The sequence below is a fragment of the Geminicoccaceae bacterium genome, assembly GCA_020638465.1.
Lineage (GTDB): Bacteria > Pseudomonadota > Alphaproteobacteria > Geminicoccales > Geminicoccaceae > JAGREO01.
In genome coordinates, this window is the sequence record JACKIM010000003.1 from 244,577 (window position 1) to 302,247 (window position 57,671).

The 57,671-nt window shown below is 61.0% G+C and carries 54 protein-coding genes (2 of these 54 running past the window's edge); 32 read left to right on the top strand and 22 right to left on the bottom strand.

Annotation, left to right across the window (positions count from 1 at the left end; all coding sequences use genetic code 11):
- A protein-coding gene (locus H6851_20745) for an extracellular solute-binding protein (protein MCB9946035.1) crosses the window boundary here: on the bottom strand, positions 1-676 show its 5' end (the start). 980 nt of this gene lie to the left of the window's left edge; only the first 676 of its 1,656 coding nucleotides appear in the window; the start codon lies at positions 674-676; its stop codon lies off the left edge, out of view.
- Positions 677-1,019: 343 nt separating this feature from the next.
- Between H6851_20745 and H6851_20750 the strand changes: the two genes are divergently transcribed.
- Positions 1,020-1,880, top strand: a complete 861-nt coding sequence (locus H6851_20750) for an amidohydrolase family protein (protein MCB9946036.1) — start codon at positions 1,020-1,022, stop codon at positions 1,878-1,880.
- Positions 1,881-1,960: 80 nt separating this feature from the next.
- Here the strand turns inward: H6851_20750 and H6851_20755 are convergent, their stop codons facing one another.
- From H6851_20755 to H6851_20800, 10 genes are read right to left on the bottom strand one after another with little or no spacing between them, the layout of a single operon-like run.
- Positions 1,961-2,785 carry a sugar phosphate isomerase/epimerase gene (locus tag H6851_20755; protein ID MCB9946037.1) on the bottom strand — a complete coding sequence of 275 codons (825 nt, stop codon included), beginning with the start codon at positions 2,783-2,785 and terminating at the stop codon, positions 1,961-1,963.
- A complete protein-coding gene (locus tag H6851_20760; GenBank protein MCB9946038.1) occupies positions 2,785-3,942 on the bottom strand; it encodes a dihydrodipicolinate synthase family protein in 1,158 nt (385 codons plus the stop codon). The genes H6851_20755 and H6851_20760 overlap by 1 nt, the downstream gene beginning before the upstream one ends.
- 3 nt (positions 3,943-3,945) lie before the next feature.
- The gene (locus H6851_20765) at positions 3,946-5,097 is read right to left on the bottom strand and encodes a Gfo/Idh/MocA family oxidoreductase (GenBank protein ID MCB9946039.1); all 1,152 of its coding nucleotides are present in this window, start codon (positions 5,095-5,097) and stop codon (positions 3,946-3,948) included.
- 30 nt (positions 5,098-5,127) lie between these two features.
- The gene (ugpC, locus tag H6851_20770; GenBank protein ID MCB9946040.1) at positions 5,128-6,213 is read right to left on the bottom strand and encodes a sn-glycerol-3-phosphate ABC transporter ATP-binding protein UgpC; all 1,086 of its coding nucleotides are present in this window, start codon (positions 6,211-6,213) and stop codon (positions 5,128-5,130) included.
- Positions 6,206-7,294, bottom strand: coding sequence for a Gfo/Idh/MocA family oxidoreductase (locus tag H6851_20775; GenBank protein ID MCB9946041.1), 1,089 nt, complete (start codon positions 7,292-7,294; stop codon positions 6,206-6,208). The genes ugpC and H6851_20775 overlap by 8 nt, the downstream gene beginning before the upstream one ends.
- Positions 7,291-8,316: a Gfo/Idh/MocA family oxidoreductase gene (locus H6851_20780; protein MCB9946042.1), complete on the bottom strand. Its 1,026-nt coding sequence runs from the start codon at positions 8,314-8,316 to the stop codon at positions 7,291-7,293. The genes H6851_20775 and H6851_20780 overlap by 4 nt, the downstream gene beginning before the upstream one ends.
- Before the next feature lie 9 nt (positions 8,317-8,325).
- A complete protein-coding gene (locus tag H6851_20785) occupies positions 8,326-9,177 on the bottom strand; it encodes a carbohydrate ABC transporter permease (protein ID MCB9946043.1) in 852 nt (283 codons plus the stop codon).
- Entirely contained in the window at positions 9,174-10,130 is a 957-nt protein-coding gene (locus H6851_20790; GenBank protein ID MCB9946044.1) for a sugar ABC transporter permease, read from the bottom strand. The genes H6851_20785 and H6851_20790 overlap by 4 nt, the downstream gene beginning before the upstream one ends.
- An 8-nt stretch (positions 10,131-10,138) precedes the next feature.
- Positions 10,139-11,431 (bottom strand): extracellular solute-binding protein, encoded by a 1,293-nt coding sequence (locus tag H6851_20795; protein MCB9946045.1) that lies wholly within the window; start codon positions 11,429-11,431, stop codon positions 10,139-10,141.
- A gap of 55 nt (positions 11,432-11,486) precedes the next feature.
- Positions 11,487-12,167: a TetR family transcriptional regulator gene (locus tag H6851_20800; GenBank protein ID MCB9946046.1), complete on the bottom strand. Its 681-nt coding sequence runs from the start codon at positions 12,165-12,167 to the stop codon at positions 11,487-11,489.
- 100 nt (positions 12,168-12,267) lie between these two features.
- Between H6851_20800 and H6851_20805 the strand changes: the two genes are divergently transcribed.
- From H6851_20805 to H6851_20820, 4 genes are all read left to right on the top strand, one after another.
- Positions 12,268-13,512: a Gfo/Idh/MocA family oxidoreductase gene (locus tag H6851_20805; protein MCB9946047.1), complete on the top strand. Its 1,245-nt coding sequence runs from the start codon at positions 12,268-12,270 to the stop codon at positions 13,510-13,512.
- Between the two features lie 56 nt (positions 13,513-13,568).
- Positions 13,569-14,579, top strand: coding sequence for a tripartite tricarboxylate transporter substrate binding protein (locus H6851_20810; protein MCB9946048.1), 1,011 nt, complete (start codon positions 13,569-13,571; stop codon positions 14,577-14,579).
- An 82-nt stretch (positions 14,580-14,661) separates the two neighbouring features.
- A complete protein-coding gene (locus H6851_20815; protein MCB9946049.1) occupies positions 14,662-15,141 on the top strand; it encodes a tripartite tricarboxylate transporter TctB family protein in 480 nt (159 codons plus the stop codon).
- Positions 15,138-16,652: a tripartite tricarboxylate transporter permease gene (locus tag H6851_20820; protein ID MCB9946050.1), complete on the top strand. Its 1,515-nt coding sequence runs from the start codon at positions 15,138-15,140 to the stop codon at positions 16,650-16,652. The genes H6851_20815 and H6851_20820 overlap by 4 nt, the downstream gene beginning before the upstream one ends.
- A gap of 111 nt (positions 16,653-16,763) precedes the next feature.
- Here the strand turns inward: H6851_20820 and H6851_20825 are convergent, their stop codons facing one another.
- Both H6851_20825 and H6851_20830 read right to left on the bottom strand, forming a co-directional pair.
- Positions 16,764-17,633 carry an isocitrate lyase/PEP mutase family protein gene (locus H6851_20825; protein MCB9946051.1) on the bottom strand — a complete coding sequence of 290 codons (870 nt, stop codon included), beginning with the start codon at positions 17,631-17,633 and terminating at the stop codon, positions 16,764-16,766.
- Between the two features lie 80 nt (positions 17,634-17,713).
- A complete protein-coding gene (locus H6851_20830) occupies positions 17,714-18,367 on the bottom strand; it encodes a helix-turn-helix domain-containing protein (protein MCB9946052.1) in 654 nt (217 codons plus the stop codon).
- 130 nt (positions 18,368-18,497) lie between these two features.
- Here H6851_20830 and acnA point away from each other — a divergent pair, with 130 nt between their 5' ends.
- Genes acnA through H6851_20845 form a run of 3 tightly spaced genes read left to right on the top strand, consistent with a single transcriptional unit; the run spans position 18,498 to position 22,411 of the window.
- The gene (acnA, locus tag H6851_20835; GenBank protein ID MCB9946053.1) at positions 18,498-21,077 is read left to right on the top strand and encodes an aconitate hydratase AcnA; all 2,580 of its coding nucleotides are present in this window, start codon (positions 18,498-18,500) and stop codon (positions 21,075-21,077) included.
- Positions 21,074-22,207, top strand: coding sequence for a PrpF family protein (locus tag H6851_20840; GenBank protein MCB9946054.1), 1,134 nt, complete (start codon positions 21,074-21,076; stop codon positions 22,205-22,207). The genes acnA and H6851_20840 overlap by 4 nt, the downstream gene beginning before the upstream one ends.
- A 30-nt stretch (positions 22,208-22,237) precedes the next feature.
- Positions 22,238-22,411, top strand: coding sequence for a DUF1428 family protein (locus H6851_20845; GenBank protein ID MCB9946055.1), 174 nt, complete (start codon positions 22,238-22,240; stop codon positions 22,409-22,411).
- Here H6851_20845 and H6851_20850 read toward each other — a convergent pair.
- The 6 genes from H6851_20850 to H6851_20875 form a co-directional block, all read right to left on the bottom strand.
- Positions 22,372-22,692: a UxaA family hydrolase gene (locus tag H6851_20850; protein MCB9946056.1), complete on the bottom strand. Its 321-nt coding sequence runs from the start codon at positions 22,690-22,692 to the stop codon at positions 22,372-22,374. The genes H6851_20845 and H6851_20850 overlap by 40 nt on opposite strands.
- A complete protein-coding gene (locus tag H6851_20855) occupies positions 22,689-23,852 on the bottom strand; it encodes a UxaA family hydrolase (GenBank protein MCB9946057.1) in 1,164 nt (387 codons plus the stop codon). Before H6851_20855 ends, H6851_20850 begins: the two co-directional genes overlap by 4 nt.
- Positions 23,849-25,339: a tripartite tricarboxylate transporter permease gene (locus tag H6851_20860; protein MCB9946058.1), complete on the bottom strand. Its 1,491-nt coding sequence runs from the start codon at positions 25,337-25,339 to the stop codon at positions 23,849-23,851. The genes H6851_20855 and H6851_20860 overlap by 4 nt, the downstream gene beginning before the upstream one ends.
- A gap of 4 nt (positions 25,340-25,343) precedes the next feature.
- Complete coding sequence (locus H6851_20865) at positions 25,344-25,841, bottom strand: tripartite tricarboxylate transporter TctB family protein (GenBank protein ID MCB9946059.1); 498 nt, start codon at positions 25,839-25,841, stop codon at positions 25,344-25,346.
- A 69-nt stretch (positions 25,842-25,910) separates the two neighbouring features.
- Positions 25,911-26,897, bottom strand: a complete 987-nt coding sequence (locus tag H6851_20870; protein ID MCB9946060.1) for a tripartite tricarboxylate transporter substrate binding protein — start codon at positions 26,895-26,897, stop codon at positions 25,911-25,913.
- Positions 26,898-26,899: 2 nt separating this feature from the next.
- Positions 26,900-27,874: a LysR family transcriptional regulator gene (locus H6851_20875; protein ID MCB9946061.1), complete on the bottom strand. Its 975-nt coding sequence runs from the start codon at positions 27,872-27,874 to the stop codon at positions 26,900-26,902.
- 161 nt (positions 27,875-28,035) lie between these two features.
- On the opposite strand from H6851_20875, the gene H6851_20880 reads away from it, so the two are divergent.
- The 6 genes from H6851_20880 (at position 28,036) to H6851_20905 (ending at position 35,473) form a co-directional block, all read left to right on the top strand.
- Positions 28,036-29,034: a tripartite tricarboxylate transporter substrate binding protein gene (locus H6851_20880; protein ID MCB9946062.1), complete on the top strand. Its 999-nt coding sequence runs from the start codon at positions 28,036-28,038 to the stop codon at positions 29,032-29,034.
- Between the two features lie 131 nt (positions 29,035-29,165).
- Positions 29,166-29,705: a tripartite tricarboxylate transporter TctB family protein gene (locus H6851_20885; protein MCB9946063.1), complete on the top strand. Its 540-nt coding sequence runs from the start codon at positions 29,166-29,168 to the stop codon at positions 29,703-29,705.
- Positions 29,706-31,199, top strand: a complete 1,494-nt coding sequence (locus H6851_20890) for a tripartite tricarboxylate transporter permease (protein ID MCB9946064.1) — start codon at positions 29,706-29,708, stop codon at positions 31,197-31,199.
- The gene (locus H6851_20895; protein MCB9946065.1) at positions 31,196-32,662 is read left to right on the top strand and encodes a sulfatase-like hydrolase/transferase; all 1,467 of its coding nucleotides are present in this window, start codon (positions 31,196-31,198) and stop codon (positions 32,660-32,662) included. The genes H6851_20890 and H6851_20895 overlap by 4 nt, the downstream gene beginning before the upstream one ends.
- Positions 32,663-32,693: 31 nt before the next feature.
- Positions 32,694-34,157 (top strand): sulfatase-like hydrolase/transferase, encoded by a 1,464-nt coding sequence (locus tag H6851_20900; protein ID MCB9946066.1) that lies wholly within the window; start codon positions 32,694-32,696, stop codon positions 34,155-34,157.
- Positions 34,154-35,473 carry a hypothetical protein gene (locus H6851_20905; protein ID MCB9946067.1) on the top strand — a complete coding sequence of 440 codons (1,320 nt, stop codon included), beginning with the start codon at positions 34,154-34,156 and terminating at the stop codon, positions 35,471-35,473. Before H6851_20900 ends, H6851_20905 begins: the two co-directional genes overlap by 4 nt.
- A 27-nt stretch (positions 35,474-35,500) precedes the next feature.
- Here H6851_20905 and H6851_20910 read toward each other — a convergent pair whose 3' ends face one another.
- On the bottom strand, positions 35,501-36,565 hold the full coding sequence (locus H6851_20910; GenBank protein MCB9946068.1) for a LacI family DNA-binding transcriptional regulator: 1,065 nt from the start codon (positions 36,563-36,565) through the stop codon (positions 35,501-35,503).
- Between the two features lie 159 nt (positions 36,566-36,724).
- On the opposite strand from H6851_20910, the gene H6851_20915 reads away from it, so the two are divergent.
- From H6851_20915 to H6851_20945, 7 genes are all read left to right on the top strand, one after another.
- Positions 36,725-37,939, top strand: coding sequence for a carbohydrate ABC transporter substrate-binding protein (locus H6851_20915; protein ID MCB9946069.1), 1,215 nt, complete (start codon positions 36,725-36,727; stop codon positions 37,937-37,939).
- 79 nt (positions 37,940-38,018) lie between these two features.
- Positions 38,019-38,945: a sugar ABC transporter permease gene (locus H6851_20920; protein ID MCB9946070.1), complete on the top strand. Its 927-nt coding sequence runs from the start codon at positions 38,019-38,021 to the stop codon at positions 38,943-38,945.
- Positions 38,942-39,844, top strand: coding sequence for a carbohydrate ABC transporter permease (locus H6851_20925; GenBank protein MCB9946071.1), 903 nt, complete (start codon positions 38,942-38,944; stop codon positions 39,842-39,844). The genes H6851_20920 and H6851_20925 overlap by 4 nt, the downstream gene beginning before the upstream one ends.
- Positions 39,845-39,876: 32 nt before the next feature.
- A complete protein-coding gene (locus H6851_20930) occupies positions 39,877-40,962 on the top strand; it encodes an ABC transporter ATP-binding protein (GenBank protein ID MCB9946072.1) in 1,086 nt (361 codons plus the stop codon).
- Between the two features lie 34 nt (positions 40,963-40,996).
- On the top strand, positions 40,997-41,764 hold the full coding sequence (locus tag H6851_20935) for a sugar phosphate isomerase/epimerase (protein ID MCB9946073.1): 768 nt from the start codon (positions 40,997-40,999) through the stop codon (positions 41,762-41,764).
- A gap of 3 nt (positions 41,765-41,767) precedes the next feature.
- Positions 41,768-42,901 (top strand): Gfo/Idh/MocA family oxidoreductase, encoded by a 1,134-nt coding sequence (locus H6851_20940; GenBank protein MCB9946074.1) that lies wholly within the window; start codon positions 41,768-41,770, stop codon positions 42,899-42,901.
- Complete coding sequence (locus H6851_20945) at positions 42,898-43,554, top strand: ThuA domain-containing protein (GenBank protein ID MCB9946075.1); 657 nt, start codon at positions 42,898-42,900, stop codon at positions 43,552-43,554. Before H6851_20940 ends, H6851_20945 begins: the two co-directional genes overlap by 4 nt.
- A 32-nt stretch (positions 43,555-43,586) precedes the next feature.
- On the opposite strand, the gene H6851_20950 is transcribed toward H6851_20945, so the two are convergent.
- Positions 43,587-44,267, bottom strand: coding sequence for a phosphatase PAP2 family protein (locus H6851_20950; protein ID MCB9946076.1), 681 nt, complete (start codon positions 44,265-44,267; stop codon positions 43,587-43,589).
- A 112-nt stretch (positions 44,268-44,379) separates the two neighbouring features.
- Positions 44,380-45,690: an FAD-binding oxidoreductase gene (locus H6851_20955; GenBank protein ID MCB9946077.1), complete on the bottom strand. Its 1,311-nt coding sequence runs from the start codon at positions 45,688-45,690 to the stop codon at positions 44,380-44,382.
- A gap of 196 nt (positions 45,691-45,886) precedes the next feature.
- Between H6851_20955 and H6851_20960 the strand changes: the two genes are divergently transcribed.
- From H6851_20960 to H6851_21010, 11 genes are all read left to right on the top strand, one after another.
- A complete protein-coding gene (locus tag H6851_20960) occupies positions 45,887-46,891 on the top strand; it encodes an ABC transporter substrate-binding protein (GenBank protein ID MCB9946078.1) in 1,005 nt (334 codons plus the stop codon).
- A 118-nt stretch (positions 46,892-47,009) separates the two neighbouring features.
- The gene (locus H6851_20965) at positions 47,010-47,840 is read left to right on the top strand and encodes an ABC transporter ATP-binding protein (protein MCB9946079.1); all 831 of its coding nucleotides are present in this window, start codon (positions 47,010-47,012) and stop codon (positions 47,838-47,840) included.
- Positions 47,756-48,685: an ABC transporter permease subunit gene (locus H6851_20970; GenBank protein MCB9946080.1), complete on the top strand. Its 930-nt coding sequence runs from the start codon at positions 47,756-47,758 to the stop codon at positions 48,683-48,685. The genes H6851_20965 and H6851_20970 overlap by 85 nt, the downstream gene beginning before the upstream one ends.
- A gap of 174 nt (positions 48,686-48,859) precedes the next feature.
- Positions 48,860-49,984, top strand: a complete 1,125-nt coding sequence (locus H6851_20975) for an ROK family transcriptional regulator (protein MCB9946081.1) — start codon at positions 48,860-48,862, stop codon at positions 49,982-49,984.
- 143 nt (positions 49,985-50,127) lie between these two features.
- Complete coding sequence (locus H6851_20980; protein ID MCB9946082.1) at positions 50,128-51,393, top strand: carbohydrate ABC transporter substrate-binding protein; 1,266 nt, start codon at positions 50,128-50,130, stop codon at positions 51,391-51,393.
- 67 nt (positions 51,394-51,460) lie between these two features.
- Positions 51,461-52,357 (top strand): sugar ABC transporter permease, encoded by an 897-nt coding sequence (locus tag H6851_20985; protein ID MCB9946083.1) that lies wholly within the window; start codon positions 51,461-51,463, stop codon positions 52,355-52,357.
- Positions 52,354-53,214, top strand: a complete 861-nt coding sequence (locus tag H6851_20990; protein ID MCB9946084.1) for a carbohydrate ABC transporter permease — start codon at positions 52,354-52,356, stop codon at positions 53,212-53,214. Before H6851_20985 ends, H6851_20990 begins: the two co-directional genes overlap by 4 nt.
- A gap of 22 nt (positions 53,215-53,236) precedes the next feature.
- The gene (locus tag H6851_20995; GenBank protein MCB9946085.1) at positions 53,237-54,292 is read left to right on the top strand and encodes an ABC transporter ATP-binding protein; all 1,056 of its coding nucleotides are present in this window, start codon (positions 53,237-53,239) and stop codon (positions 54,290-54,292) included.
- Between the two features lie 29 nt (positions 54,293-54,321).
- Complete coding sequence (locus H6851_21000; protein ID MCB9946086.1) at positions 54,322-55,272, top strand: sugar kinase; 951 nt, start codon at positions 54,322-54,324, stop codon at positions 55,270-55,272.
- Between the two features lie 100 nt (positions 55,273-55,372).
- The gene (locus H6851_21005; protein MCB9946087.1) at positions 55,373-56,293 is read left to right on the top strand and encodes an SIS domain-containing protein; all 921 of its coding nucleotides are present in this window, start codon (positions 55,373-55,375) and stop codon (positions 56,291-56,293) included.
- A gap of 86 nt (positions 56,294-56,379) precedes the next feature.
- Positions 56,380-57,671: the 5' portion of a GMC family oxidoreductase N-terminal domain-containing protein gene (locus H6851_21010; GenBank protein MCB9946088.1), read on the top strand. The gene runs 355 nt beyond the window's last position; only the first 1,292 of its 1,647 coding nucleotides appear in the window; it begins with the start codon at positions 56,380-56,382; its stop codon lies beyond the right edge, outside the window.

Consider the following 57,671-nt stretch of genomic DNA (forward strand, 5'->3'; position numbering starts at 1 on the left):
CCCAGGCGTCCTTGAATTCCGGATTGGCGAAATAGTCGGTGCGATAGGAGAAAGTATGGCAGTCGCCGTCAATGGAGATACGGTAGGTCTTGCCCTTCCATGTCCCTACGGGCGCCTTGAGGTAATCGACATAATCATCCATGTCGATCAGCTCCTTGACCCAGTCGGGAACCTCCGAGGCAAGGCCGCGACCGCAGACATCACCTTCGAAGGGCGCCCCCATCTCGAGGATGTCGAAGTCGACTGTCCCCGTGGCGATGGACTGCTGCAGGCGCGCATTGTAATCGGCCTGGGCAAGGTCGATCCACTCGATCTTCGCGCCGGTATATTTCTCCCACGCCTTGAGCATGCCACGGAAGATCACATTGTGCTGATTCTGGTTGTTCAATCCCATGAACTTCAGCTCGACGCCGGCAAACTCGCCATCCTCGACGGTTTGTCGAGTCCCGCCGAGACAAAGCTCGCCGACCTTCTGCCAGTCCGCGTCGGTGGGAGTCCCTGCCCCCACGCCGGGGATCTGGAGGATCTGCGCGCGGATATCGTCCTGGGCACGTGCTGCGCGCCCGATACCGGTCGACCCGAGCAGGGCCAGGGCACTCGTGCTGGCCGTACCCTTGAGGACGCTGCGGCGGTTCAGGCCATTGCGCACCAGCATTTCGTAGATATCGGCTTTCAATTCTTGTCCTCCCGGATCAACACTGGCCCGTCACTTTACTGAAAGAGAATGACGGGATGGATAGGATTTCCCGCTTGGGCACCTTGTGAGATGTCGACCGAGAGGCGAGATCCCTCAACCTTTCGGCCACACCCGACCAGCCTGCCACCAAAGGCTTGCGACAAAAGTTAATGCATGCCCCGTCCGTGGTCCATCACGTTTGCGAAAGTTTTCGAACTGATGGATTTCAACGGTGGATTGGAGAGACGCGCCGCGCCGAAATCGTGAACCGGTTGCTAGGCAGGGAAGGCCACTCAATGTAGGATGTCGACAAAAGGGGAAGCGACCATGACAGGAGGAACCCATGCCGTCATTTCCGATCGTCGACAGTCATGTCCACCTCTACGATATCGCCCATCTGAGCTATCCTTGGCTTGCCAATGTGCCAAAGATCAACAAATCCCACGGGCTGGCAGAATTCGATGCGGCACGCGGTTCCGTCGAGGTCGACGGCATCGTGTTCGCTGAAGTGGCGGTGGCGCCGGGCCAGCATCTGGACGAAGCCGCCTGGGCTCAGGGCCTCGCCGACGGGGATGAGCGGATCAAGGGCATCGTCGCCCATGCGCCGCTGGAAAAGGGTACCGCGGTCGAGGATGATCTGATCGCTCTGAAGCGAAATGCGTCATTGCGGGGCATTCGCCGGTTGATCGAGGTCGAACTCGATCCACGGTTGTGCCTGGAACAGGACTTTCTCGATGCGCTGAACCTGCTGCCGCACCACGGCCTTGTGTTCGACATTTGTGTCAAGCACTGGTGCCTGAGCTTCGCCCTGGAACTGGCACATCGGTGTCCCGATGTCTCGTTCGTGATCGACCATGCGGGGAAGCCCGGCATCAAGCACGGAATGTGGGAGCCGTGGAAGGAGCAGATGAAGGAACTGGCGCGGATGCCGAACGTGGTATGCAAGCTTTCCGGCATGATCACCGAGGCCGATCACGACAAGTGGACGAAGGATGACGTCAAGCCCTATGTCGCCCATATCATCGATTGCTTCGGTTTCGGCCGTCTCATGTACGGAAGTGACTGGACGGTTGCCGAACTCACCCATGCCTATCCCGACTGGGTAGCCCTGATCGACGAGGTCATCGTCGGTTCGAGCGAGTCCGAGCAGCGTCAACTCTACCGCGATACCGCGATCCGCACCTATCACCTGCAGGCCATTTGACAGTATGTCGATGACGAAAGGCCGATAGCCGTGACGCGGCCGCCATCGGCCTTTCGCCGGTCGGCTGGCAAGCCATGGATTCAACAGCAGGTCTGGTGGCGTTCGATGCAGGTGGAGAGGACATCGTCGATGTCGCGCTTCCACCAGTTGTCCTTGGAGAAGATCTCCACTTCGTGAAAGCCGTCAAAGCCCTGGGCTTCAACCTTGCGGCGGATGGGTGGAATGTCGATGACACCATCGCCCATCATGCCGCGGTCGAGCAGCATGTCGCTGGTGGTGCGCAGCCAGTCGCAGATGTGGAAAGCGTGCAGGCGCGCCTTGCCCGCCCGTTCGATCTGGGTGTCGAGCTGCGGGTCCCACCACACATGGTAGACGTCGCAGGCCACACCGACATCGCCGCCGACGTCGTCGCAGATGTCGAGCGCATGGGCCATGGTGTTCACCACTGCGCGGTCGGCGCAATACATCGGATGGAGCGGTTCGATGGCCAGTTTCACACCGGCATCCTGCGCACGTTCGTTCAACCAGGCGATACCGTCGCGAACCTGCGTCCTCGCACCGATGAGGTCCTTCGACCCTTCGGGAATGCCGCCCACCACCAGCACGAGGCAGGCTGCATCCAGTTCCGCCGCCTCCTCGACCGCGCGGACATTGTCCTCGAGATTGGCCTCATAGGCCGCCTTGTCGGCAGTGGGGAACATGCCGCCGCGACAGACGCCGGAAACCTTCAGGCCGAGATCGCGGATGCGCTTGGAGGTCTCCTTGAGCCCGATCGAGGCAATCTGGTCGCGCCAGGGGGCCACCGCCGGGATGCCGTGGCGGGCGACCGCATCGAGGATTTCCCCGATCTCGTAGCGGGCGCGGACCGTGGCGAGGTTGATCGAGAGCTGCGAGGTTTCGGGCATCACGCGACCCCGCGAATCTGCATGGCGAGGTTCATGCGCCGTGCCGCAAACTCGGGATCGGCGAGCAGGCCGGCCTTGTCGGCAAGACGGAAGAGCTCGGCCAGATGCTGCGTCGAGCGGGTCGATTCCTGACCGCCGACCATGGTGAAGTGGCTCTGGTGACCGTTGAGCCAGGCAAGGAACACGACGCCGGTCTTGTAGAAGCGGGTCGGCGCCTTGAAGATATGGCGTGAAAGCGGAACGGTCGGTTCCAGCAGCGTATTGAAGCGCTCGCTGTTGCCGGCCGCCAGATGTTTGAGCGCGGAATTCGCCGCCGGGGCGATGGCGTCGAAGATGCCGAGCAGCGCGTCGGAATGGCCCTCTTCGTCACCCTCGATCAGTTCGGCATAGTTGAAATCGTCACCGGTATACATGCGGATACCCTCCGGCAGACGCCGGCGCATGGTGATTTCCGCTTCACTGGAGAGCAGCGAGATCTTGATGCCGTCGATCTTCGCGGCGTTCTCGCGCAGCATGGCAAGGCAGGTATCCATGGCGGTGGCGATATCGGTGGAACCCCAGTAGCCTTCGAGCGCGGGGTCGAACATGTCGCCGAGCCAGTGGATGATGACCGGCTCCTTCGCCTGCGAGAGCACGTCGCTGTAGACGCGGATGTAATCCTCGCCCGGACGCTTGCCCGCGGCAAGGGCGCGGCTCGCCATGAGGATGACCCGTCCGCCGACGCCTTCGACCGCTTCGAGCTGTTCGAGATAGGCATCCCTGATCGCACCGGGTGTCATGTCGGGCGAGGGGGCCACATGATCGGTGCCCACGCCGGAATAGACCTTCGCACCCTCGACGGCCGCCGCTTCCTTCACACTTCGGCGGATGAGATCAAGCGCGTGTTCCCATGACAGGCCCATGCCGCGCTGGGCGGTGTCCATCGCCTCGGCGATGGCGAAGCCGTGGCGCCAGAGATGGTGGCGATAGGCCATGGTCGCGTCCCAGTCGATGGCGGGCTCGAGCCACGGATCGACCTCGGCGAACGGATCGGCGACGACATGCGCCGCCGCAAAGGCGATGCGGTTCCATGCGACATCGGGTGCGGAAAAATCACCCGGCCCGCCGAGCCTGTAGCTTTCGATGCGATTGCCGTTCGGCAATTTCACTTCGGTCATTGCTCAGCCCTCAAGTTTCGGGACATCGAGCCAGCGGCGCTCGGCCCAGCTCTTGAGCCCCAACTCGGCAAGCTGCACCCCGCGCGCGCCCGCCATCAGGTCGTAGCGCCATTCGCCGCCCTCGAAGAGATGGCGGATATACATTTCCCACTGGGCGCGGAAACCGTTGGGATAGTCCTGCACGTCGGGAACCGTTTCCCAGGTTTCGAAAAAGTCGATGCTGTTGGGCAGGTCGGGGCTCCACACCGGCTTGGGCGTGTTGACCCGGTGCTGGCTGACACAGGAGAACAGTCCGGCCACCGCCGAACCGTGGGTGCCGTCGACATGGAAGGTGACGAGATCGTCGCGGCGCACGCGCGTGCACCATGATGAATTGATCTGGATGACCGTTCCGTCGACGAGCTCGAAAGTGGCATAGGCGGCGTCGTCAGCATCGGCCTTGTAGGTCTTGCCGTTCTCGTCGACGCGCTCGGGAATGTGTGTCACGCCGAGACAGGAAAGCGACTTGATGTCGCCGAACAGATTGTCGATGACATAGCGCCAGTGGCAGAGCATGTCGAGGATGATGCCGCCGCCATCGGCCTTGCGGTAGTTCCATGACGGCCGCTGCGCCTCGCGCCAGTCACCCTCGAATACCCAGTAGCCGAACTCGCCGCGCACCGACAGGATGCGGCCGAAAAAGCCGCTGTCGATCAGACCCTTGAGCTTGACCAGACCGGGCAGGAAGAGCTTGTCCTGAACCACACCGTTGCGCACGCCGCGCTCGCGGGCGAGCTTTGCAATCGCGAGCGCGTCTTCGAGATTGTCGGCTGTGGGCTTCTCGCAATAGATGTCCTTGCCGGCATTGATGGCGCGTTCCAGCAGCCCGCAGCGCATCTGCGTCGTGCCGGCGTCGAAGAACAGCGTGTCGCGTTCGTCGGCGAGGCAGGCGTCGAGATCGGAGGACCAGCGTTCGATGCCGTGCGCCTTCGCCAGGGCCTCGATCTTGGCGGGATTGCGGCCGACGATGATGGGATCCGGCATCACCCGGTCCCCGTTGGAGAGTCTGACGCCGCCATCCTTCATGATGGCCAGGATCGAGCGGACGAAATGCTGGTTGAAGCCCATGCGTCCGGTGACGCCGTGCATGATCAGGCCCAGTCGTTGTGAGGCCATGGTCGTTTCCCTTCTGTCTTTGTCGGTAGCTCAGGCGTGCCGGATTACTTTTTCATCGGCGCCGAAGATGTGGAACTTGTTCGAGTCAATCGCCAGATCGAGACGCTCGCCGACGTTCAGGGCAGCCTGCCCCTTGATCTCGGCGGTCAAGGTTCCTCCGTTCGGCAGGGTGATGTAGACATAGGTCTCACCACCGAGTTGTTCGGCAATCTGCACATCGCCGGTGAGAACGCCCTGACCCGGAGCGACCGGCACCAGGTCCTCGGGACGGATGCCCACGGTGACCGCGGTTCCCGTGGCAGGCGGTGCAGGGAAATCGGTCTGCAGGGAACTCCCGCCTTCCAGATCGACTGTCGCATGACTCCCGTCGACCGAGCCGATGCGGCCCTGCAGGAAATTCATTCGCGGCGATCCCAGAAAACCGGCGACAAAGATGTTGTTCGGCCGGTTGTACAGCTCCAGCGGTGTACCAACCTGCTCGACAATACCCTTGCGCAGCACCACGATACGGTCAGCCAACGTCATGGCCTCGACCTGATCGTGGGTGACAAAGATCATGGTCGTACCGAGGCGGCGATGCAGCTTGTTGATCTCGACGCGCATCTGCATGCGCAGTTCGGCGTCAAGATTCGACAAGGGCTCGTCGAACAGGAAGATGTGCGGCTCGCGGACGATGGCCCTGCCGATGGCGACACGCTGCCGCTGGCCGCCGGAGAGCTGGCCCGGCTTGCGGTCGAGCAACTCGTTGATCTGCAGGATTTCCGCGGCCTGGGTCACGCGCTTGGTTATTTCCGCCTTGGGCGTCTTGACGGTTTCCAGACCGAAGGCGAGGTTCTTTCGCACCGTCATGTGCGGGTAGAGTGCGTAAGACTGGAACACCATGGCCAGTCCCCGGGCCGCCGCCGGTACCTCATTGACGACCTTGTCGGCGATCGCAATCTCGCCACCTGAAATCGGTTCAAGCCCGGCGATCATCCGCAGGAGAGTCGATTTGCCACAGCCTGAAGGGCCGACAAAGACGATGAACTCGCCTTGCTCGATCGACAGGTCGACGCCGTGGATCACCTGAACCGGGCCGAAGCTCTTTTTCACGTTTCTCAGTTCGAGATCAGCCATGGACGTCGTCTCCCCTCATGATGTCCGCCCAGCCCCGATAGAACGGATGATTGACCGAAATGGGCAGCTTGACGGTCTCGCCTCCGCTCACCGAAGCATAGATCGCGGTCGAGAGCTCGATCGAGCGCCGGGCATCGGCCAGCGTCACCGGCGGTTTCCCGCCCCGGGTGATGGCCTGATGCAGACGATGGAACTGGCCGACAAAGCGCTCGGGTAGCGGTTCGAAATCGGCGAGTGCGGCCTCGATGCGGTCGGCTGCCTGCGCATCGTCGTTGGGGAAGGTCCACGGATCGTGACCGGGATTATAGGGAGAACGTCCGCTTTCGGCACACAGATCGCGAAAGCAGAATCGCAGCCTCGACATCTCGTCGCGCGATCCCAGCGTCACCGAGGACGAGGCCATCGCCCCGTTTTCGAATTCGAGCGAAATGATACCCATATCCTCGGTCTCGTTTCCATTCAGTCGGCGCGAACTGCGCGCATGGACGGAACTCACCGGCCCGAGAACTTCACAGAGCAGGTCATGGATATGGATGGCATGGGTGGTGAAGCAACCGCCGAGCTCTCCGGCCCAGGTGCCGCGCCAGGGGCCGGCCTTGTAATAGTCGCCGGAGCGGTACCAGTGGGTCTCGGCAGTTGCCACCGAAGGAGGACCGGCCACACCCTTGGCAATAAGATGATGAAGCTTCTGGATGCCGTGCCCGAAGCGATACTGGAAGATGGGATGAACCGTGCGTCCGCTGCTGCGCGACAGGTCGGCAAGCTCGTCGATTTCGGCCAGCGAACTTGCCACGGGTTTTTCGACGACGACGTCGTGCCCGGCCTTCATGGCCTCACGGGCCTGCTCGAAATGCAGGCCCGACGGGGTGCAGATATCGACGAGGTCGAGATCCCGGGAAAGCGTCTGGTCGAGCCCGGTATCAACTTCGGCGATCCCGTGCTGGTCGGCAACCTTGCGACCACGGGCATGGTCGAGATCGCACAGGGCAACGACATCATACATGTCTGGCAGGGCACGATAGGCCTCGATGTGGCTGCCGCCGATGCCCGAACCGACGACGGCGACCCTGAGCCGCTTCATGCCGGCCGCCCTCCGCCGATACGCACCGCCTTTTCGTGTGCTTCCAGCGCAAGCTGCATCGCGAAGAAGCAATGATCCTGCGGCATGGCGGTAGCCGTACGATTGAGGATGTCGTCGCGCAGTCTCGGACCGTAGGTCAGCTCGGTCGACGAACAGTCGATGTAGCGGGTCCCCTTTGTGTCGGTCAGGAACAGGTGATCGCCACCGGGCCGACCCTCGATATCCATGTACTTGCGCAGTTCGATGGTTCCCTCGGTGCCGACCACAAAGAGGCGCCCGTCACCCCATGTCGGCGCACCCCTGGGCGTGAACCAGTCGACCCTGATGAAGCCCGTCACCCCTTCCGCGGCGACGACGGCATGGCCATAGTCGAGAAAGTCGGGATGCTCGGGGTTGTCGAAATTGGTCTCCACACTGTGCAGGATCGTCGCATCCTTGCATCCGGTGATGCTCAGGAACTGCTCGAACTGGTGCGAGGCGATGTCGGTGAGGATCGAACCGTTGCGTCTTCTGTCCCAGAACCAGTCCGGCCTCGCATAGTTGCCGATGCGGTGCGGGCCCAGCCCGGTCGTCTGGATGACCCGGCCGATCGCTCCCTCGCGAACCATGCCGATCGCGGTCTGGGTCGCTTTTTGCTGGTAGTGCTCGGAATAGCAGATCGATACGATCTGCCCGGTCTCGGCCTGGGCTGCCCGCAGTTCGGCCAGTTGTTCCTTGGTCGTGCAGCCGGGCTTGTCGAGCATCACGTCCTTGCCGGCGCGCATGGCCCGGACGGCTATGGGTGTCCGGTCGTATGGAATGGCCGCACTGACGACAAGGCGGATGGAGGGATCCTCCAGGATAGCCCGCTCATCCTTCACCCGCATGGCCTGCGGATAGCGTTCGGCAAAGGGTACGGCCAGCTCGTCTTCGATCGCGAAGAACCGGGTAAAGTGGCAGCCTGCATCGACCATGGCCTTGATCTGATCGTCGATGTGGCCGTGATTGATGCCGATAACGGCAAAATTGAATGTTTCAGTCATGATGGATCATCAACGTTTGAGGGCGCCCATGGCCACACCGCGAATGATGAGGCGCTGGAAGGCGAGGAAGACGATGAAGACCGGGACCAGCGACAATGCCGACATGGCGAACAACTCGCCATAGAGGGATTCGCCGCCCGAACTGTCGACAAACGAGCGCAGGGCCAACGGCACGGTGTAGGAACGCATGTCGTTGAGGTAGATCAGCGGCCCGAGGAAGTCGTCATAGGTCCAGATGAACGAGAAGATCGCGGCCGTGGCCATCACGGGCATGGAGAGCGGCAGCATGATCTTCCAGTAGATCCTCCAGGTGCCGCAGCCGTCCATGATCGCCGCCTCGTCGATCTCGCGCGGGATGCCGCGGAAGAACTGGACCATGAGGAAGATGAAGAAGGCATCGACGGCGAGGAACTTGGGCACGATCAGCGGCAGGAAGGAATCCACCCAGCCGAGCTTGAGGAACATGACATATTGCGGCACCAGCGTAACATGGTAGGGCAGCATCAGTGTGCCCAGCATCAACGTGAACCAGATCTTGCGCCCGGGAAATTCCAGACGAGCGAAGGCGAAGGCAGTGAGCGAACAGGCAGCGAGATTGCCGATTACCGCGAGAACCGCGATCAGGAACGAATTCTTGTAGAATGTCGTGAATGACACCCGCAGCGCTGTCCATCCATCGTAGAAATTGGACAGATCGAAGGAGGTGGGCAGCGCTGTCGGGTTGGTGAAGATCTGGTCGTCGGGCTTGAAGGCCGAGAGGATCATCCAGAGCAGCGGATAGATCATCATGATGGCAGCAAAGCCGAGAACCGCATGGCGCAGGAACTCGTTGCGCGTATGTCCGGGGCGAACCTCGTTCATCGTGCCTCGTCCTCGTAGTAGACCCAGTATTTCGACGTGGCGAAAGTGATGGCCGTGAAGATGGCGATGATCACGAGCAGCAGCCAGGCCAGCGCCGAGGCATAACCCATGCGGAAATTGGCGAACGCCTCTTCATACAGGTAGAGCGAGTAGAACAGGGTCGCATCGACCGGACCACCCAGGCCGCCGGAGACGATGTAGGCCTGAGTGAAGGCCTTGAACGCCTCGATGGTCTGCAACACCAGATTGAAGAAGATGACCGGTGCCAGCAGCGGCAGGGTGATCTTCCTGAACTGCCGCCAGGCCGAGGCGCCGTCCATGGAGGCGGCCTCGTAGAGATCCTGCGGAACCTGTCGCAACCCGGCGAGGAAGATGATCATCGGCGATCCGAACTGCCAGATGGCCAGGACGATCAGTGTCGACAGTGCGTAGTCGGGATGGGTGAGCCAGGCCGGTCCCTGCAATCCCGTCACCATGTAGATCAGCTGGTTGACCAGGCCCTCGCCGCCGAACAGTTGCCGCCACAGGACGGCGATAGCGACCGAGGCGCCGAGCAGCGACGGCAGGTAGAAGGTGGCACGGTAGAAGCCGACGCCGCGCACGCTGCGGTCGAGCACCATGGCGAGACCGAGGGCCACCATCAGCTTGAGCGGCACCGACCAGAGCACATAGGTGAAGGTCACGCTGAGCGCATTGCCGAGCCGGCGATCGTTGAAGAACGCATATTCGTAGTTCTTCAGCCCTGCCCAGCGTGGCGAGGTGAGAAGGTCGTAGTCGGTGAATGAGAGGTAGAGAGAGGCGAGGGTGGGGCCGAGCGTCAGGCCGAAAAAACCGATCAGCCAAGGCAGGAGGAAGAGATAGCTCGTCCCGTGCAGACGCCAGAATCGGGACAAACCGGTTTCCGCAGCCGGCGGCAAGGCGCCGCCGGCCGGTGCTGGACCCACTTTCGCCATCGTCGTGGTCAGCTGCGTTCGAGGATCTGGGCGGCGTTGTCATAGAACTGGACCGCCGCATCTTCCGGGCCGACCTGTCCAAACGACACCGATTCCCATGCCGGCCGCAGCGAGCGGTCGATCTCGCCGGCATTCTTCGGCGGCGGCGGCGGCAGCGGCCCGACATGCGTCGCGACCAGGTCGAGGTAGCGGATGATCTTCTGTTCCGTGGGTGTCAGTGCCCCGAGGATGCGCTCCCGGATTGACGCATCCGCGCTTACGCCGCGCTCGATCAGCAGGATGTCGTTGGCATCGTCGTCGGTGATGAAATAATTGATCAACTGTGCGGCGGCAGCCTTGTCTGCAGAACTTTCCGCCATCGACAGGAACATCGAGGGCTTCATGTACTGTCCGGGTTTGTCGCCGGCATTGGGGATCATCACGAAGTCGATCTCGTCTTCCATCAGGTTCTGGTTGGCGACGAGCTGGTTGGAATGGATGAAGCCGAAGAGCGACTTGCCGATCACATGCATGCGCTCTTCCATCTTCCCGGAATCCTGCGCCTGGATGTCGGCGGGCGCGGTAAGGCCCTCGTCCTGCATCATCCTCCAGTAGTTGAAGAAATCGATGATGTCCTGCTTCTCGAAGCCGAGCTTCCCCTCAGGAGTGTACAACTCCTTGCCGCGGGAACGCACCCATGTCTGCAGCATCGGCTCCTGCAGGCCCATGTTCTCGCTGAAATACATGCCATCGGGGAGTTGGTCCTTCAGCTCCTTGCCGATCGTCACATAGTCGTCGGAGGTCCACTTTGTGCTGTCGGGCAACTGGAAACCGATCCCGTCGAGGACGGTCTTGTTATAGACATGGCTCATCGAATTGGCGCCCATCGAGACACCATAGAGCTTGTCGTCGACCTTGCCGGAATCGAGCTGGCCCTGGTCGAAATCGTCGAGCTGCAACTCGTTGCCGAGGAATGGGCCGAGGTCGGCAAGCTGGTTGCGGCGCGCATATTCGAAGATGAAGCGGTAATCCATCTGCAGCACGTCGGGCAACGCACCGCCGGCGGCCTGCGTGGCGAGCTTCTGCCAGTAGTCACCCCAGGCATAGGTCTCGGGGAGGACATCCGCCCCCTTGTCCGCGTTGTACTTGTCGACAACGGCATAGGTGCGCTTGTCGCGCTCGGGATTGCCCCACCAGATCAGCCGGACGCTCTCGGCGGCGAAGGTCGGACGACCCACCGATGCGAATGCGGCGGCAAGCGCCGTGCTGCCGGCGAGCCTGCCGAAGCCGCGCCTGTTCATGGCGGACATGGATTTCTGCATTGTGACGACCTCCCTTTGTTGTCGCACGTTCATTCGGTATTGGGATTTAAATAACTCAATGGTTATTTTCTGGCAAGTCCCTTTCTGCACGAAGATAGGCGATCATCACCTCGACGGCGTGGGCGCGGCGTTCGGCCATGGCCTCGTCGGTCGCCAGCGGTTTGCCGAACACGACGGCGAGCGTGTGGATGTTGGAGAAGTAGAAGTAGGACATGCCGGCCATGGTAATGTATAATTGTACAGGATCGACGTCGCGGTGGAAGACCCCCTGTTCCAGTCCTTCCTTCAGGATCCGCGCGATCTCGCCGATGATCGGCGAATGAAGGCTCTGCAGTTCGGGGATCTCCCTGACATAGCGCGCCCGCTGGATGTTTTCCGTGGAAAGAAGGCGGATGAACCACGGATTTTCGTGGAAATGGTCGAACGTGAAGGCCACCAGCCGCGACATCGCCTCCACCGGCGGCAGGCTCGCGAGGCACAGCTCTTCCTCGCCGGCGCGGATGTCGCGATAGGCCTGGAGCAGGACGTGGGAGTAGAGTGTCTCCTTGTTGCCGACATAGTGATAGAGCAGCCGCTTGTTGACCCCGGCACGTTCGGCGATCCTGTCAACTCGTGCACCGTCGAGGCCGTGCTCGACGAATTCACTGCGGGCGGCCACGAGGATGTCGCGCTGGATGGCATCGGAGTCCCGTTCCTCGACGCTCGGGCGTCCGGGGCGGCGTTTTTTGGGCTTGATTGTTGTCGTGATCGTTCTTCTCCGGCGTTATTCGCGATCTATTGACAAGCTGACGCAGCATCAATAATAACCGGTTCGTTATTTTCAGGGCAAGGGCAACATGAACCTTCTCCATACCAACAAGCGCAGGGTGGGTATCGTCGGGACGGGACATCGCGGCACGGGAACCTGGGGCAGGGATGCACTGGCGCATTGCGCCGAACACATGACCATAGTCGGGTTGGTCGATACCAACCGCACGAGACTTCAAGCCGCTGCCGGCAACCTTCCCGAAGACGCGTTCGTGACCACCGATCTCGACGCGATGCTCGAAACGGCGAAGCCGCACACGCTGGTCGTCACCACCCGCGACGATACCCATGCCGACATCATCGTCAAGGCGCTGGAAGCCGGCATCGACGTCATCACCGAAAAGCCCATGGCGACCACCGCCGCGGACTGCCGGCGCATCCTCGACGCCGAGAAGCGCACCGGCCGGCGGGTCGATGTGGCCTTCAACTACCGTTTCGCGCCGACTTCGCTGAAGATTCGCGATCTGGTCGCCTCGGGACGGATCGGCACGGTCACTTCGGTCGATTTCCACTGGTATCTCGACACCCGCCATGGTGCTGACTATTTCCGCCGCTGGCACGCCTACAAGCGTCATTCCGGCAGTCTGTTCGTGCACAAGGCGACGCACCATTTCGATCTCCTGAACTGGTTTCTCGACAGCGATCCGGTGCGCGTCTTCGCCCAGGGTGCCTTGCGCAAATATGGCCGCAACGGGCCGTTCCGCGGCGAACGCTGCACGGGCTGCGCGCATGCCGGCGAATGCGAGTTCTTCTTCGACATGCAGAAGGATCCCTGGCTGGTCGATCTCTATGAGGAGGCGTCCGCTGAGGACGGATATGTGCGCGATGCCTGCGTCTACCGCGAGGACATCGACATCTACGATACCATGACGGCCTCCATTCTCTATGCCAATGGTACGCAGGTCTCCTATTCACTCAATGCCTACATGCCGATCGAAGGGTATCATCTGGCGTTCAACGGCACCCATGGTCGTATCGAGATCCGCATGTACGAGGCCCAGGCGTTCGACGCGCCGATCGGCCGTGACGAGATCCTCGTGCTCGGCACCGACCGTTCGGTCGAGCGGATCACGGTCGAGCACGGGCCGGGCGGGCATTTCGGCGGCGATCCGCTGCTGCACCGCTCGCTCTACGATCCCGAAGCGGTCGATCCCATGGGCCAGAGGGCCGGTGCGCGCGCCGGTGCACTTTCGGTGTTGACGGGTGTTGCCGCCACCCGGAGCGCCGAAACCGGTCTGCCCGTGGAAATCCTGCCCTTGCTGGAAAAGGGGTGAACCTCTAGCCTGTTTGATCGATAAGCTTTGCTCTTGAACCGGATCAGGGAGAAAACATGAAGAGCTTCATGCTAGCTGCTGTCGGAGCATCCATGATGGTGGCTGCTCCGGCCATGGCTCAATGGCAGCCCGACAAGCCCGTCAACATCATCGTTCCGTGGTCGGCGGGCGGTTCTACGGATCAGGTCACCCGTGTTGTCGCTCCCATTATCGAGGAGGCCCTCGGCACCTCGGTCGTGGTCGTCAACCAGCCGGGTGCTTCCGGGTCGATCGGTACCAAGGCCGCCCTCGACGCGCCGCGCGACGGTTACACCTGGACCGCCAATGCCGTCGCCAACAATGCCACCTACGCGGTGACCGGCCTCGTGCCCGATACCAGCATCAAGGACTATGCCATCTACCTGCATGTCGCCAACGTGCCGGTGGTGTCTGTCAACACCGATTCCGAATATCAGGATTTCGGCCAGCTGCTCGAGGCGATGAAATCGGGTGACAGCGTCACCATCGGCACTGCCGGGGTCAACTCATCGGGCGGCATGGCCCTTGCCGCCATCCGTGAGGCCGCGGGCGGCGAGCTGAATGCCCGCATGGTCGCCTATGATGGCGGCAATCCGGCGGCCATTGCCACAGCCAGTGGCGAGGTCGTGGCCACCACCCAACTGGCAGTCGAACAGAGCGAATTGATCCGTGGCGGCAAGCTGCGGCCGCTGGCCGTTTTGTCCGACAAGCCGTTGCAGATCAAGGGGCTCGATCCGATCCCGCCGATCACCCAGTGGCTTCCCGACATGCATATCGCGCCCGACTATTTCGGCATCCTCATTCCGACCGGTGCGCCGCAGGAGGTGTATGACACTGTCGATGCGATCTGGAAGGACAAGGTCATGAACTCCACGGAACTTGCCGACTACGCCAACGAGCGCGGTGCGGTGTTCGATCCGGCCTATGGAGCGGAGGCTCTTGAGAAGGTGATGCCGGTGGTGATCGCCGAAGCCTGCGGCCGGGTTGTCCGTGGTGAGGCGGTGGTTGATCCATCGACCATTGGTATTGATTGCCCTCCGGCGAAATAACCTATCAGTCGAACGGGATCCATGGCCGGCTGCTGACCTTGCGGTCGCCGGTCAGTTCCCATTCTTTGGAAATCGACAGTTCATGCGGGCCGATCTCTACAGTGTGCCGGTATTCTTCGTGCTTGGTGCCGCCATGCTCTATGGTGGCTGGACGATGGATCGGCTGGCCGTCCGGCAGATCCATCCCGCGAGCATTCCGGGCCTGGTGCCGATGTTGCTTGGCGGTGCCCTGATGCTCGCTGCCGTGGTGCTGTTCGCGCAGGCGCAGCGTCCGTCCGCGACCGGTGAAGTGGACCGCGAAGCCCCCACGGGAGGCAATCGTCGCCTGTTCGCGACCCTGCTGCTATGTTCGGCCTATGCGCTCGGACTCGTCGGGCACGTGCCGTTTCCCGTGGCCACCGCCATTTTCATCATCGCCTTCGTCATCGTCTTCGAGTGCGTTCTTTCGGAAGCGCCGGTGTCGCTGGCCAAGACCACGGCCATCGCCGTCGTCTTCGGGATCGTTCTCAGCGCGGCGGTGAGCCTGCTCTTCCGCTATGCCTTTCTGGTACGGTTGCCATGATCGACGGATTTGAGCGACTGGGCGATGCCTTCGTCGCGCTCGCCACCTGGCAGATGCTGTTCCATGCCATGTGGGCCACACTCCTGGGGATCGCCGTCGGCAGCCTTCCGGGGCTCACGGCCACCATGGGCGTGGCCCTGCTGACCACGCTCACATATTCACTGCCCCGCGAAGCGGCGATCCTCGTTCTCATCTGCATGTATGTGGGTGCGATTTACGGAGGGTCGCGAAGTGCAATCCTGCTGAATATCCCGGGGACACCGGCCAGTGCGGCCACCACGCTCGACGGCTATCCGCTGGCCAGGGACGGCCGTGCCGTCTATGCAATGAGCGTGGCCACCACCGGATCGAGCCTCGGTACGCTGGTCGGTATCGTCCTGTTTGTCGCCCTGGCGCCTCTGCTTTCCGATCTCGCCCTCAGTTTTGGTTCGTTCGAATATTTCTGGCTGGCCCTGTTCGGCATCATCATTTCGGGTCAGCTGACCACAAGCGGCCTTGCCATCAAGGGTTACATTGCCGGCATTCTCGGGCTGATGGTTGCCATGGTCGGAGCCGATGGCATCCATGCCCATGTCCGTTTCACCATGGGATTCGAGGAACTCAATGGCGGCATCGGCCTCATTCCGGCGATGGTCGGTGCATTCGGCTTTGCCGAGGTTCTCACCGTCATGTGGCAGAAGAAGGCGGAAGTCGTGCGTTCGACCCGCGACGCCAAGGCCGGCTGGCCACGGTTCCGCGAGGCATGGCGCTATCGCTGGACAGTCCTGCGGTCGGGTGTCATCGGCACCTTCGTCGGCATCCTGCCCGGAGTGGGCGAGGATATCGGCGCATGGGCCTCCTACGCCGCCGCCAAGCGTGCGAGCAAAGAAAAGGAGGAATATGGCAAGGGCTCGATCGAAGGGCTGACCGCCGCCGAAACGGGCAACAGCGCTGTCGTCCCGGGCGCGCTCATTCCCGCACTGACCCTGGCGGTTCCGGGTTCCGCCCCGGCTGCCGTGCTGATCGCCGCCCTGTTCATTCACGGCATCCGTCCCGGGCCGATGATCATGATCGAGCAACCGGACTTCGTCTATCTCGTGGCGGTCATGCTGCTGTTCGCGACCATCGGCATCTTCATCTTCGGCATCACGCTGGCGCCGATCTTCGAGATGGTGCTGCGCATTCCCCGCGAACGGCTCATGCCCATTGTCTTCACCCTTTGCGTCATAGGCCCCTATGCGCTTACCCAGAGACTGTTCGATGTCTGGGTAATGGTGGCGTTCGGCATCATCGGCTTCGTGCTGCGGCGCATGGACTACCCGATGGCACCGCTGGTGCTGGGCATCATTCTGGGCGACCTGCTGGACAAGAACCTGCGCCGCGGCCTTACCCTGAGCGACGGCGATCTCACGCCGTTCTTCACACGGCCGTTATGCATCGTGCTGGCGGGCCTGACTGTACTCTCCGTGCTTTCCGGGATTCCCTCTGTGCGGCGCATTGTTGCCGCGCCGTTCGCCCGCAGGAGAGCCTGACCGACTGCCGGCGGCCTGCCCCGCCGGTCGGGATCGCCTGGAGGCGGGGGAGCATATGGATCCGAAGGGAACATCCATGCGGCGGCTTGCGTTGAAGAAGAAAATTCCCGATCAGATGAATTTCTTTTCGAGTGCATCAAAATGCGATTTCCGGACAGTTTCTTGTCGCAGCTTGAAGTCTGCCACAAACTGACCTTCATCCATGCGGCCGGACCTCTTCAACTCACTCAACGCCCTTTGCATTCCCAAGAGCGCGCCCTGCAGGGCCGCATTGGCGTAAAGAACCAACGCGAAACCCATTTCATCCAGCCGGGTGAAATCGAGGATCGGCGTCTTGCCACCGACCACCATGTTGACCAGCTGCGGCGTGCCCTTCAGGCGCATGGGAATTGCCGCCATTTCTTCGACACTGGTGGGTGCCTCGACGAAGGTGATATCGGCTCCGTCCTCGACGAAAGCCGCAGCACGATCGAGGGCTTCGTCCAGAGATGAGGTCGCGCGGGCATCCGTGCGGGCGACGATGAGAAAATTCGAGTCGTGCCGCGCATCCGCCGCCGCCTTGATCCGGCTGCGAGCCTCGTCGAGCGCCACCACATCCTTTCCGTTGAAATGACCGCAACGCTTGGGGTTCACCTGATCTTCCAGCTGGATCGCACTGGCCCCGGCCCGCTCGATGACCCGGACACTGTGATACACATTGACCGCGTTGCCAAAGCCCGTGTCGGCATCGACCACCAATGGCAGATCGGTGGTATTGCGCAAAATTGCGGTATGCTGGGCAATGTCGGTGAGGTTGATGAACCCCATGTCGGGAATGCCGTAGAAAGTATTGGTCACGCCGGCACCAGAGACATAGATCGCCTCGAAATCCAGTCCTTCGATCACACGGGCGGCAAGCGCATTGGCCGCACCGGGCATCAGGATCGCACCGCCGTTGTTCAGGCGATGGCGAAATCCCCTGTTGATCTCATGTGTCAGCATTGCCCTGACCTCCTTCCTCTGCGATCCGCTTTCGTCTAGGGCACGCACCGTGCCGCGATCAAGCCGGACGCAACGGCGTTTCACTCCGGAGAATGCGGATCGACTCCGGACAGGGACCGGGCAAGGCTTTCCAGCAGTGGCACGATCCTTGTCCGTGCTGCGGCGTCGAAACGGCTGGCCAGTCCCGACACGGTCAGTGCCCCCGCCAGCATGCCTTCGGATGAGAATACGGGGGTCGAAACCGACGAAATGCCCGGATTGGTTTCCCCCTCGGACATGACAGTACCGTTTTCGCTGAATCTCGACAGGTCGCGTACATTCTCGCCACTGAAGTGACGAAGCACCATCCCCGAAGCGCCGGAGGAAAGTCGCAACCGCATCCCTTCCTCGACATGGAAATGCTGCAAATTGGGCGAATTCTCACGATAGAGACAGACCCGGTCGTCTCCGGAACGGACATAGAACGATGCCGTTTCACCGGTGGCCTCGACCAGGGTTCTGAGTGCGGTGGCAACACGTTCTCGCGAGATGAAGTCGCGACGAAAGATCAGACCCAGCCGCCAGACGCTGGGACCGACACTGAATACACCCTGCGCATCCCTCTGGATGAAGCCATAGATCATCATCGAAGTGGCCAGCCGCAGGATGGTACTCTTGTGCAGGCCGGTTTCCTCGGCGAGTTCGGCCAGGGTCATTCCCGGCCGCTGTGCCGTGAAGGCCGACAGAATCGACATCGCGCGCTCCACGGACTCGGTTCTGGCCGCACACATCGTCGTTCTCTCTGGCGAAATGACCTCGACATGAACTTGTGCTTTCGAACGGGAAAAGTCTAGCTCGGGCCCATATCCAGCCGGAGACACCGCATTGCGTTACCTGCCTGTGCCGGGCACTTCCCTGCGTGCCTACGACTATCGTCAGGATCTGGGCGAAGATTGGCCCACCTTGCCCATTTCATTGCGAATCCTTGCCGAGATCGCCGGGCGCCATTCCGGCGACGGTTCGGATGCAGCGCCGGTGGCGGCGCGCAATGGACAGGCGGTGGCCTTTCGGCCAGCACGGCTGCTGCTTCATGACATGCTGGGAATTCCGGCATTGGTCGACATCATGGCATTGCGGGACAGGCTCGCCGAGGAAGGCGGCACCCCGTCGCTGGTCGACATGAGCTTGCCGGTCGATCTGGTGATCGATCATGCAATGACGATCGATTTCTGGGCCGACGGAATGGCGCTGGAAAAGAACATGGCGCGTGAGTTCGAGGTGAATCGCGAACGCTTTGCCTTCCTCAAGACCTGCGCTGCGCGCTTCCCCCGGTTACGGGTCATTCCGCCCGGCGGAGGTATCTGCCATCAGGTGAATCTGGAGTTTCTCGGCCAGACGGTGATGCCCTCGACCGAGGATCCCTCGATCCTGATCTGCGACAGTTGTCTTGGAACCGACAGTCATACGACGATGATCAATGCGCTGGGAGTGACCGGTTGGGGCATTGGCGGGCTTGAGGCGGAGGGGCTGCTGTTCGGCGAGACTACAGCCGTGAACGTGCCGCGGGTGATCGGGCTGGAGGTGACGGGTACGCCGTCGCATGCGATCACCGCCACCGATATCGCCCTCGTGGTGACGGAGAAACTGCGCGCGCTCGGTGTCGTCGACACCTTTATCGAGATGTTCGGTACGGGCTATGAACGGCTCAACGTCGCGGACCGTGCGACGATTGCCAACATGTCTCCCGAATACGGTTCGACGCAGGTGTTCTGTCCGGTCGACAGGAATACGATTCGATATCTGCGCGAGACGGGCAGGACGGCTCAGGCGGTCCGGGCGGAAGCCTATTGCAAGGCACAAGGCATGTGGGCCGACGGCATGGACGCTGCAATCGAGTATGACAGTGTCGTGACGCTGGATCTTGCCCGAATTGGTCGAAGCATTTCCGGTCCCGCAAGACCCGAACAGCGCATCGACCTCGCCGACGTTTCATCGAGATTGACGTCACCGGCTGAAGCCTCGCGCCGGGTGGTGATCGAAGGTGCCGGCCACGACATCGGCGACGGCGATGTCATCATCGCCGCCATTACCAGCTGCACCAACACCGCCAATCCCCGCAACATGGTGCTGGCCGGATTGATGGCACGCAGGGCCGTGGCTCGCGGCCTTACGGTCAAACCACATGTCAAGACATCGCTGGCGCCGGGTTCGCGGGTGGTCGCGCGCTATCTTGAGAAGAGCGGACTGCAGAACGATCTGGACGCACTGGGCTTCGCGTTGACCGCCTTTGCCTGTTCGACATGCAACGGCATGTCGGGGCCGTTGCGTCCCGAACACGAGGCGGCAATCAGGTCCCACGACATCAACGCAGTCGCTGTGCTGTCGGGCAATCGCAACTTTGCCGGGCGCATCCATCCCCTGGCCTCGCGCAATGTCATCGCATCGCCGCCACTGGTGGTGGCCTATGCGCTTGCCGGCACCATTCTCACCGACATCACGACCGAGCCGCTGGGGATCGACCGCGATGGGCACCCGGTGACATTGGCCGACCTCTGGCCGGCAGCCGAAGATGTCGACGCGATCATCGGGACTTGCCTCACGGCAGAAGATTTTCTGCACAATTTCAACACTATCGACGATGTGAATCCGGAATGGACAGCGCTGGAGGTGGACAATGAACGCTATGACTGGCCATCTTCCACCTATGTCGGCTTTCCTCCATTCGTGCGTTCGATCGCGCCCGAGTGCCCGGCGATCGAACCGCTTGTCGGGCTGCGCCCACTCGTCATTCTGGGGGATTCGGTAACGACCGACCACATTTCACCATCGGGAACGATTACGTCTGAATCGGAGGCCGGACGGTTCCTGATGGCGCAAGGTGTGGACAAGCGCGATTTCAATTCTTTCGGCACTAGGCGAGGATGCTCGGATGTGGTCATTCGCTCGACCTTCGCCAATTACCGGCTGCGCAACGAGATGGCGGGGGGCAGAGAGGGCGCCTGGACCCGGATCCAGCCCGAGGGAGAAATTACGACCGTCTACAAGGCGATCGAGACCTATCGCATGCGCGGGCAGCGTCTGTTGGTCATCGGCGGCAAGGAGTATGGTTGCGGCTCGTCGCGCGATACCGCGGCCAAGGCCCCCTGGCTGGCTGGCATTCGTGCCGTGATTGCCGAGAGCTTCGAACGCATCCATCGTTCGAATCTGGTCAACATGGGAATCGCACCCCTGACCTTTCCCGAAGGCACGACGCGCCGCACGCTCGGCCTCGACGGAACCGAGACCTATGACATCACCTTCCGTGACGATCTGACCGAGGCGTGCCTTACCGTGCATCGCGCCAATCGAAGCACAATATCAACAATGCTCCGCGCGCAGTTCTACAATGACCGCGAGCGGGAAATCTTCGTCCATGGAGGGCTGTTGCCGATGGCCTTCCGTGCATTTCTGGGCAAGGGGGCATGACGATGCGCCATAAGTTGAAAGCGGTGTTCTATCGTGGCGGCACCTCGAAGGCAGTCGTGTTCAATGGTTGCGATCTCCCGGAGGACAGGAGGCTCCGCGATGCCATTTTCCTTGAGGTGCTGGGCAGTCCCGATCCGTACGGTCGGCAACTGAACGGCATGGGCGGTGGTATCTCGTCGTTGTCCAAGGTCGTGATTGTCGAGGCATCCAGTCGTCCCGATGCCGATGTCGACTACACCTTCGTGCAGGTTGCGGTGGGCGAGGCCGTCGCGGATTATGGCTCGGCCTGCGGAAACATGTCGTCCTGCGTGGGACCCTTCGCGGTGGAAGAGGGTTTGGTACAGGTTGCAGATGGTGATGTCCTGGTCCGCATCTACAATACCAATACCCGGCAGATCTATCATGCCCGTTTCACGGTTCAAGACGGGTTGCCGGTGGAAGCGGGGGATCTTGTCATACCTGGTGTCAGCGGATCGGGGGCTCCTGTGAGACTCGATTTCCTGTCGCCCGGCGGGGCTGCCACGGGCAGGCTGCTGCCGACGGGCCGGGCCGTGGACCTTCTGCAGGTCGAGGGGCTTGGAAATATCGAGGCGTCGATGGTCGATGCGGCCAATCCGGTCGTCTATGTGAGGGCGGGTGACCTGGGCAGGAATGCCACCGAGTTGCCGGCGGATCTCGATGCTGATCCGGATCTGATGACGAAGATGGAGGCCATCCGGCGCGCGGGCGGGGTGGCCATGGGTATGGCAGACGAAGTGGCTGCTGTCGGTCTGTCGAACCCCAAGGTTGCCATGGTGGGTGCGGCGGCAGACTTTATCGCACTGGATGGCGGGGCTCACGGTGTCGGCAGCCACGACCTTGGCGTGCGGCTGATTTCAATGGGCAATTTTCACCGGGCGATCACACTGACCGGCGGCATGTGCACTGCGGTCGCGTCGAAGATTCCGGGGACTCTGGTCGCCCAGCAGACAGGCCCGGCGCCATATTTGCGGATCGGGACTCCATCGGGAGTGCTCCCGGTGAATGCGGAGGTCAACATCGGCCCGAACGGTCCTGAAGCAATCTCGGCCAGCACATTCCGGACCCAGCGACGATTGATGGAGGGGTTTGTCCTGCACGGGCAAGGCTGACGTGTCGTCGGTGGAGTTGCCTCGTTTCCCATGGCTGTACTCTGTGGTGATGGTGAAACGGTTGTGGTCGGTTGGATCGGCTGGCCATCGAAGGTCGTACGCGACCGGGCATGGGCGCGAATGATGGAAGACCCACGCCTGCATTCAAACGGCAATCCCGTGATTCATGGTGGATTGGGCGAGATTCCCTGTGCCGGAGATTGATGGACCTGGCTCCGGGCTCGCAGGCTGCGCATGTTGTGGATGTGTACGTGAGTGCCGCGGGCGATGGGATGTATCGTCTCGCCGATGATCTGACCATACTTGATCACGGGCTGACCTGTCGGGATGTCGGCCAAGGCGATCTTGTGGCAGAACGGGACGGGTTCCGCCGCAGTCAGGTGGTCATCGCCAACGACGATGGCTTCACCCGGTCCGATAGGGCGCAGGCATGTGGCGACATTGTCGTGACAATGGAGGCGGATGGCGGCGCGCGAGGATATCACAATGAAGCTCCGAAGCGGCTGATCACTTCATCGCAATCACCGAGGATTTCTCCATAGGTGAGTTCGCCCGAAGCGGTTGCGGCGATCTGGGCGAGCAGGCGGTCCGCTGCGCTTTCCAGTGTTTCCTCGCCGGTAAAGACCCGCTCGCCGGTAAAATCGAGCTGGGTGGTGATGCGGTTGGCCGTTTCCGGATTGGCGCTGAGCTTGATGGTGGGCATGAGCGCACTCGTATAACTGTTGCCAACGCCAGTGGTGAACAGGGCGAGATTACAGCCGGCAGCGGTAAAGCCCGTCAGTGATTCCGGTGCATAGGCAGCGGCATCCATGGCCCAGAGCCCGGCTGCGGGTGGAACTTCGCCATAGGACAAAAGACCCTGCAAGGGGCGATTCCCCGACTTGGCCACGGCGCCCAGCGATTTTTCCTCGATGGTTGTCAGCCCGGCCTCGATATTGGTCAAGCTGGGATTGTTGTAAGTCAGGTCCAGACCTTGGGCGACAGCGTACTGTTCACGTGAGGCCGCGGCGGCATTGACGGCTTGTGCGACCCGCGGCGATACGGCACGGGTGGTCAGGATCGTTTCCGCACCCAGCCACTCGGTCGTTTCGCCGAAGATCGCACTGCCGCCCGCATCGATGACGGCGTCGGCCATCAATCCGGCCAGCGGGTTGGCAACGAGGCCGGAACTCGGGTCCGAGCGCCCGCACTCCAGCGCCAGCATCAGTTCGGATGCCGGGAGCCGTTTGCGTTGCTGGCCGGAGATGACCTTGAGCAGCCCCGCCGCTGCACGCAGGGCGGCATCACCGAGACGCAAGGCGTCATGGCCGAAATCGTCGAGACAGAGTCCGGCGCAGGGCCGCCCCGACGCTTCGGCGGCACGAACCAGCGGCTCGATCTTGAGTGAATCTGCACCGATGACGACAATCGCGGCGACATTCGGATGGCAGGCAAAACCGGCAAGGCAGCGCGCATGAATGGCTGCGTCATCACCGAGTTGGCCGCTGCCGTATCCTGTCCCTATGGCGATCGTGCCGCGCAGCTGTGCAGCCACACGCCGGCACAGCGGTGTGGTCAGGCCGGTAGGCGAGAGCAGCAGCAGGTGGTTGCGCAGGCCGGCACGGCCACATGGGCGCTCATAACCGAGGAAATCGGGTGCTTTCATCGACCACGCTCCCGTGCCTGCCGCCATTCGCTGATCAGCGACCATGTCAACAGCACAACAGCCGCGACCAGGAACAGCAGGGCCACGGGCCGGGTGAACACCGGCAGGATCGAGCCGCCGGACATCATCAGGCCGGAGCGCAGCTTCTCCTCCATCAGCGGGGCCAGCACGAAACCTATGACGAAGGGTCCAAGCGGATAGCGGGCGCGTTCCAGAGCAAAGCCGATCAGGCCGAAGATCAGCATCACCCAGACATCGAACATGGTGTTGTCGAGGCCGAAACTGCCGACGATGCAAAAGACGATGATCACGGGCAGGAGGAACTGCCGGGGAATGGTCGCCAGCCGGGCGACCCAGCCCACCGAGCCCATCATCACGAAAAGCATGACGATGTTGGCAATCAGGCAGGCGGCAATCATCGCCCAGACGACATCGCCATTGGTGAGAAACAGTGTCGGGCCCGGCTGGATCGAATGGATCATGAGAGCGCCAATGAGTATGGCATCGATCACCGAGCCGGGTATGCCCATGGCGATCAGCGGGATCAGTGCACCGCCGATGGTAGCGTTGTTGGCGGCCTCGGATGCGACGATGCCAGCCTCCGAGCCCTTGCCGAATTCATCGGGCGTCTTCGACACGTTGCGGGTGACGGTATAGGCGATCACCGATCCGATGGATGCGCCGACACCGGGCAGGATACCGACAAAGGTTCCGATCAGCGACGATCGCAGCATGTTGGCCGAGTGCCGGATCCAGTCGCGCAGCGACATCAGCAGGCCGCTCGACGAGGCTTCGACACGATCGGCCTTTTTCCCCAGTTCGAGAATGTCATTGATGATTTGCGATACGGCGAAGACGCCGATGAGCACCGGCAGCAGCTTGAGCCCGCCATTGAGCATGTACCAGTCGAAGGTCAGGCGCGGCTGGCCGGCGGAGGGGTCCACGCCCGGCATCGAAGCGAGCATGCCGAGCATGCCGGCGATGAGCCCCTTGACGAGGCTGCCCTGACTGACGCTGGCAATCAACACCATGGCCATCAGGATCAGTGTGAAATATTCAAACGGGCCGAAACGGGTTGCCCAGATCGACAACGGCTTGGCCAGCAGCAACAGGAATACCCAGGAGACGAGGCCGCCGATGAAGGATGCCGAAATTCCAAGCCCCAGTGCGCGGCCGGGCTTGCCCGCGCGGGCCATCGGATAACCATCGAAGGTGGTCATGACGTTGGATGGTGTGCCGGGCATGCGCAGTAGCGTCGCCGTGATCAGCCCGCCGGTCACCGAGCCCACATACATGGCGATCAGCAGCACCACGGCATCGGTGGGAGTCATGTAGTAGGTGAGCGGCAGGGTCAGCGCGATCAGCATGGCTCCTGTCAGCCCCGGTATCGCTCCAACCGTGATACCCAGCACTGTGCCGAGTACAACGAAGAAGAAGGCCCAGGGGTGGAAGACGAGAGCAAGTCCACCGAGCAGTCCGTCAATCATGGCTCTACAATCCCGGCAGGTCGACGATGAAGACCCGCGTGAAGATGAACTGGCAACCGAAGCCGACGACGAGTGCGGTTGCGGCAATGGCGGGCAGCAGATGCGGCTTGAATCGTGACAGCCAGCCGATGGTGAGCACAAGGTAGACGGTCGTTAACACGGCAAAGGTGGCCAGCCGCATGTGGATGGTGGCAATGTAGCCGATGGTCAGAAGCACGGTGATGACGGCCCGGCCGGCATTGGCCTTGTCGGAATCATCCTTGCCGGCGATGACACCGTCCGGTGCCCGGCTGTTCGCATGCGGACGGCGCGAGGCTCGGGCGATCACGATCGTGCAAAGGGCGATGATGATGGCGGCTGTCGCCTGAGGCACCGGCGCGGAGCCCAGAGGTTCGAAGGTACCAGGTGGAAGATCGCGGGTTCCAAACAGGGCGATGGCGCAGATAACGATGAGCCCCAGGGCTACGGCGATATCGACGCGCCTGTCGACGGATTCGATCAAGGCAGTCGTCCCTCCCCATAAATGCGGACGGACCTGTGCAGGTCCACACGATCCGTCCGTGCTGTATCGTTATTTTTGTGCCGCCTGCCGGGCGACCGGCTCGATGGCAGCCCAGGTCGCGTCCAGACTTTGTTGCAGCTCCTCGCCCTTGAGGAAGACCGGCGCAAATGCCTGGCTCTCGTAAAACGACGTCACCGTGTCGGTGACGGATGCCTTTTCGAGGGCTTCAGCCATGCCGTCGATGGCTTCCTGCGGGGTTCCCTTGGGCGCAAACCACCAACTGTCGATGCAAAATTCCATGTCACGCCCGAGTTCCTTCATCGTGGGAACATCCGGAAGCTGGGAGACCCGCTCAGGACCGGTATAAGCCAGCGGCTTGATCTGCGATTCGGGATTCTCGCTACCATCAGGCATCCGGGTGAAGTTGATCACCTCGGCCGCAGAGAGCACCGTGGCGTTGGTCTGAGCCCCGGTCAGGGCAGTGAAATTGGCCGTGCCGCCACCGATCTGCACAAAGCGGAACTTCGCTCCGGGCTCGGTGTTCTGCAGCATGATGCCGGCCATGTGGTTGATTGCCCCGAGATTGGCGCCGAAAAGAACCGTGTCGGGCTCCGCCGCCGCCTTTTCGAGAAGCTGATCGATGCTGTCGATGCCGCTGTCCTTGCGAACCATGGGCAGCACGCAGAACTGGCCGGTGGCGGCTACCGGCGCGAAATCGCGATAGCCGAAATCGAACATGCCGCCGGCTTCCCCGCCCATGAGCGCGATGTGGACGGTGAGGAAGGTATAACCATCAGGTTCGGCTTCCATGACCTGACGTGACCCGATGGAGAAATGTCCGCCGACATTCACGATGGTGACCGGCTGCGGCAGGATGTCATTGTCCTGAATGGCCTTCTGGAAAGCACGTGCGACCTGGTCAGATGTGCCGCCTGCCTTGAACGGCACGATCACCTTGACCGGCTTTTCCGGCCAGGCGGCAAGTGCCCCGCCAAAGCTGATGGCCAGAGCTGCCATCACAGTTACTGCCGAAGCGAGAAGATGCCTGATCGTCATGGTCAATGCCTCCTTGACATGGTTGTCGGTTCGTTGCTGGACCCGTCGAACAGATCGGAGACCTGTATGCTGTCGGGCGACGATGCCGCCCGGCAGACGGATTCGATGGTTTCGATCAGGGCATGCGTGGCGGCATTGGGTTCGATACCGTGACGCATGATGAGTCCTGCCCGCCGTTGCCAGCCGGCCTCGGGAAAAGGCAGTGGGCGGATGTCGTATTCGGCTACAGCTTCGAGATGGCCGACCGCATGGAAGCTGAGATAGTCGCTTCCGCGCATCAGATTGAGCTTGAGAGCGACGATGTCCGTCTCGATCACCGCGCGCGGTGGCGCCAGTCCCTTGGCACGCATCATCACCTCCAGCCGTCGGGCGAGATAGGTTGATCGTGCGGGCAGGATCCACGGGAAATCCAGCAATCGCCCGAATTCCAGTCGATCGGTATGGTGCAACGGGTGGTTCCGGTCGGCGATGACCCGATAGTGGTCGAGCATCAGCGTACGCGTGTCGAGGTCGGGATCGTCGGAAGGTTCCGGCAGCGCCGCGACCACAAGGTCGAGCGCACCGCGTCGCAGATCGGCCTTGAGCGCATCGTCGTGACCGCCCATCACCCGGATTCGCACACCCGGATTATGCTGGCGGAAATGGGGCAGGACATCCGGCAGGATCCGCGTTTGCCATGACGGGCCGGCGCCAATGCGTACCTGGCCCGCATCGCCACGCTTGAGTGCCTCGATCTCACTGCGTGCTTCCGACATGCTGGCCTTGAGGGCACGGGCATGACGCAGGAACGAGCGGCCGTATTCGGTGAGAGTGACACCTCGCGCCCGGCGCTCGAACAGTTCGACACCGGTTTCGTCCTCAAGCCTGCGGATCGATTTTGTGAGGGCCGGTTGTGTCAGGCCGAGGGCCTTTGCCGCAGCCCGCAGAGAACCGGATTCTGCCACGGTCAGGAAGTAGTCGATGATTCGGATTTCCATCCCGGACCGTCCTCCCCGGAAGTCCGCATCACTCCACGAGTGACGGATATTCATATTCCATTAGGTTATCATTATGGTTACCAATTGCACTTGAAGTACGTCAAGTACTGTTGTCAACTATGCGAAATCATGAATGACGATCCTGTCGGGGAGGAAAGTCGATGGTTGTTGTCACACAAGGTGCCCGGCGTGCGTTCTTTGCGGGTAGCGGTGCGCTCGCCGTTCTGATCGGCCTTGCGGCTTTCGGGTTGTCTGGCCCGGCCAGGGCCGCATATCCGGAAAAGCCGATCAAGATCATCGTGCCGACACAGGCTGGCGGAGGCATGGACTCGGTTGCGCGCATTCTGCAGCGCTTTTTCGAAAGTCATCCGGATGTGCTCGGCAGTGATGCCGTCATCGTCAACATGCCCGGTGCGGGTGGGACCATTGGCACGCGAGCGATCAAGGATGCCGATCCGGACGGTTACACGGTGGGTTTCTGGCATGAAGGACTGATCACTTCTTCGGCCATGGGTGTCGCTGATTTCGATCATGAGAGTTTCGAGATCCTTGGCGCGACGGGCTATGGCGACCTCGGCTTCGGGGTTTCGGTCAACTCGCCCTACCAGACCTTCGACGAATTGATCGCGGCGGCCAAAGCCCATCCCGACAGCGTAAAATGCGCGACCAATGTCGGCTTGCCAGTGCATTTCGTGCCGCTCATGGTTGCCAGCAAGGCAGGCGTTCAGTTCCGCTATGTCCAGGTTGGCGGCGGTGCCAAGCGCTTCCCGTCGGTGGTCGCCATGCATACCGATTTCGCCATTTTCGGTTCGCTCGAATTCGTCAAATGGGCGGATGCCGATCTCAAACCGATCGTGATGTTTTCCGAGGAGCGCCTCGACATTCTTCCTGACGTGCCGACAGCACGCGAGAAGGGCATCGACGTCGTGGCCAAGGCGAATCGTATCTGGCTCGCACCCAAGGGTACCTCCAAGGAAGTGCAGGACCATGTCGTCAATGCCCTGCGTACCGCGATGGCCGATCCTGAAGTTCAGAACCAGCTGAACGAGCTCGGCGTGGTGCCGAAGTTCGTCGAAGCGGCTGAACTGCGTGCCGAACTTGACTGGTGGAAGGCACAGACCGAACCGCTGGTGGCAAAGGCACGCGAGCTTCAGAACTAGATCGGGACTGGAATAGTATCCGGTCGAATATGATTGGGACCTCAAGTCCAGTTCCTGATGGAGAGTATTCTCTCGCCGCCCAGCTTCTTGCGTCTGGACGGGGGAAGAGCTTCAACGAGTGAAGATTACCCATGCTCGAACGGTTGTTTGCGTCGGAATGGCGGCGGCAGGATATCTGCCTTGCAATGGCACTGTTGGCGCTTGGCAGTTTTGTGATCGTTCAGGCAAACCGCCTGCCTCCACCCTTCTTTGACCCGCTCGGATCGGCGGCTGTACCGCGCATGGTGTCTGCGTTGCTGATGGTATTGGCGCTCGTACTCGTGATCCGATGCCTTCGCACGCCTGTCGGAGCGCATGCCGATGCTGACAGCCGCGGGGCCGGTCCCGGAGTCGAGGATGCCGCGGGCACACCTTCACCCTGGACGGCGCTGGCTGCCGCGACGCTGCCACTGCTCTATGTCGGTGTGATGCAGTTTCGCATTTTGGGATTTGCACCGGCCTCGACGCTGTTCGTGCTGGTGATGGGTGGCGTGCTGGCGCGTGGCCGCCCGCGGGTGATGCTGGCGGTCGCCCTTGCGGCGATCGTGACGGGATACGGCCTCAATGCGCTCTTGACCGGGTTCTTCTATATCGACCTGCCACAGCACTCCTTCTGGGAGGAGGGGCACTGAATGGCCGCCGGTCTCCTTGACGCTTTCGTCTACATTCTCCATCCGTGGCCGTTCTTCTGGGTGCTGCTGGGTACTTTTCTCGGGATCTTCGTCGGTGCGGTGCCGGGACTGACAGGTGGCATGCTGATCACGCTGACCATGCCATTGACCTTTTACATGAACAGCACGGAGGCGCTGGTTCTGCTGGTGGCGATGTATGTGGGATCGGTCTCGGGCGGGCTGATCTCCGCCACGCTGCTGCGCATGCCCGGCACGCCGTCATCCGTCATGACGACTTTCGATGGCTATCCCATGGCCCGCGACGGCGAACCCGAGCGTGCGCTGGCGCTGGGGATCGGTGCGTCGCTGGTGGGCGGGCTGATTGCCGGTGTCTTTCTCGTGCTGCTCTCTCCACCGCTCTCGAAATGGGCCATGCAGTTCAGCCCATGGGAGTATTTCACCATGGTGCTGATGGCCATCGTGCTGATTGCCAGCATCAGCCAGGGTAGCATGATCAAGGGCCTGATTGCGGGCTTTCTGGGCATGCTGTTCGCCATGCCGGGGCTCAACGAGTCCGACGGTCAGCTACGGTTGACCATGGGTATCAACGAACTTGCCGACGGCTTCAAGTTGTTGCCGGTTCTGCTCGGCATCTTTGTCATGAGCCAGATCATCAAGGATGCCTACGAGATCAACAAGACACCCCTCTCGCTGAGGCTCGGCCGCTCGCGCGTGAGCATCGGTCTGCGCGAATGGCGGCGCCACGGGGTCAACATCGTCCGCTCGGGCATCATCGGAACCTGGATCGGCATCCTTCCGGGTGTCGGCGCGAGCATTTCATCCATGGTGGCCTATGCCGCCGCTCGAAGCCTGTCACGGACGCCGGAAAAGTTCGGCACCGGTCATGACGAGGGCATCATTGCTTCCGAAGCAGCCAACAACGCCAATGTCGGCGGTGCGCTGATCCCGATGATCACCATGGGCATTCCCGGAAGTCCCATTGACGCGATCCTGCTTTCGGCTCTCATCCTGCACAATATCCAGCCCGGACCCCTTCTCTTTATCACAAATGGGGAATTCGTCTGGGCGTTGATGGCCGCCTATCTGGTTGCCAATATCCTGATGTTCATCATCATGACGCTGTCTGTGCGCTGGATCGCGAAGATGATCGTCTTCGACAAGGCGATCCTGTTGCCGCTGATCTTCGTCTGCTGCGTGGTCGGTGCCTACGCCCTTTCCAACCGCATGTACGATGTCTGGGTGGTGATCGGCTTTGGCATCATCGGTTTCGGACTCGACCGCGCGAGGGTCCCGCTCGGGCCATTCGTCATCGGGTTCGTGCTCGCCGGCATCTTCGAATCGGAGTTGCGGTCCAGTCTTCAGCTTTCCGACAACGGTTTCTGGGGTGTGCTGGATCGCCCGGTCGCGGTGATATTCCTCGTCATTTCACTGGCCATGCTCGTCTGGCCTTTCATTCAGACCAGGTTGCGCAAACAAAGGAAGGAACACCCATGAGTGGCAACAATGTCCTGTTCATCATGTCCGACGAGCACAGCCGCAGAGTTCTTGGCGCCTATGGCAACAACGTGATCCAGACGCCCAATCTTGATCGGATGGCGCAGGAGGGCACGTTGTTCGAGAACGCTTACTGCAATTGCCCGATATGCGTGCCCAGCAGGGCAAGTTTTGCCACAGGTCGCCATGTCCATGAGATCGGCTATTGGGACAACGCCTTTCCCTACCATGGCGAGCCCGAGAGCTTCGGCCACCGGCTGGCCGCAGCCGGTCATCGCTGCGACTCGATCGGCAAGCTGCATTATCGCGCCACGGACGATCCCAATGGCTTCGATAACGAGATCCTGCCACTCCATGTACTGGACGGGAAGGGTGACCTACAGGGAATGTTGCGCAGCCCGCCACCCAGGCGCCCCTCGACCCGCCAGCTGGCAGCCGATGCGGGCGAAGGCGAGAGCACCTATATTCGCTATGACCGCGACATCCGTGACGCTGCCTGCCAATGGCTGGACAAGGCAGCGCAAAATCCCGCGGACAAACCCTGGACCCTGTTCGTCTCCTTCGTCTGCCCGCACTTCCCGCTCAAGGCGCCGCACGAGTTCTTCAGCAGGTACAAGCTGGACGGGCTTCACCTGCCGCAATTGCGCGGTCCTGCCGAATTCCCCGATCATCCGGTCTTGCGCAAGCTTCGCGAAATTCAGGACTACGAGGATCATTTCACCGATGAAACACATGTCCGCACGGCGATTGCCGCCTATTACGGCATGGTCAGCTTCCTCGATGACAATATCGGCCGCATTCTGTCGACGGTCGAGAACAGTGGCCTCGCGGAGACGACCACGGTTATCTACACTTCAGACCATGGCGACAATCTCGGTGCGCGGACGTTCTGGGGCAAGTCCAACATGTATGAGGAAAGTGCCGGTGTACCACTGATCATCCGGGGGCCGGAAATGGAGGCAGGGCGCCGGGTGACGACTCCGGTATCCCTGGTCGACGCTTTCCCGACGATCCTCCAGATAACCGGCGTTGACCCTAGGGGAGCGGATCCGGGCCGGCCGGGGCGTTCCTGGCTGGATATTGCCGATGGTGCCGATCCGGATCGCACCGTGTTCTGCGAATATCATGCGGTGGCATCAATCACGGGGATGTTCATGATCCGCTTCGGCCGATACAAATACATCCACTACGAGGGGTATCGCCCACAGCTGTTCGATCTTGTCGCCGACCCGCTGGAAATGCGCGATCTTGCGCTCGAGTCCGGCCACGACGACACGCTGGCCGAAGGCGATCGCCGTTTGCGGGCCATCTGCGACCCTGCGAGCGTCAACCGGCGGGCTTTCGCCGACCAGCGGGCCAGGATCGAGGCGGCCGGCGGAGAATCCGCCGTGCGCGATATGGGAAGCTATCCATACACACCCGCACCGGGTGAGAAACCACGTATCTCGGGCGCCGCATGTTGAATACACTCACTCTTTGACGGTACTCGCGACGATGACAAACATCCTGTTCCTGTTTTCGGACCAGCACGCGCAGAATGTTGCCGGTTGCTATGGCGATCCGGTTATCGAGACGCCTGCACTTGATCGCCTTGCCGAAGGTGGCGTTACCTTCGATCAGGCTTACACAACTGCACCATTGTGCACGCCGGCCCGCATGTCGATGCTGGCCGGTCAATACAGCTACCGCATCGGTTGCTGGACCAATTCCGACATACTCGCCTCCGACATTCCCACACATGCCCATGCGCTCGGTGCAGCAGGTCTCCGCCCGATTCTCGTCGGCCGCCTGCATGCCATCGGCCCCGACCAGCTGCATGGCTATGCAGAACGGCTGGTGGGCGATCATTCGACCAACTGGGTCGGTGGCGAGGCACATTCGCTTGGTGTTCTCGACCGCACCAACGATCCTTTCCGCATCAGTATCGAGCGCTCGGGGGCCGGTCAGTCGTCCTATGAGAAGAAGGATCGCGATGTCCTGGCGGCTACCCTCGAAAAACTCGACGAACTGGCAGGATCGTCACGGCGTTTCGCCATGACGGTCGGTCTGATGCTCCCGCACCAGCCCTATGTATGCGCAAAGGCCGATTTCGAACGATATCGCGACCGGGTCGGCATGCCGAGGTTAGCGGCACCTTCAGGTAATATCGAACATCCATGCATGCACGCCTGGCGTCAGCATACGGGTTCGCTCGACCTGCCGCCTGAATGGGAGATCCGGGCGCGGACGGCCTATTACGGCCTCACCACCGCCATGGACCGGATGATCGGACAGATCCTCGACCGCCTGGAGGAGAATGGTCTCGCTGACGACACACTGGTAATCTACACTTCGGACCATGGTGACCAGTTGGGCGAGCGCGGCTTGTGGTGGAAGCAGACCTTCTATGACCAGTCGGTGAAGGTCCCGCTGGTGATGCGCTGGCCCGGCCGACTGCCGCGGGGCGAGCGTCGATCACAGGTGGTCAATCTGCTCGACGTTGCCGCCACCATGATCGACGCTGCCGGTGCGCCACCCCTGCCGCATGCCCAGGGACGCAGCCTGCTGCCGCTGGCATGTGATGGCAATACGCCATGGCTCGACGAGACGTTCGCTGAATATTGTACCGATGGCATGTCTCGCTGGACCGGCACGGAGCCCGTCCAGCAGTGCATGCTGCGCAGCGGTCCGTGGAAGTTCGTCCACTACGAAGGTCATCGGCCGCAGCTCTTTCATCTGGGAGATGACCCGGATGAAATGGATGATCTGGCTGAAGATCGCCGATGCATGTCCATGCGCGATGCGCTTCAGGCGCGCGTGCTGGAATATTGGCATCCGGGCGAGATTGCTGCGCAAATGGCGGGCAGGATCGATCAGAAGCGACTTCTGTCGCAATGGGCCAAGGCCATGCGCCCGCAGGAAAGCCATCTGTGGAAAGTGGAAATGGAAGACAACTGGCTGGATGATTCGAGGTCATGAACGGTCGTCTTGGCATCACCGTCATGCCCGAATGGATCCAGTCCGAAGGTATCGACGCCATCCTCGAAAACCTGATGCGCTGCGGTGCCACGGCCGTTGCCACTTCTCCTTACGTGATGGCGCCGAGCGATGCCACCGATGCCGGGCGCGAGCCGCCGATCGATGCGGGATCGGGCAAGGTGCGCCTTCTCGACCGGGACCTGTGGGGCAAGCGCGAACTGCGCTGCATCACGGCGCCGAGTTTCATCCCCGACAAGGTGCTCTACAAGGGGCAGCGCTACCGCCCGTCCGAGCCCACGGATCTCACCCGCAGCGAGGGAGCTGTCGTTGCCCGTTTTTTGGAACGCGCAAGAGAGGCGGGGTTCGAGGTACAACTCCAGGTTCAGGCCGCCATCCCGCCCGGATACAGGGTGCAGTTCGGCGGCCCGCTGCCCGAGGACCAGCCGCGCCTGCCCGATGGCCGCATTCTCGGGAACCGGGTGGACAAGAACGGCTCGCTGGCCAGCATGGCCATTCTGGATTACGCTCGTGCCTTGGTTGCGGATATCGCCCGTGCCTACCCGATGGTGGACGCCATCCGTGTCGACTGGCCGGAATATCCACCCTACAGCCTGCTTTCCTGGTTTTTCGATTTTTCGCAACACGCGACGAGTGCCATGCGGGCAAGGGGGCTCGATGTCGAGGCGATGCAGCGGGATAGTCTCGCATTGATGAGCGAACCCTGGCGCTTCCTGGAAGAGGGCCTGCTGACCCGTCCGGGCTTCGCGATGCTCCAGCGGTTCAAGAGTACTCTCGCCTGCGAGTTGATCAGTGCATTGCGCGAAGCCTTGCCGAGCCACATGCGGCTGGTTGCCCATGCCTTCCCGGAGCCCTGGTGCCAGTTGTCGGGAGCCGATCCGGCACGCATGGTGCAAGCTGGTGCCGACGAGGTCGCGATCAAGCTCTACACCATGCACTGGCCGATGATGCTGGCCGATTACCGCGATGCCATGAGCCCTGGTTACAACGCCACCGATCTTTCCGACCGGCTGCGGAGGCTTTTCGACGTGGGGGGAGAAGGAGTCTTGCGCTATCCGGAGCCCGAGGAAGTCCATCCCGTCGGCAGGTTGGCCCAGATCCGCAAGATCGAAGCCGCCATCGCCACAGGTGCTCCCGTCATGCCGGCAGCGCACAGCTATGGCCCGGTGGACGACGCTGCCATGCGCATCGAGACGGTATGGAAGGCCGGCGGGAAGGCTGTCTGGGTCAACCGCTACGGTTATCTTGGGGATGCCAAGCTCGACGCTTTGGGCAGCATGATGGCGAAGCGCTCATGAACGCGGTCTGAATCGAAGCGATCGATTTCAAGGCTCCATGAATGATCGGTTTTCGTCGAAAGATCGGCGTGGCGGGGAAGTGCTGCCGCCGATGCGCAGCTGAGCGCGCAGTACCCGGGAAGCCACGCCGGTCCTGCCCTTAATCTGGGCTGCGAGCGCTGCGACGGCGTATTCTGCGATTTCGATCTGTGGCTGGATGACAGTCGTCAGGTGGGGCTGGATGATGTCGGCCATGGCAATGCCATCGAACCCGGTCACCGAAACGTCGCCCGGCACGTCGAGCCCTGCCGCATGGACGGCCGAGATGAAACCGATGGCCATGGCATCGCTGGCCGCGACAATGGCGGTCGGGTGTCGGGGCATGGCGAGGTAGGCGTTGGCGGCGTCGACGCCACTCCCCATTTCGAAATCGCCTTCGAAGCGTACCGGTTTCGGTCCGCCCGCACCGTCTGCGCATGTCTGCAGGGCTCTCCAGCGCAGGTCGTCGACCGGATCGCGGGCGGGGCCGCTGAGATAGCCGAGCCAACGATGGCCGAGACCGCTCAGATGGTCGAAGGCGAGGCCGATTGCATGGGATTCGTCCAGCAGCATGGAGGGGATATCGCGGTCGAAGGGCTGACTCACCGCGACAGCGGGCAGAATGCCGTTGCCAACGAGCCCCCGGCGACCGCAAAGGACCGAACCATTGAGCAGAATGGCGCCCGCCACCTGGCCGCCATATGCGAGGTCCGCCAGTCGTTGCGCCTTCTCGCCGTCGTCATCGAGATTGCCGACAAGAAGGGCAAACCCCCGGCGTGACAGGGCTCGGTCGATATGTTGCAGCAATTCACTGAAAAACGGCGTGATGAGATTGGGGACGACCACCAGTGCCAGATTGCCCCCGGCGCCACGCAGGGCTCGTGCGGTCGGATTGGGGCTGTAGCCGGTACTCTGGATCGCAGCCTGCACGCGTGCACGGGCCTCGGCCGAGACCATGTCGGGGTGACTCAGAGTGCGGCTCACGGTTGCGATCGACACCCCCGCCAGTCCGGCCACATCGGAGATCCGTGGTATTTTGACCTTTCCTGATTGCAGCTTGAGATTTTCGTGCACGCCCACATCCTGTCATCTACAGTTGACATCATGCTCGGGTATGATAGCGAATGTAAACGTTTTCATAAAAAACGGGGGCAGGTGCAACCTTGAGGTTTCACCGATGCCCCACGTGCGAACAGGGAGTAAAGCGTCATGTCGAAGCTTCGCCAGGCCATGATGGCTGGCTGCCTCTCGCTTTCCATCGCCTTTCCCGTTGCCGCGGAGGAGATGAAAGCCGAGGTCATTCACTGGTGGACCTCGGGCGGCGAGTCCGCGGCCATCAAGACCTTTGCCGATGAGTTCACGGCCCGTGGCGGTACCTGGATCGATCAGGCCATTGCCGGTGGCGAGAATGCTCGCACCCAGGGAATCAACCGGATCATCGGCGGCAATCCACCCACCGCCATGCAACTGAACACCGGCAAGCAGTTCGATGAACTGGTCGAGGCCGACCTGCTTCGCAACCTGGATGACATAGCCGAGGCGGGCCACTGGCGCGACAACCTGCCCAAGGTCATCGCGGATGCAGCGACGCGCAATGGCAGCTTCTATGCGGCGCCGATCAATATTCATGGACAGAACTGGTTCTTCTACAATGCTGAAGTGTTTGCCAACGCCGGAATTGAGCCACCGACGACTTTCGCCGAGCTGGTCGAAGACGGCAAGGCCCTGCGCGATGCGGGCGTCATTCCGCTGGCGCTCGGTGGTCAGTCCTGGCAGGAGCGCCTGACCTTCAATGCCGTGCTGCTCGGGGTTGGCGGCCGCGATACCTATTTCAAGGTGCTGCGCGACAAGGACGTCGATACCGTTCACGGTGACGCGTTCCGCAAGGTGGTTGAAACCTATGGTTCCATGCGCGATCTCGTGGACGAGGGAAGTCCAGGCCGCAACTGGAATGACGCCACTGCGATGGTCATCAACGGCAAGGCCGCGGTGCAGATCATGGGTGACTGGGCGAAGGGCGAATTCATCGCCGCCGGCATGACACCCGACAAGGAATATGGCTGTAACATCATTTCCCCGGATGAAGGCTTCATCATCGGAGGGGATGTCTTCGTATTCCCCGTTGTCGAGGGGGACGAGCAGAACGAGGCTCAGAGGGTTCTGGCTACATTGATGATGGAACCCGGCCCCCAGGTGGCATTCAACGAGAAGAAGGGTTCGATACCGGTCCTGCTCAATGTCGATGTGTCGGGCATGGATGTCTGTGCGCAGAAGGCCATGGCGTTGCTCCAGAATTCCGACCAGCAGATTCCCAGCAGCGATTTCCTCGTTTCGCCCGATATCGGCGGTGCCCTTCAGGATGCGATCACCCAGTTCTGGAATGCTCCCGAGATGAGCGTCGATGAATTCGTCGACCTCTATTCCGATGCGTTGCAATCCGGCTTCTAGTGCATCGATCGGGTGGATTTATCCGAAGCGGGTTTGACCGCTTCGGATACCATCCGCCCTTCTGAAGGGGGAAAGCCTCATGCCGACCGCCTCGCCCGGAGCAGGGAGAAAGTCAGCGCGATCGATCCGCTGGCGGCGTCAGTTGCCCGCGACCATGGCCTTGTTGCCGGCTGCCATCATTGTCGTGGTGGCGTATATCGGCTGCATGGTCTGGACGGTACGGCTGTCGTTCACCAGTTCCAAGCTTCTGCCGAAATTCGACTGGGTGGGACTGGGCCAGTATCAGCGCCTGTTTGCCAATGAGCGTTTCATCGTCTCCATCGAGAATCTCTTCATATTCGGTACATTGTTCATCGCCGGTTCTCTGGTGCTCGGGTTTCTCCTCGCCGTCTTCATCGACCAGCGGATCCGTGCGGAGGGAGTCTTCCGGACCATCTATCTCTACCCGCATGCCTTGTCGTTCATCGTGACCGGCCTCGTCTGGAGATGGTTCCTCAATCCCACATACGGTCTCCAGGAGATGGTCCGGAACATGGGATTCGAGACCTTCACGTTCGACTGGATCGTCAGCCGCGAGATGGCAATCTACACCATTGTCGTCGCCGCCATCTGGCAGGCTTCCGGTCTGGTCATGGCAATCCTGCTGGCAGGCCTGCGCGGCATCGACCAGGAGATCTGGAAAGCCGTCAAGGTCGACGGCATTCCCATATGGCGGGTGTATTGGTCCGTCATCCTGCCAATGCTCAAGCCAATGGTCGTCACCGCTACGGTGCTGTTGTCGCTGGCCGTGGTCAAGGTCTACGACATCGTCGTCGCCATGACCCAGGGCGGTCCGGGCATTTCCACAGAAGTTCCCGCCAAATTCGTCATGGATCACCTTTTCAATCGCGCCAATGTCGGCCTGGCGATGGCCTGTGCCACGGTCATGCTGCTGGCGGTGGTCGTTGTGATCAGCCCGTGGCTCTATCACCAATATGGACCGCGGAACCGGGACAAGCGGGCATGAACAGTGTCACCATGACCGAATTCACCGGCCCCAGCGGTCGCAGGCCGGCTCGTTTCAGCTGGGGCAGGGTGGGGGTCTACACTTTCCTGATCGGCGCTGCCCTGTTCTTCCTGCTGCCCTTGTGGATCATGATCGTCACGTCGCTCAAGACGATGGACGAAATCCGGCTGGGCTATCTCATGGCGTGGCCATCCGAGATCACCTTCGAACCCTGGGTCCACGCGTGGTCGCAAGCCTGTACCGGGCTCATCTGCGACGGCATCAGTGCCGGCTTCTGGAACTCGGTGCGCATCCTTGTCCCGTCGCTGATCCTCTCGGTTGCGATCGGCATGGTGAACGGCTATGCGCTGTCGTTCTGGCGGGTGCGGGGAGCCAACCTGCTGTTCGGCGTGCTGCTGTGCGGTGCGTTCATTCCCTACCAGGTGTTCCTCTATCCACTCGTGAGGATATTTTCGACCGTTGGTATCTATGATTCGCTGATTGGTATTGTCGTCATTCATACCATTTTCGGGATGCCGGTGATGACCCTGCTATTCCGCAATTTCTACTCGTCGCTGCCTGTCGAATTGTTCAATGCAGCGAGAATCGACGGTGGCAGCTTCTGGTCGATCTTCACCAAGGTGGTCGTTCCGATGTCCACACCCATGGTCATCGTCGCGGTGATCCTGCAGGTCACCGGTATCTGGAACGATTTCATTCTCGGATTGACATTCGCCGGTGCGAGCAATCAACCCATGACCGTGCAGCTCAACAATATCGTCAATTCGATGCAGGGCGAGAAACTCTACAATGTGGACATGGCGGCAACGATGCTCACCGGCATCGTTCCCCTCGTGGTCTATTTCGTCTCCGGTCGATGGTTCGTCCGCGGCATCGCTTCCGGTGCGGTGAAGGGTTGAGATGACGCTATGCGTATGAGGAATTGGTTGTCATGCTGAACGTCTCCATTCGCGATGTCTGCATCGATTTCGGCGCCCTGCGCGTGCTCGACCGGCTCAATCTCGAAGTCGAACCCGGCGCCTTTCTCGTGCTGCTCGGACCTTCCGGCTGTGGCAAGTCGACCCTGCTGAACGCCATTGCCGGGCTCATCGACATCAGCGAGGGGCAGATCTGGATCGGCGAGCGGAATGTCACCTGGGAGGAACCCAAGGACCGCGACATTGCCATGGTATTCCAGGCCTATGCGCTCTATCCGACCATGACGGTGCGGCGGAACCTTTCCTTCGGTCTCGAAATGGCCAAGGTGCCCAGAGACAAGGTCGAGGAGAAGGTGCGTTTCGCTTCGGAACTGCTGCAGATCGCCCACCTTCTCGACCGCAAGCCTAGTCAGCTGTCCGGTGGTCAGCGGCAGCGTGTCGCCATCGGCCGGGCGCTGGTGCGCGATGCCGGACTGTTTCTCTTCGACGAGCCGCTCTCCAATCTCGATGCCAAGCTTCGGGCGGAGATGCGGGTGGAGATCAAACGGCTGCATCAGAAGCTCGGAATTACCACGATATATGTCACTCACGACCAGATCGAGGCCATGACCATGGCCACGAAGATCGCGGTGATGAATGGTGGGGTCATCGAACAACTGGCCGACCCCGAAACCGTCTACGAGACCCCGGCCACGCGCTTTGTCGCCGATTTCGTCGGTTCGCCGGGCATGAACTTCCTTGAAGCCGAGCTTGCCGGCAGCAATGGGGGGATCGTCGCGCGTATCGGCAATCACAGCCTGCCGCTGGATTCCTATCCCTTTGCCAGGCGCCCCGAACAGGGGCAGAAGGTGGTATTCGGTCTGCGTCCGGAGAAAGTCCGGCCGCTGAGCGAAATGGATGCGCCGTTCGATGTCGAGCTGGCCACCGAGCTGCAGGAACCGATGGGTGCGGATACGCTTGCCTGGTTCCGTCTTGCAGGCCAGCCGCTGTCAGCCCGGCTCAACCCTGCGTCCGCCCATGCCGCCGAACGATCGGTCCGGCTCGGCTTCGATCTTTCCGCAGTCTCCCTCTTCGACCCGCAATCCGGCCAGCGCCTGTAGCAGCGCGGCCCTTTTCAGGAAATGTGAAGCGATCATGTCTGTCACGGACGTTCTATCCATCCAGCTCTACACCTTGCGCGACATGCCCAGCCACGCTGCGATCCTCGATGCGGTGGCAGAGGCCGGCTATCGCCATGTCGAGATGATCGGCAGCCATCTCGAAAATGCCGGAGACGTGAGAGATGAACTCGATGCCCGGGGCCTGAAGGGTTCGTCCAGCCATGTCGGCATGTCGCAATTGCGCGAGCAACCCGAGGCGATGATCGAGGCCTGCAAGGTGCTTGGTATCGACACTCTGTTCATGCCGGCCGTACCGCCGGAGCAGCGTCACATGGATGCTGGCGGCTGGCGCGAACTCGGCGCCGAACTGGGCCGCATGGCCGAGGTGTTCGCGGAAGCCGGGATCAAGCTTGGCTATCACAACCACCATTGGGAGCTGGAGAAGAAGGACGGCGGGCGTGATGCGCTCGATCTGCTGTTCGAGGCTTCAGGTTCCAGTCCGCTCGTCTGGCAGGCCGATATAGCCTGGCTGGTACGTGGGGGTGCCGATCCCAAGGCCCTGTTGCAACGCCACGGAGCGCGGGTGGCGGCCGCGCATGTGAAGGATATCGCTCCCGAGGGCGAGAATCTCGATCAGGACGGATGGGCCGATGTCGGCTCGGGAACGCTGGACTGGGTGGAACTCTGGAAAGCCTGCCGGGCTGCCGGGGCAAGGTGGATGGTGGTGGAGCATGACAAGCCGCTCGATCCGGCTGCCTGTGCCCGCAACAGCTTCAATTACATTACCTCGATGGGGCTTTGAGCGATGGCCGTCACCAGGCTGGGGATCATCGGCTGCGGCAATATCGCCGATGCCTATCTCAAGGGGGCCTCGCGATCGTCGCTGGTCGAGGTCAAGGGCGTGGCCGACCTGCGCCACGAGGCGGCGGTCGCCCGCGCGGGAACTTACGGTGTCGAGGCCATGAGCATTGACGGAATGCTCGCCGATCCGGAAATTTCGATCATCGTCAATATTACCGTACCGTTGGCGCATGCCGATGTGAGCCGTTCGATTCTCGAAGCGGGCAAGCATGTCTATTCCGAAAAGCCGCTTGCAGCGGATTTCGAAGCGGGCCGCAGTGTCGTCGAGCTTGCGTCCCGCCACGGACTTCGCATCGGCTGCGCGCCGGACACCTTTCTGGGCGGGGGTCACCAGGCAGCGCGCCGGGTGATCGACGAGGGCCGCATCGGCAAGGTGGTGTCCGGGGCGGCGTGTTTCACGAGTCACGGCATGGAAATGTGGCATCCCAATCCGGAGTTCTTCTTCAAGCGTGGAGGAGGGCCCATTCTCGACATGGGGCCATATTACATAACCCAACTGGTCAACCTGCTGGGCCCGGTACGCCGCGTTACGGCACAGACGTCGAAAGCCTTCGATGTACGGACAGTGACCAGCGAACCCCTGCGCGGAACGAAGATTCCCGTTGATGTCCAGACCACGGTCAACGGCGTTCTCGAATTCGTGAATGGTGCCAATATCCCGATCACGACGTCATGGGATATATGGAAGACGGAGCGAAAGCCCATCGAGATCTATGGCGAAACGGGCTCGATGCTGGTGCCCGACCCCAATTTCTTCGGCGGGGACGTTCTCGTCAGCAAGGAAGGTGGCGACTGGCAGCCGGTTGATATCGGCGATCATCCGTTCTGCAAGCCCAATCGGGAATTGCGTCAGGGCAAGATGGCTGCCGATTATCGCATGATCGGCCTCATCGACATGGCCTGTGCCATAAGCGCCGGCCGCACACACCGCGCCTCCGGTGATCTCGCCCTGCATGTTCTTGAGGTGATGACGGCCTTCGATCGTTCATCGGCGGAAGGCCGCCACATCGAGATGACCACGACCTGCGAACAACCGCAGCCTGTCCCTCTTGGTGAAGATGAGGAGGTCTTCAAGTGAGCCGCTCTTCCGCGCTGATCGTCTGGGGCGGCTGGGAAGGCCATGAACCGCGTCAGGGAGCGGCGATCGTCAGGACAATGCTGGAAGCCGAAGGCTTCGATGTGCGGGTCGAGACGGAGACCTCAGTGTTCCTCGACCCGGCCATCTGCTCGATCGACCTGATCGTGCCGATCTACACAATGGCCGCCATCGAAAAGGCCGAGGCCAGGGCGCTCGCGTCGGCCATCGAGGGCGGTGTCGGCCTGGGAGGCTACCATGGCGGCATGTGCGATGCCTTTCGCGGCAACACCGACTACCAGTTCATCTGCGGTGGGCAGTGGGTTGCCCATCCGGGTGACATCATCGACTATCGGGTGGACATCACACGGCCCGACGACCCGGTGGTCTCCGGTATCGACGGCTTCGACTACCGCAGCGAACAGTACTACATGCACGTCGACCCTGCCGTCGATGTTCTCGCAACCACGACATTTTCCGGTGAGCATGCAAGCTGGACCCGCGGTGTGGTGATGCCGGTGGTGTGGAAGCATCGCTACGGTGAAGGCCGCGTGTTTTACAGCTCGCTCGGTCATGTCGCGGCCGAATTCGACATCCCGCAAATGAAGGAAATCCTTCGTCGCGGACTTCTGTGGGCCGCGGGCCGGACGAACTGAACGGATACCATGCCCATGGAACCCTGCCGGCTTCAAGGCTCCGATGGGTCCGGATCCGGGTCTGCCGTCATGGTCACGGGCTCCACCTTGCGAAGCCGCTGCAGCCATAATGCGACCATGCAGCTGAGCATTGCCCATGTCGCACCGGCAGCCCAGCCGGCCAGGACGTCCGTCGGCCAGTGAACGCCCAGATAGACCCGGCTGACACCGACCGCGATCGTGATCAGGATCGCCAGGGACAGAACATACACCTTCAGCCGGCGCCTGGGTTGAAGATTGGCGACGAGGGCACCAAGGGTCAGATAGACAAGTGCGGACATCATCGAATGCCCGCTGGGGAAACTGGTCGTGTAGACGATGGAGCCATGCGGAACGAGGTCCGGCCGCGGCCGGTTGAAGCCTGCCTTGAGCAGCAGGCTGAGCGCGATACCGCTTGAGATGGCAACGGCAACGAACAGCGCTGTGCGCTTCCTTTGGGCAAGGATCAGGTAGATCACCGAGGCCACGGTTATGAACGTGAGCACACCGACCCCGCCCATGGCGGTCGCATCGCGCCCGAGTTCCTCGACCCATCCGGGACCGAGCGGGTCGCCGGGATCGCCGGGAGTCCGCAGGGAAAGCAGGATGGCCTTGTCGACGGCACGCGTATCGCCTTCACTGACTTCATCGGCGATACCGATAAAGAGCCACATACTGCCGGCCAACAGGGCCATCAACGCCAGCAGGCCGAACTCCCGCCTCGCTCTGGAGATTGTCCAGCGGGCAAAACTTGCGATGCGCCTCAATGCGGGAGACCTTCGATGGATGGCGCTGTCCGGGGGTGTGTCAGCCCAATCCCCTCATTTCGAGCCTGTCGAGCAGGCCATGCCATGCGATGGCGATGGTTGCCCCCGTTCGATGGAAGCGATGAAAGGGAAAGGTGTCCGGTGAGGAGACCGGAAACGGCAGGTCGCTCTCGGCCTTGCCCAGTGCAAACTCGGCGAGAATGCGGCCCATCATCGAGCCCATGCCGACGCCGCGTCCATTGTAGCCCATGCCGGCAATGACACCGCGGTCGATGACCTTGATGAAGGGCAGCTTGCTGCGGGTCATGGCAACTCTCCCGCCCCAGTGGAAATCCCAGCGTACCTTCGACAGGTCGGGAAAGACGCCTACCACTCGGCTTCGCAGGGCGTCGAAATCCGCAAGGGCGAAACGATCGCGCATCGGTCCATGATCGCCGGCGCATAGTCGTCCGTCGCGATCATATCTCAGGTAGAGAATAAGCCGCCGCTTGTCGACGAAGGTAACCTGATCGGGCATGATCCTGTCGCGCAGCTCTTCCGGCAACGGTTCCGATGCCATCAGCAGGCTGCGCACCGGGATGAAGGTTTCCTTCAATTGGGGAATGAGATCATCGGTATAGGCATTGGTGCAGATCAGTATTGTTGACGCACGCACGCGGCCACGGCTACCGCAGTTCAGCGACCAGTACTGCTGCTCGCGCTCAAGCGCTTCAACCGGAGTGCGAGTGAAGAGACGGACGCCCTTGGCAATGGCGACCCGCGCCATTTCACGGGTATAGGACAACGGATGGAGCGACCCTGCGCAAGCGCAGAACAGGCCACCCTCGTAGCCATGCGCACCGCTGCGCTTGCGGACCTCGCCGGCATCGAGGACATCAAAATGTATGCCATATTGCTCGTAGTCCCGGGCGAGTTCCTCCTGAAGGCGGCGTTGGCCCGCGCTTGCTGCTCCCTGCACCCAACCGTTCTGGACAGGATCGCAATCAAGGGAATGACGACGAATGAGGGCAAATACCTCGTCGGGAACCTTCGAAACCATCTCGACCAGACGCGTGCCGCTCTTCTCGCCGAAACGTTTGATCAACGCGGAAGGCCCCAGATTGAGCCCGAGATTGACCTGTCCACCACTGCGTCCGGAAGCGCCGAAGCCGAGATCGGCCGCTTCGAGAACGGCGACCGAAGTGCCGGCTTCCGCCAGCACAAGGGCTGCGTTCAGGCCCGTGAAGCCCGCCCCGATAATGGCGACATCGACATCGAGGTCCCCGTCGAGGCAGGTGCAATCCGGTGCTGCGACGGCGGTCGCCCGCCACAACGCGTCTCTTGATCCTTTGATCGGATAATGTTCGGCCAATCGAGCCGTTCCTCCCAAAGTTCCGGCATAGAAGCTGTATCGCAAACCCGAAAGCATTCTGCTACCCAACCGGCTTTCTGTCGATGAGGGAAGAGCGCGCTCATTGACGTCGCCTCGACCGCCCGTCTAGTGTTCCCGGAATGCCAACACGACCCGGCTCTGCGGGTCCTGAGCTGATCAGGAAGGATCGATAACAATGATGCGGAACAGCTGGCGTAAATGTCTTGGCGTTGTCTCGGTTGCCGTGGCGGCCATGTGTACCCTGTCAGCAGGACCGGCAAAGGCACTGGACGAGATTACAGTCGCCTATTTCCTCGAATGGCCATCGCCGAACCTGATCTACAAGGCCGACGGCACCTTCGACGAGAAGATGGGCGTGAAGGTCAACTGGCGCGCGTTCGGCAACGGCAACGAAATGTCGGCGGCAATGGCCTCTGGCGACGTGCAGGTCGCCTATTCGCAGGGACTGGTTCCTTTCGTGGTCGCCGTGACCAAGGGGCTGCCGCTGAAACTCGTCAGTGCTGCCGTATCCTACGCTGCGAACGACAATTGCGTGGTCCGCGATGATGCGGGGATTACTCAGGCCAATGCCAAGGACCTGGAAGGCAAGCAGGTTGCCACGCCCATCGGCAATGTCACACACTACAAACTTTTGCGAATGCTCGACTATCTCAAGGTCGATGCAGACAAGGTGGAGTTGTTGCAGATGAATCCGCCCGAGGCGGCCGCGGCCCTGGCCCGTGGTGACGTCGCCATGGCCTGCGGTTTCGGCGGTGCGTTGCAGCGCATGAAGCAGTTCGGTCATGTGCTGATGACTGCCGAAGAACAGGAGGCTATAGGTATCCGGGTGTTTGACGTGGTGTCGGTGACGGACGAGTTTGCGACCGAACATCCCGATCTGGTGACGAAATTCCTACAGATCACCGAAGACGCCAACAAGGCGTTCAAGGCCGATCCCGAAGCCTATCTGCCGGAGATCGCGAGGGAGTCCGGTCAGGAACTCGATGATGCCCGCAACATGGTCGACCTGTTCAGCTTTCCTACCCGCGACGAGCAGCTCTCGGAAGCCTGGATGGGAGGCACCGTCCAGAGTTTCATCAACGAGGTCGCCGCGTTCTATGTCGAACAGGGCCAGCTTGACCATGCGCTCGATGACTATGGACCGACGATCGACACGAGCTTCATGGAACAGGTTGAATGAGTTCCATGGAGTAGCGTGAGCTACCCGATGCGCCGCCGGCCCGCCGGTCATGGCCGGCGGTTGGGGGAGGGATGACGCACCGTGGATGGTTTTCTTCAATGATGGTAAAACCTGAACGATGAGAGGTCTTCACGTCGAGAACCTCTCCATGGTCTACGATCTGCCCGATGGCGGCTCTGTGGAAGCGTTGCGGGACGTCTCGTTCGATCTCGAAGCCGGGGAGCTTCTGGCCGTTCTCGGGCCGTCGGGCTGCGGCAAGACAACCTTGCTGAACATCATTGCCGGTCTTCTGCGTCCAACCGCGGGACAGCTCATGCTGGCGTCGCCCGAAGGCTCTGGCGAGGCCCCGCAACCCATCCGGGGACCGAGCCCCGAACGTGGCATGGTCTTCCAGCAGGGGGCCCTGTTCGAATGGATGAACGTTGCCGAGAATATCGGCTTTGGCCCGAGAATGAAGGGCATCCCTTCATCCAGGACATCAACAATTGTTGACGAACTCCTTGATATCGTGGGGCTTCGTGGCTTTGGAGACAAGGCTGTCTATGAGCTGTCAGGCGGCATGCAGCAACGTGTGGCGCTGGCACGCTGTCTCGCCAACGATCCTGAGCTCATCTTGATGGACGAACCGCTGGGGGCTCTTGACGCCTTGACCCGGGAGAAGATGCAGGGCCTGGTTCTCAACCTCTGGCATGAGACCGGCAAGACCATCGTCCTGATCACGCACAGTGTCGAGGAGGCACTGTTTCTGGGACAAAGGCTGTTCGTCATGGCGCCACGCCCGGGCCGTATCGAGAAGGAATATCGGCTCGACTTCGCGCGTCAGGGGCTCAAGGGCGATTCCCGGGAAATCAAGGCGAGCGCCGAATTCACCCGAATGCGCGAGGAAATCCTCGCCATGATCTGGGAGATGGAGGAGGAGATCATGGGACGTCCGGAGGCGGAGTCGTGAGGTCGCTGCTGTCGTGGTTGGGGCTGACCCGGACAGGCGTCAATTCGCGAAAGACCGTCACCTTCGGCGATGCTTCCGCTGTGACTGGCAGTCGCTTCTGGAGTATTGTCGCAATCATCGCGCTTGCGGTGCTATGGCAGCAATCGAGCGCGCATGACTGGGTCAATCCGCTCTTCTGGCCCAAGCCGTCCGACGTCTGGGCGCAATTCGTCAAGATCGCCGGCCAGGGCTATCGCAACTACACGCTTTGGGAGCATATCGGCTGGAGCCTCTACCGGATCCTGATGGGCTTTGGCCTTGGCTGCCTGGTCGGTATCCCGCTCGGTCTCGCCATGGGGCTGTCCAACACCGTGCGTGGCATTTTTGATCCGTTGGTCGAGTTCTTTCGCCCGATTCCGCCACTGGCCTTCATCCCGCTGGTGATCATCTGGTCGGGTATCGGCGAGCGCTCCAAGATCCTCCTGCTGTTCCTCGCGGCTGTGTGGATCATGACCCTGGCGGCACGTTCGGGTGTTGCCAGCATCCGTCTTTCGAAGGTCCATGCGGCATACACTCTGGGTGCATCGCGCTGGCAGGTGCTGCGTTACGTCATTCTCCCCAATGCCCTGCCCGAGATTTTTACGGGCATGCGGGTGGCCATGGGGGTCTGTTGGGGTACGGTTGTTGCAGCCGAACTGGTTGCAGCCCAGTCCGGTGTCGGTTTCATGATCATGGTCGCCAGCACGTTTCTTTCCACGGATATCGTGGTCATGGGAGTGATCATCATCGGAATCATCGGATACAGTATCGATATTTTGATGCGAATGATTGAAGCGAGATTGATTCCCTGGAAAGGCAAGGGCTAGACTTTCTAATTGGACGATATTCCTGTATTCTGAATCCCGCTATGGTGGGTAGGTTGTTGGGTCGTACCCGGCTTCGATCATGGATTTCTTTCATGGCCTTGTCGAACAGGGCCATCGGGCATTGTTGGAGAATCAGTTTTGACGCGCGAGGCCGGTACGAGCAGGCCCGTTTCCATGACCGCGAGCGCCCGGGCCGTATTTCGGGAGCTCGCGCGGTCGGGAGCTGCCACGCGCCCTCAACTGGGGGATATCCTCCGGTTGTCGCGTCCGACAATGTCGGCAGCCATCGCCGAGTTGAACGGGCTCGGGTTTGTCAGGGTGCATGGCGAGGTGCAGGGTGCACTGGGCCGAAAGGCGCAGGAATATAGCCTTGGGCCTGGCGCCGGTCACGTGATCGCGGTCGATGCCGGATCGACCAAGATACAGCTGAGAGTCTCGACACTGGATCGGCATCTGCTCTCTAATCGGGAATATTCCCTTCCAAGCAGTCATCTGGTCTTGAACGAGGCGATCAGTGATGCCGTGGCTCAAGAGGTCGACGCGGCAAGACGTGCATGGACTCCGGCCTGGGGGCCTCTGCGAGCCATCGGCATCGCGATTCCGGCACGTGTTGCGGATGAGCGTGGCGATGGCAGTCTCACGGGAGAGAATGTCATATTCAGTCGGTTCCAACCGCCGGATGATATTTCGATCATTCTGGAAAACAACGTCAATTGTGCGGCTGTGGCCGAACAGCTTTACGGCGCGGCACAGGGGCACGAGACGTTCGCCTATGTCCAGATCGGACTGAAGATCGGCATGGGTCTGATGCTGAACGGCACGCTCTTGCGTGGACGAAATGGCGCTGCAGGCGAGATCGGCCATCTGGCCTTCCCATGGGCTCCCGGTATCCCGCCAGAGCCCGGCGCGGCCGAACGCCATGTCGGCTCGGAGGCGCTGATGGAGCGTGTCCGTGCGGCTTGGCCCGCGGCAGACGCCCGGATGCCGGCCGATACCGATGAGTTGCTCGTAAGAGCTGGCGAAGGCCACGCCGTGGCGTTGGAACAACTGGAACGTCATGCCCGGGATGTCGGGGTCGTCGTTGCGTCGATTGTCAGTGTTGTCGATCCCGGACTGGTAGTACTCGGCGGTGGTCTGGGTGCTTCGAACCTGCTGACTGGCACCGTATCGCAGGTTGCCAACCACCTGAGCTATTCTGTGGATGTATGCAATACCATGCTGGGTCGCGACGCGACGGTCCTTGGTATCGAGAAGCGCACCATCGATACCGCAATCCTGGCGATCATCGGTTTGTCATAAATTTATCATCAAATGCAGATTGCAATTTACATTGTCGGATTTATTAGTTAAATAAATTAATAAATAGATGTGGACGAGATGCGCCCCTTCCGACGTCATGGAAGGATGACATGGTGTCTCGCGTGGAACGAGGAGGTTCATTCATGCGTAGTCGGTATCGTCAAAGCGGGCTTGCCGCCATGGCTATCGCCCTGAGTGTCGGGACAGCATCGCAGGTGATGGCCCAGAGCTTGCAATACTGGGTCTATTCGGATTTTGCCCAGGGAGATGCCCTTGCGATGCAGCAGGAGTTCATCGCCGAGTTTGCCGCGGCCCATCCCGGTGTCACCATCGACATCAGCGGCAAGGGCGATGACGACCTGACGGCGGGTCAGGTCGCCGGCGCCGCCAGCGGGACCCTCCCGGATGTATTCATGAATGCACTCGATGTCGGTGCCCAGCTGGTGAACGTCGGAGCGTTGGCGAACATCTACGACAAGTGGATGGCAATGCCTCAGGAATATCGCGACCAGTTCGATGTCGACGCCGTCAAGAGCTGCCAGCCCCGCCCCAACGAAATGTATTGCATTCCCTATACCGGGTTTGGCTCCTTGCTGTTCCGCAATCTGACCGTCCTGCAGGATGCGGGGATCGACCCGTCGGTATCCGTTGCGACCTGGGATGAATGGTTCGACCAGATGAAGAAGGTCAAGGAAGCGGGATATTATGCGGTCCCGGACGAATCGCTGGTCTTCAACTCGATCGCGGCAATCTACGCGATGGTGGGCAAGCGCGAGGAGTGGGGCATCGACTGGGACAGCCGGACCACGAGGATCAATCCGACGACCATGGCCGACGTCCTGCAGATGTTCGTCGACATGGTGCCGTTGAATTCCGGGACGAGCCGCAACGATCAGGCCACCAAGGACCTGTTCATCTCCAACCAGCTCGCATTTCACGAGACCGGACCGTGGGTCGACCCGACCTATCGTCAGGCTGCCGCCGAGAGTGGATTGGACTATGACTTCGTGCTGCTTCCGGGCAAGCAGGCCGGCGAGCACGGCGGTATCAAGAGCTACGAAATCATCGGCATCGCCCCGGGCGACAACGAGGACCTGGCATTCCAGTTCGCGACCTTCGTTGCCGAGAAGAACCAGATGGTACGCTGGGCGGCGCTGTTGTCACGCTACAATGCCAATGCTGCCGCCATGGCCGATCCTCAGGTCGCGGATCAGCCGTTGATCGCGCGATCCGTGGAAGCGGTCAAATATGCCTTCGAAACCATGCCTCCCTATTTCGTCCAGCCCGTTCCGAACTGTTACCGGGCCACGGTGATCGACTTCGCTTCGGCAACCGCAGACGGTGAAATGTCGCCGGATGAGGGCGCCAAGGAGATGGTCGACGAATTGAACAACTGTCTGCAGCACTGACCAGCAGGGTCCGGTCTGCCGTCGGATGACGCTGCCGCATCGACATGGCAGCGTCATCAAGAAGGCCATGTCAGTCATGAATGCCCGCAAATTTCTTCCGCACTACTTGATGATCGCGCCGTTCATGGTGCTGTTTGCGCTGTTTCTCCTTTATCCGATCGCAAGCGGCGTCTTCTACAGCTTTCATGAGTGGAACGCGGCACAGCAGGCCCGATATGTAGGCCTCGACAATTACAGTTACCTGATCGGGTCTCGGGATTTCAACCGGGCAATGACTAATCTCGCCAGCTATATTATCATCACGGTTCCGCTGGGTATTGCCACGGCGTTCGGTCTGGCCGTGCTCGTGGACAGCTTTTCCGGTCGATGGGCGATCTTCTTCCGTTCGGTCTTTTTCCTTCCTGTCGTCCTTCCAGCCTTTCTGGCAGCCACCATCTGGCGCTGGATATATACGCCGAATTTCGGCCTGCTGAACATGATCCTTGGATGGATGGGACTTCCATCGGTCAACTTTCTCAATGACGCCGGTACCATGCTCTATTCGCTGATCGCAGTGGATATCTGGGTATCGGCCGGTTTCAACATGGTGATTATCCTTGCCGGACTGAAGAACATCCCCGGCGAACTCTACGAGGCCGCACGTCTCGATGGTGCCAACCGGTTCCAGCAACTGGTATACGTCACGGTTCCGATGCTCCGCCCGGTACTATTCTTCGTCACCACCTACGGTCTGATTTCGGCGTTGCAGGTCTTCGATGTTCCCTGGCTGCTCACCGGCTCGTCGTTCACCGACTACGGAGGGCGGCGAAATGCCCTGCTCTTTCCGGTCATGGACATGATGGGACGCGGTTTCGGCGGTGTGCGCTTTGGCGAGGCTGCGGCCTACGGCATCCTGCTCACGATGGTCATCATGGCTGTTACAGCTGCGATGTTCGTCCTTCGCGGGTGGAGGGAAAAGTCATGATGGCGAACGCTTCGATCCGGCAGCATCGGCATCTGTCGGCATGGCCGGTTATCCGCTGGATACTGGCTATCCTCGCCGCGATCATAGCCGTTCTGCCGGTGTGGTGGATGATCAACGTGGTATTTTCGGTCCCGGGCGAACCGGTGGCGATCAATCCCCGCCTGTGGCCAAGTTCGTTCAGCTCCGGATTCGACAAGATCGCGATGATCTTCACGGAAACCGACTACCTGCGTGCCTATGGCATTTCCATCATGTACTCGCTGTTCACCATCGCCGGTGTCATCTTCATCGGTTCGATGGCGGCCTTCGAGTTTGCGCTCTTCGACTTTCCCGGACGCAGGTTCCTCTTCTCACTTGTCATGCTGGCATTGATGGTGCCCGCCGCGGTGACGATTATTCCCACCTACCTGCTGATCGCGGATCTGGGCTGGATCAACACCATGCAGGGACTGGTCGTCCCGGGCCTGTCGTCCGCCTTCGGCCTGTTCCTCCTCGTGCAGTTCATGCGTTCGATGCCGCGGGAGATGATGGAGGCTGCCGTGCTCGATGGTGCCAGTCACTTCGGGGTCTACTGGCACATTGTTCTGCCGTTGTCGCGAAACGCTCTGGTCACCCTCGCGATTCTCACCTTCATGCGCACATGGGGCAACTACATGTGGCCGTTGATCGTCGCTCCCAGCCCGCAGATGTACACCGTGGGACAGGTGGTGGGGCTGTTCAATTCCCCCTACTCGCACCAGACGGTTGATGTGGTCATGACCGCCAACCTGCTGGCAGCGATACCGCCGCTCATCTTTTTCCTCATTTTCCAGCGAGAAATCGTGGAAGGCATAGCTATGTCCGGCTCCAAGGGCTGACCGGCACAGGAACTGACTCATCATGGCACAAGTCGACATGACCGATGTCGCCAAGTCCTACGGCGGAACCGCCGTATTGCGAGACGTCAATCTGCATATTGCTTCCGGAGAATTCGTCGTGCTCGTCGGGCCGTCGGGAAGCGGAAAATCAACCCTTTTGAGGATGATATCAGGTCTGGAGAGTGTGACTTCAGGTACCATCCGAATTGATGGAAGAGTGGTGAACAGCGTCGAGCCATCCGGTCGCGGCGTCGCGATGCCCTTCCAGCTGGATGTCCCCGGCGGAAGCCTGAATGGTTCCAGGAGCACTTCTTCCAGGTTGCAACAAACGGGTGAGGCGACTGTTTCGTTCTCCACCGCAAGCGCGGGTATCGCGGGAACAATGGACCACCTCGAACACCCTCGGTTCGGGGACCGGTGGCCGCAGGTCAGCAATGGCCACGCTCCGCGTCTGTTCCTGTTCGACGAGCCGGCGGCGAATATCGATGTCGGTATGCGGAACCGGATGCGCTCCAGGATGAAGGATCTGCATCGAGAGTTCGGTCGAACGACGATCTATGGTACTCACGACCGTCTTGAGGCGATGGCTCTCGCGGACAGGATCGTCGTCCTCAATGACGGACGCATACAGCAGGTCGGCCGCCCGCTGGAGATCTACGACGACCCGGACAATATCTTTGTCGCCGGATTCACCGGTTCACCCCACCTGAATCTCTTCACGGGTCGTTGCGACGATGCCGGGCAGGTCATCGCGGATGCCCCCTTTGTCCTGCCTCTGCCGGAAAAGGTCGAGGCACGTGACCTGCTTATCGGCATCCGGTCCGAACATGTCGAAATCGTCGACGAGACGCGCCCGTATCGGCTGGGCCGGATCAAGATGGCTGCCACGGTAAAGTTCGTCGAGACGAGGGGGAACGTGTCCTACATTCATGTGAAACTGGACGGTGGCACCAACATGGTCATTTGCGACCACAGACGTTGGTCCGGCGATTGGGAAGTCATGGTCGCCTTCGATCCGCGAAAGGCATTGATCTTCGATATGGCGGGGCGGCGACTGCGTCCGGGAGCAGAGCCATGAATCCTTCTTTCGTCGGTCGTGGCCGTGGCATGCTCAACGAAACGGTGCCGACCGGTTCTGTGGTTGTCGGCGTCGATATCGGCGGCACCAAGACACATCTGCGTGCAGTGGGTAACGGCATACTTCGTGACCGCGTCCTGATAACCAGCGAATGGCGCCGGCGCCAATGGATGGACGATGCTCGGAGTCTGCTCGGGCTCGGTCACGGACTGGCCGACGGGACGCCCATCGCCGCGATCGGCGTGGGCGCACATGGTTGTGACAGTACCGAAGAATGTGCAAGTTTCCGAGCCGCATTCGGGGCGCTGACCTCCATCCCCGTATCCATTGTCAATGATGCCGAGCTCATGCCGCTGTCACTGGGCTTTGAAAGAGAGATAGGCGTCGTTGCCGGGACGGGCTCGATTGCCGTCTATCGCGACGTCCGCGATGAACTTCAGGTCGCAGGGGGATGGGGCTGGATCATTGGTGATGACGGCAGTGCAGCGGGGCTCGTGCGCGAGGCATTTCGTGTCGTGGCCCTCCATCTCGATCGAGGTGGCAGTCGTGATGAGCCGCTGGTATGGAACCTGTTCCGGTCATTGCGGCTGCGTAGCCCCGAACGACTGGGGTCTGTTCTCGCGACATTCCGGGACGCCGCCGCCGTGGGCAGTCATGCGCCCGCCATATTCGAGGCGGCCGAGGCCGGTTCTCAACTGGCGCTTGATGTCATCAACGGTGGTGGTCTGGCGCTTGCCGATCTCGTTTCAAGGTTGTGCCGACGAGGTGTCAATGCCAATCGCGTCGTTGCCGGGGGAGGCGTGATCACTACGCAACCGCTGCTCTGGAAGACCTTCTCCAGCAGTGTGCGCACGCGCTTCAGCGGCATGATCGAGCCGTTGCTCTATACCGACTATCCCGTGGAGGGAGCCTGCAGGCTGGCCGCATCGCTGGCACTGCGAACCGTCACGACCGCCGAACCCATTCGAACGAGCCGATAGAAAGGTCTCTGCTTCCGTGTCTTCTTACCGTTCCACCATCGATCGCCAGCCCGAAGCCCTTGCCAATACGCGCGATGCGATCGCGATACAGCTGGAAACCATGGACTTGTCGCGGCTGGACTGCGGTGTCATTGGCGTGACGGGTATCGGCGCCAGCCTTGCGGCGGCTCGTCTCGGAGCTGCCGAACTGCGCCGTCTGGGGCGACGCTCGACAGCCTGTTATCCCGGTGAAATCGGTGAGGAAGTCGACAGGGATCGCCGACCGGTCGATGCCATCGTGGGACTGTCCCATCGCGGTAGAAGTGTCGAAACGGTGAAGGCCTTCGTCGACAACCCCGATCTGGCGCGTCTGGCGATCACCCGTGATCCCGACAGTCCGCTGGCAAGTGCGGGCAACCTGCATCTGCGCCTGGACAACGGCGAGGATGCGACTCCCTCGGCAACCGGATATACGGCGACACTGCTGGGATTGGCGATGGCCTGCGAGCGTATGACAAGCACCGTGTCAACGGACTGGGACGCCCTGCCGGGGATCGTTCGCGCCGTGCTTGATGATGCTGCCTCGTCGATGCCCCGGCTGGCCCGGCAATTCACGGGAAGACGGGCCATCGATTGTGTCGCCGCTGCTTCCTCCACGGGTACGGCCGACGAGGCGGCGCTGCTGTTGCGCGAGGCCGCCCGCGTACCTTCCAGCGGGTTCGAAACGCGCGACTATCTGCATGGGCCCATGGAGGCGATGGACGGGATGACCGGCGTGGTTGTCTTTGGCTACGGACGCGAGGTCGAATTGGCCCGGAACCTGGATGCCATCGGTTGCCCGACCCTTCTGGTCACCAGCTTGCCGCAGGTTGAAGAAGGCAGGCACCTGACCGTCGTACGGGTGCCATCCTTTGCCAATGTGATGATACAAGGACTGATCGATATTCTCGTGCCGCAGCTCCTCGCCGCAACGCTATCCGACGCGGCGGGCCTGACGGATGTCCCGTTCCGCTACCGCCAGGGCGATACAAAGATCGCCTGACGGGGATCCCGCTCTTTTCATCTTCCCTTTCCCTCGAAAATCATTCACTTGCCGGCGCGTCTCGACAGGGAGAGGAATATCGACGAATGACCACCGTCAAGGGCGTGGATCGCAATGCTTCGAGTGCCGACTATGTCATCATCGGAGCCGGATCGGCAGGTTGCGTGCTGGCCAACCGCCTGTCATCGGACGGGAAATCGCGGGTCGTGGTGCTCGAAGCCGGCGGTTCGGACCGAAGTCCATGGGTCCGCATGCCGATCGGTTATGGTGGCGCGTTCCACAATCGCAAACTCAATTGGTGCTATTATACGGAGCCCGACCCGGGAACGGGTGGCAGGCAGAGCTACTGGCCACGGGGGAAGGTACTGGGCGGATCGAGTTCCATCAATGCGATGGTCTTCATTCGTGGACAGGCAGCCGATTTCGACGGCTGGGAAGCCCTGGGCAATCCGGGTTGGGGATATCGGGACGTCCTGCCCTATTTCCGCAAGATGGAGGACAATCTCGCAGGCGGCGATACCTGGCGCGGCATCGATGGGCCGCTCACGGTAAGCCGCATCGACAAGGCGGTTCATTCGCTCACCCGTGACTATGTCGAGGCGGCACAGGCGGCGGGCCTGCCATTCAACAGCGATTTCAACGGTGCCACACAGGAAGGTGTCGGCATCTACCAGATAACCACGCGCAGCGGATTTCGCTGTTCGGCTGCTACCGCCTATCTTGCACCGACCCGACGGCGCAGCAATCTGGTGGTCGTCACGCACGCGCATGTCACCCGCATCCTCTTTGACGGGAAAAGGGCAAGCCGTGTCGAATATCGCAATCCGGCCGGCCTTCACCGGATCACAGTCAGGACTGAAGTCATACTGTGCGCTGGCGCCGTAAATTCACCACAGATCCTGCAGTTGTCGGGTATTGGCGATGCCGGCCTGCTTCGTCGCCACGGGATCGACGTGGTTGTCGATGCGCCGGCCGTAGGCCGCAATCTGCAGGACCATCTGGGCTTCGACTATATCTACGAGGCCAACCGGCCGACTCTCAATAATGTATTGCGCCCGTGGTCGATGCGGATCGTCCTCGGACTGCAATATCTGCTTACCCGCGGAGGGCCGCTGTCGTTGAGTGTCAACCAGGGAGGAGGATTTTTCAGGAGTTCACCACAGCGGGAACATCCCAATCTGCAACTCTATTTCTCACCCGTCAGTTATACACGGAAGATGCCGGGGAAACGACGACTGCTGCAACCCGACCCTTTCCCCGGCTTCAACATCGGACTTTCGAATTGCCATCCGCAAAGCCGCGGATATCTTGAGATCCGCTCCCGCGATCCTTTCACGTCTCCAGCCATCCATCCGCGCTATTTCAGTGCTTCCGAAGA

What these genes read in the sequence shown, in the direction of transcription:
- H6851_20790 (MCB9946044.1), bottom strand. Translation starts at nt 10,130, where the DNA reads ATGGCGAAAGTGGGTCCAGCACCGGCCGGCGGCGCCTTGCCGCCGGCT.
- H6851_20815 (MCB9946049.1), top strand. Translation starts at nt 14,662, where the DNA reads ATGCGGGCCGATCTCTACAGTGTGCCGGTATTCTTCGTGCTTGGTGCC.
- H6851_20965 (MCB9946079.1), top strand. Translation starts at nt 47,010, where the DNA reads ATGAGAGGTCTTCACGTCGAGAACCTCTCCATGGTCTACGATCTGCCC.
- H6851_21005 (MCB9946087.1), top strand. Translation starts at nt 55,373, where the DNA reads ATGGACTTGTCGCGGCTGGACTGCGGTGTCATTGGCGTGACGGGTATC.
- H6851_21000 (MCB9946086.1), top strand. Translation starts at nt 54,322, where the DNA reads ATGCTCAACGAAACGGTGCCGACCGGTTCTGTGGTTGTCGGCGTCGAT.
- H6851_20930 (MCB9946072.1), top strand. Translation starts at nt 39,877, where the DNA reads ATGCTGAACGTCTCCATTCGCGATGTCTGCATCGATTTCGGCGCCCTG.
- H6851_20900 (MCB9946066.1), top strand. Translation starts at nt 32,694, where the DNA reads ATGACAAACATCCTGTTCCTGTTTTCGGACCAGCACGCGCAGAATGTT.
- H6851_20995 (MCB9946085.1), top strand. Translation starts at nt 53,237, where the DNA reads ATGGCACAAGTCGACATGACCGATGTCGCCAAGTCCTACGGCGGAACC.
- H6851_20985 (MCB9946083.1), top strand. Translation starts at nt 51,461, where the DNA reads ATGTCAGTCATGAATGCCCGCAAATTTCTTCCGCACTACTTGATGATC.
- H6851_20825 (MCB9946051.1), bottom strand. Translation starts at nt 17,633, where the DNA reads ATGCTGACACATGAGATCAACAGGGGATTTCGCCATCGCCTGAACAAC.
- H6851_20990 (MCB9946084.1), top strand. Translation starts at nt 52,354, where the DNA reads ATGATGGCGAACGCTTCGATCCGGCAGCATCGGCATCTGTCGGCATGG.
- H6851_20845 (MCB9946055.1), top strand. Translation starts at nt 22,238, where the DNA reads ATGGCTGTACTCTGTGGTGATGGTGAAACGGTTGTGGTCGGTTGGATC.
- H6851_20855 (MCB9946057.1), bottom strand. Translation starts at nt 23,852, where the DNA reads ATGAAAGCACCCGATTTCCTCGGTTATGAGCGCCCATGTGGCCGTGCC.
- H6851_20870 (MCB9946060.1), bottom strand. Translation starts at nt 26,897, where the DNA reads ATGACGATCAGGCATCTTCTCGCTTCGGCAGTAACTGTGATGGCAGCT.
- H6851_20760 (MCB9946038.1), bottom strand. Translation starts at nt 3,942, where the DNA reads ATGACCGAAGTGAAATTGCCGAACGGCAATCGCATCGAAAGCTACAGG.
- ugpC (MCB9946040.1), bottom strand. Translation starts at nt 6,213, where the DNA reads ATGGCTGATCTCGAACTGAGAAACGTGAAAAAGAGCTTCGGCCCGGTT.
- H6851_20895 (MCB9946065.1), top strand. Translation starts at nt 31,196, where the DNA reads ATGAGTGGCAACAATGTCCTGTTCATCATGTCCGACGAGCACAGCCGC.
- H6851_20830 (MCB9946052.1), bottom strand. Translation starts at nt 18,367, where the DNA reads ATGTCGATTCTGTCGGCCTTCACGGCACAGCGGCCGGGAATGACCCTG.
- H6851_20810 (MCB9946048.1), top strand. Translation starts at nt 13,569, where the DNA reads ATGAAGAGCTTCATGCTAGCTGCTGTCGGAGCATCCATGATGGTGGCT.
- H6851_20765 (MCB9946039.1), bottom strand. Translation starts at nt 5,097, where the DNA reads ATGGCCTCACAACGACTGGGCCTGATCATGCACGGCGTCACCGGACGC.
- H6851_20840 (MCB9946054.1), top strand. Translation starts at nt 21,074, where the DNA reads ATGACGATGCGCCATAAGTTGAAAGCGGTGTTCTATCGTGGCGGCACC.
- H6851_20785 (MCB9946043.1), bottom strand. Translation starts at nt 9,177, where the DNA reads ATGAACGAGGTTCGCCCCGGACATACGCGCAACGAGTTCCTGCGCCAT.
- H6851_20915 (MCB9946069.1), top strand. Translation starts at nt 36,725, where the DNA reads ATGGCTGGCTGCCTCTCGCTTTCCATCGCCTTTCCCGTTGCCGCGGAG.
- H6851_20925 (MCB9946071.1), top strand. Translation starts at nt 38,942, where the DNA reads ATGAACAGTGTCACCATGACCGAATTCACCGGCCCCAGCGGTCGCAGG.
- H6851_20875 (MCB9946061.1), bottom strand. Translation starts at nt 27,874, where the DNA reads ATGGAAATCCGAATCATCGACTACTTCCTGACCGTGGCAGAATCCGGT.
- H6851_20795 (MCB9946045.1), bottom strand. Translation starts at nt 11,431, where the DNA reads ATGCAGAAATCCATGTCCGCCATGAACAGGCGCGGCTTCGGCAGGCTC.
- H6851_20775 (MCB9946041.1), bottom strand. Translation starts at nt 7,294, where the DNA reads ATGAAGCGGCTCAGGGTCGCCGTCGTCGGTTCGGGCATCGGCGGCAGC.
- H6851_20885 (MCB9946063.1), top strand. Translation starts at nt 29,166, where the DNA reads ATGCTCGAACGGTTGTTTGCGTCGGAATGGCGGCGGCAGGATATCTGC.
- H6851_20960 (MCB9946078.1), top strand. Translation starts at nt 45,887, where the DNA reads ATGATGCGGAACAGCTGGCGTAAATGTCTTGGCGTTGTCTCGGTTGCC.
- H6851_20755 (MCB9946037.1), bottom strand. Translation starts at nt 2,785, where the DNA reads ATGCCCGAAACCTCGCAGCTCTCGATCAACCTCGCCACGGTCCGCGCC.
- H6851_20940 (MCB9946074.1), top strand. Translation starts at nt 41,768, where the DNA reads ATGGCCGTCACCAGGCTGGGGATCATCGGCTGCGGCAATATCGCCGAT.
- H6851_20750 (MCB9946036.1), top strand. Translation starts at nt 1,020, where the DNA reads ATGCCGTCATTTCCGATCGTCGACAGTCATGTCCACCTCTACGATATC.
- H6851_20935 (MCB9946073.1), top strand. Translation starts at nt 40,997, where the DNA reads ATGTCTGTCACGGACGTTCTATCCATCCAGCTCTACACCTTGCGCGAC.
- H6851_20980 (MCB9946082.1), top strand. Translation starts at nt 50,128, where the DNA reads ATGCGTAGTCGGTATCGTCAAAGCGGGCTTGCCGCCATGGCTATCGCC.
- H6851_20820 (MCB9946050.1), top strand. Translation starts at nt 15,138, where the DNA reads ATGATCGACGGATTTGAGCGACTGGGCGATGCCTTCGTCGCGCTCGCC.
- H6851_20780 (MCB9946042.1), bottom strand. Translation starts at nt 8,316, where the DNA reads ATGACTGAAACATTCAATTTTGCCGTTATCGGCATCAATCACGGCCAC.
- H6851_20950 (MCB9946076.1), bottom strand. Translation starts at nt 44,267, where the DNA reads ATGGCCCTGTTGGCCGGCAGTATGTGGCTCTTTATCGGTATCGCCGAT.
- H6851_20905 (MCB9946067.1), top strand. Translation starts at nt 34,154, where the DNA reads ATGAACGGTCGTCTTGGCATCACCGTCATGCCCGAATGGATCCAGTCC.
- H6851_20890 (MCB9946064.1), top strand. Translation starts at nt 29,706, where the DNA reads ATGGCCGCCGGTCTCCTTGACGCTTTCGTCTACATTCTCCATCCGTGG.
- H6851_20805 (MCB9946047.1), top strand. Translation starts at nt 12,268, where the DNA reads ATGAACCTTCTCCATACCAACAAGCGCAGGGTGGGTATCGTCGGGACG.
- H6851_20860 (MCB9946058.1), bottom strand. Translation starts at nt 25,339, where the DNA reads ATGATTGACGGACTGCTCGGTGGACTTGCTCTCGTCTTCCACCCCTGG.
- H6851_20975 (MCB9946081.1), top strand. Translation starts at nt 48,860, where the DNA reads ATGACCGCGAGCGCCCGGGCCGTATTTCGGGAGCTCGCGCGGTCGGGA.
- H6851_20920 (MCB9946070.1), top strand. Translation starts at nt 38,019, where the DNA reads ATGCCGACCGCCTCGCCCGGAGCAGGGAGAAAGTCAGCGCGATCGATC.
- H6851_20880 (MCB9946062.1), top strand. Translation starts at nt 28,036, where the DNA reads ATGGTTGTTGTCACACAAGGTGCCCGGCGTGCGTTCTTTGCGGGTAGC.